This is a genomic window from Kocuria sp. cx-455, assembly GCF_057707085.1.
The window spans coordinates 113,583-169,188 of the sequence record NZ_JBYIPM010000005.1 but is presented as its reverse complement, the minus strand read 5'-3'; the positions used below and the strand labels follow the sequence as shown (position 1 = coordinate 169,188).

The window sequence follows — 55,606 nt, the reverse complement described above, 5'->3', positions numbered from 1 at the left end:
AACATCTCGTTGTTACCACCCAGCTTGGCCAGCACATCGTGGGCGTAGCCCTTGATGATCTTCGCGCGCGGGTCGTAGTTCTTGTAGACGCGGTGCCCGAAGCCCATGAGGCGCACGCCGTCTTCTTTGTTCTTGACCTTTTCCATGAACTCGTCCGCGGACAGCCCGCGGTTCTGGATCTGATCGAGCATGTGCAGCACGGATTCGTTGGCGCCGCCGTGCAGTGGGCCGTAGAGGGCGTTGATGCCGGCAGAGACGGAAGCGAACATGTTGGCGTGGGAGGAGCCCACCAGGCGCACGGTGGAGGTGGAGCAGTTCTGCTCATGGTCAGCGTGCAGCATCAGCAGGATGTCCAGGGTCTTGGCGACCACCGGGTCAACCTCGTACTCCTCGGCGGGCACCCCGAAGCACATGCGCAGGAAGTTCTCCGCGTAGTTCAGCTTGTTCTGGGGGTAGAGCTGCGGCTCACCCATGGACTTCTTGAACGCGTACGCGGCCAGCGTGGGGACCTTGGCGAGCAGGCGGATAGTGGAGATCTCCACCTGTTCCTTGTCGAACGGGTCCAGGGAGTCCGAGTAGAACGTGGACAGCGCGGACACGGCCGAGGACAGCACGGGCATGGGGTGCGCGGAGCGTGGGAATCCGTTGAAGAACATCTTGATGTCCTCGTGCACCATGGTGTGCGTGGTGATGCGGTGCGCGAATTCCTCGTACTGCTCGCGCGTGGGCAACTCACCGTAGATCAACAGGTAGGTGGTCTCCACAAAGTTGGAGTGCTCCGCCAATTCCTCGATGGGGTAACCGCGGTAACGGAGAATGCCGTTGTCACCGTCGATATAGGTGATGTGAGACCTGGTGTTGGCAGTATTCATGAAGCCGGGATCGTAGGTCACGTTGCCCGTTTCCTTGAGCAACGAACCCAGGCCGTAGCCCTGGTTGCCTTCGGTGACCTCCAGAACGGGCAGCTCCATGGCCTTGCCGTCCTGATAGTTCAGTTCAACCTTCTGAGCGTTCTTCTTGGCCTCTGCCATGGTGTTGTCCTCCACGGTTTGCTCGGGGTGCCCGGACAGCGGTTCGCGCTCCCGGCCAGGGCAACAACCGCGTTGCCATGACTGTCACGCCCATACTGGGACACAGTTTGATCATCATCTAACCTACCCCGTGGCGTAGCGTAGGTTCCACTCATGTGAAGCGCGGTGAGCGTGGTTACACGGCCTCGCGCAGGCGCGCAACGGCAGCGTCGATTCGCTCGTCACTGGCTGTCATGGCCAGCCGAACGTAACCATTTCCCGCCTCCCCGTAGAACGTCCCGGGGCCCACCACAATGCCCAGTTCGGCAAAGCGCCCCACGGTGTCCCAGGTGTCCTCGCCGGCGGTGGCCCACAGGTACAGGCCCGCCACCGAGTGCTCGATCCGCAGCCCGAAAGCTTCCACGGCGGGCAGCAGCTTGGCGCGGCGTTCCCGGTAGAGTGCCTTCTGAGCGGCCACATGGGCGTCATCGGCGAGGGCCACGCGCATGGCTTCCTGCACGGGGTAGGGCACGATCATGCCCGCGTGTTTGCGCGAGTTGATCAGCAACGGCATCAGGTCCGGGTCACCGGCCAGGAAGGCGGCGCGGTAACCGGCCAGGTTGGACTGCTTGGACATCGAGTACGCGCTCAGCACGAGTGAAAGGTCTCCCCCGGTCACCCGCTCGTCCAGCACGGACGGCACGGGCTCACCACCCTCGGCCACGTCCCAGTCGCCCCAGCCCAGTTCCGCATAGCATTCGTCGGAGACGACCACCGCACCCTGCGCGCGCGCCTGGTCCACGATCTTCTTGAGACCGGCGGCATCACGCACGATGCCCGTGGGGTTGCCCGGCGAGTTGACCCACACCATCCGCACGCGCGAACGCACCTGGGGGTCCAGGTCGTCGAGGTCATCTGCGGGCACCGCCTCGGCACCGGCCAGCTGGGCCCCGATGTCATAGGTCGGGTACGCAACGGTGGGGCGCGCGACGACGTCCCCGGGACCCAGTCCCAGCAGCAGCGGCAGCCACGCGACCAGTTCCTTGGAGCCAACGGTGGGCATCACGGCGGCCGGGTCCAGATGGGTGACGCCGCGGCGTCGCGCGTACCAGTCCGCAATCGCCTCGCGCAGCGCGGGCGTTCCCTGCGTGGTGGGGTAACCGGGAGCATCCGAAGCGGCCGCGAGCGCATCCTGAATCACGAGCGGCGTGGGATCCACGGGCGTGCCGATGGACAGGTCCACCGTGCCGCCCGCGTGCTCAGCCGCGCGCTGGCGATAGGGCGCAAGCGAGTTCCACGGGTAGTCCGGCAGGTCGAGTCCGAAACCGCGCAGCTCAGTCACGATCAATCCTGATTCTGCGGGGGAAGTTCGGCGATGATCGGGTGGTCCTTGTGGGTGTTACCCAGTTTCGCGGCACCGCCCGGGGAACCGAGATCGTCGAAGAACTCCACATTGGCCTTGTAGTACTCGGCCCATTCCTCCGGGGTGTCGTCCTCGTAGTAGATGGCTTCCACGGGGCACACCGGTTCGCACGCACCGCAGTCGACGCACTCGTCCGGGTGGATGTACAGGGAACGTTCGCCCTCGTAGATGCAGTCCACGGGACATTCTTCAACGCATGCCTTGTCCTTGACGTCCACACAAGGCTGGGCGATCACGTATGTCACGGTAAACGTACCTTTCCTGGTTCGAGGGGATCAGCCAACAGTCTAACCGCGCGGTCAGCCACGTGCTTGTCGGCGGAGTTTGGTGATGTAGCGGCCCGTAACAATCACCGCGGCCATCACGGCCACGAAGATGACGGCGAACCACGCGTAGCCGACCATTCCGATGGGCGCCTCCCACGAGGTGACTACCAGGGCCGAGCCGTTCTTGAGGTAGGCGAAGGCCCATGAGAGCACGTAGCTGAGCAGTCCGGGGACCGCGGCGGCCCACACCCGGCGAGTCGCCGTACCGCACCATACGCTGGCGAACCACACGAGCGCCCCGGAGAACAGCAGTCCCCACGGCAGCCACACGGACTCGCTGAGATACCAGATGTTCGCGTGCATCACGGCGGCCACGGAGCCGATCAGCAGCCCGGTGATCACGGTGGTCACCACCGCGGAGAGGGTGCTAGGGGGCGCCGACGCCGCTGTGGTCGAGGTGATCTCGCCCGGCTCGGCGGGTTCGTCGGTCACGCTCTCGGTTTCGGGGCCGTTGTGCCACGGGGCCGGGTTCACGGGTGTCCGTGCGGTGCGGCTCATGCGGGGCCACCGCCGAACAACTCACCACGGAGCAAACGGTAGTGCTCGGTGGCCGTCAGCGCTTGCGGAACGCCGTTGGACAGTTCAAAAGTGCCCGGTTCGTGGCCCGGCAGAACAATCTGCGTGGCGTGGGCGGCCATGGCCGCGCGCTTGGCCCCCGGGTGGCCGTTGATCACGGCCTGCTGTCGCTGATCCGCGGGGTCGGATTCGCCCTCGGTGCCCCACACCAGCGGCACGTCCCAGGCTGGTGCGCCGTGGGCGGGCGTCATGGCCTGGGTGATGCCGAGCAGCGTGGCATGATGGGTTCGCACGTGATCCGGGTGACCGTAACCCCCGTCATCGCAGTAGGTGACCACCGCGTGCGGCCGGACTGCGCGGATGGCCGCGGCCACATGCGCGGCCGTTTCGTCCTCGGTGGCCGAGGTGAGGGCAGCCGGGGACACGTCCTCGGCGGGCTGCGCCCGGCCGTTGTCACCCCAGCTCATCCCCGAATCCAGGTATCGACCCAGCCCGTTGGCGAATCCCACGGACTCATCGACAGCGGGGGCCTCCCCGGCGAAAAAGCGGTCGGTCAGACCGAGTGCCGCGGCGGCGTCGTCGAGCTCGCCCACGCGATACAGGCCCAGAGCGGTGCCGTCGGTGTCCGGGCAGCCGGGCTGACCCACCTCGAGGTGACGCAGCGGCTCAGGAATGACCTCACCGCGTTCGCCGCGGGTCATGGTGAGGAGCACGTTGGCGGCACCGGCGCGAGCGTAGTGCGTGATGGAGCCGCCCGTGGCAATGGACTCGTCATCCGGGTGGGCGTGAACCCACAGGATCCGCGCGTCCCCCGGGGCACGGCCCACGGGCAGTAGCGAGTGCACTGCGCCCTCGGTGACCGTGCCCGCTCCGGGGTATCGCGGTGTGCTCATAATCAGGCGCGAGCCCGCTGACGAGCGGCCTTCACGCGGTCATTGGCTTCCAGGACGACCTTGCGGATACGGATGGCTTCCGGGGTGACCTCCACGCACTCGTCCTCGCGAGCGAACTCAAGGCATTCCTCGAGGGTGAGCTTGCGCGGCGGTGTGAGGTGCTCAAAGCTGTCCGAGGTGGAGGAGCGCATGTTGGTGAGCTTCTTCTCCTTGGTGATGTTCACGTCCATGTCATCCGCGCGGGAGTTCTCACCCACGATCATGCCCTCGTAGACCTCGGAGGTGGGCTCCACGAAGAAGGAACCGCGCTCCTGCAGGTTGATCATGGCGAACGGGGTAACCACACCGGCACGGTCCGCGATGAGCGAGCCGTTGGTGCGGTACTCGATGTCGCCGGCCCACGGCTCGTAGCCGTCGGAGTACGACGCCGCGATGCCGGCACCTCGGGTCTCGGTCAGGAACCGCGTGCGGAACCCGATCAGCCCGCGCGAGGGGACCTTGAACTCCATGCGCACCCAGCCGGTGCCGTGGTTGACCATGCCCTCCATGCGGCCCTTACGTGCGGCCATGAGCTGGGTGATGGCACCGAGGAACTCGTCCGGAGCGTCAATGGTCATGCGCTCGTACGGCTCATGCACCTTGCCGTCGACGGTTTTGGTGACCACCTGGGGCTTACCCGCGGTGATCTCGAAGCCTTCGCGGCGCATCTGCTCCACCAGGATGGCCAGCGCCAGCTCGCCACGGCCCTGCACTTCCCAGGCGTCGGGACGCTGCGTGGGCAGGACCTTGAGGGAGACGTTACCGATGAGCTCCTTGTCCAGGCGATCCTTCACCTGGCGGGCGGTCACCTTGGCACCCTTGACGCGGCCGGCCAACGGGGAGGTGTTGATGCCGATGGTCATGGAGATCGCAGGATCGTCCACGGTGATCAGCGGGAGCGGCTGCGGGTTGTCCGGGTCGGTCAGGGTCTCACCAATGGTGATGTCCTCAATGCCGGCAACGGCCACGATCTCACCGGGACCGGCCTGCTCCGCGGGAACACGGTCCAGGCCCTTGGTGGCCAGCAACTCGGAAATTCGCACGTTCTTGAGCTGCCCGTCCTGACGAGCCCAGGCAACGGTCTGACCCTTCTTGAGGGTGCCGTTGAAAATACGCAGCAGAGCCAACCGACCCAGGAACGGGGAGGCGTCCAGGTTGGTCACGTGGGCCTGCAGCACACCGCCCTCTTCGTAGGAAGGCGCGGGGATGTGCTCGATGATGGTCTTGAACAGCGGCTCGAGGTCCTCGTTGTCCGGAAGCTCGCCGTCGCCGGGTTGTTCGGTGGAGGCGCGACCGGCCTTACCGGAGGCGTACACCACGGGGACGTCCAGAACGGCGTCCAAATCCATTTCGGGGTAGTCCTCGGAAATGTCGGAGGCCAGGCCGAGCAGCAGGTCCATGGTGTCCGAGACCACTTCTTCGATGCGCGCGTCCGGGCGGTCCACCTTGTTGACCACGAGGATCACGGGCAGCTTGGCCTCCAGGGCCTTACGCAGCACGAACCGGGTCTGGGGCAGGGGGCCCTCGGACGCATCGACCAGGAGCACCACGCCGTCCACCATGGACAGGCCGCGCTCCACCTCACCACCGAAGTCCGCGTGGCCCGGGGTGTCGATCACGTTGATGGTGATGGTCTCGCCGTTGGCCGAGGGTCCGTCGTAGAACACGGTGGTGTTCTTCGCAAGGATGGTGATGCCCTTCTCCCGCTCCAGGTCGCCCGAGTCCATGACTCGTTCTTCGACCTCTCCGTGTGAGGAGAAAGCGTGCGTCTGCTGGAGCATGGCATCGACAATGGTGGTCTTGCCGTGGTCAACGTGGGCAACAATTGCCACGTTACGCAGATCGGCGCGCTGGGCGGTGGTTTCAGACATACGCAAGTCTCTCTTCATGAATCGAGGTAGAGGGGAATCTCGTCAATTCTACTCTTCCTCATGCGCCTGCTCGTCCACACGTGACTCATCACTCATTTCCAGCTGGTTCCGCGGCCTGGTGCGCGCGAGTGTCCCGGGTGGTCCCCCGGGGCAATCGCATCGAGCGGTCTCCTATCCCAATAGTTCCGGCCTGTGCCATGGTTTGTCCTGCACGTGCTCGTTCACGAACGCCAGAACGGTCTCGTACCAGGTGCGCGAGTTGGCCGGCTTGAGGATCCAGTGGTTCTCATCCGGGAAGTACAAGAACTTGTGCCCTTTCACCGCGGTGTGCCGTTGCAGATCCGACCACAGTTGCAGCCCCTGGGAAATGGGCACGCGGTAGTCCTTGTCACCGTGAATCACCAGCATGGGCACCTGGATGTCGCCCACGAACCGATGCGGCGAATAGCGAGCAGCCTGCGACGGCGCCATGGCCTCCTCCCACTCGGTGTTGTCCGTGGTGGCGCCCATGGTGTGCAGGTCCCACAACGAAGCGTGGGTCACGATGCACTTGAATCGCTCCCCCGTGTGGCCGGCCACCCAGTTGGCCATGTACCCGCCGTAGGAACCACCCAGCAGGGCCTGCCGCCCGGCGTCGATGTCCTGGCGTTGCGTGGCGGCTTCCACCAGTGACATGACATCCGTGAACGGGGCACCGCCCAGTTCCTGCTGACCGCGGTCGATCATGCGCTGACCGTAGCCGGTGGAAATGGCGGGGTCCGGGAGCAGCACCGCATAGCCGCGGGCCACGAAGGGCCACGGGTTCCAGCGCCAGGACCATGCATTATTGGAACCCCACGGCCCGCCGTGCACGAACACGAGCAGCGGGAGCTCCGCGGCGGCGGGGGTGTCCGGCAGGGCGAGCCACGCGCGGATTTCCGTACCGTCCTGCGCCACGGTGGTGACTTCTTCGAGCCGGCCGGCCGGAACATCGTCGGGAAGGAGACCTTCGATTGATACGGGATCGGCCGAGAATTCCTCGCCCAACCACGACACGAGTTCTTCGGGGCGATCCACTCGTGATCGCACGGCCCAGAGTCGCTGCCCCGTCACATGGACAGATCCGTACGTCCAGCCCTGGCCGTCGCCACCGGCGCACGTCTCGACGCGGGGCTCCTCCCCCGGCGCGCACCTGATACGCAACACAATGCCCCGGCCCCGGTAATCGGAGCTGCACACCACCGTGCTTTCATCAGCCCACTGGGGGTCCTCTCCCCAGTAGTCGTCTCCGGGCAGGATCTCGCGTGTGTCCCCCGAGTCGAAGTCGTGGACCCACAAAGAAATGGAGAGGTTCTGCGTGCTGTTCCAGAGCCGTTCCTTGAACAGAATGACCCGGGTTCCGTCCGGGCTGACGGGGCGCGTTTCCCACCAGGTGTCGTGATCGGCGCCGTGGATGAGCTCGGGTTCTCCGGAAGCATCGTCGGTGGCGGGGACACGCCAGACCTCCGAACGTTCCCACCCGCCCTCGATCCACACGTTCATGGTGATCACCGCAAAACTGCCGTCGGGAGAGGGCTCATAGCCGAGCAAACGCCCCCGCGGAAGCCGCACCCGTCTCGCGTGCTCCTGAACCGGGACGCCGTCGATGGCGTCCTGTGCGTTCACGAACCACAGGGTGGGTTCGTCAGGACCCAGGTCGTGGTCCCAGTCGCGGATGGGTGCCGTCTCATACAGCACCGCACTCACGCCCGTATCCTCGCGCAGTTTGTGCAGCCGCTCGTTCTCTGCCGTGACGTCCTCTGCGTGTCGGGCGGACGGGAGCGTGCCGCCCACGAAAAACAGGCGCTCGCCACCCAGCTTGAGGTCTTGGACGTCGCCGGGGCGTTCCAGAATCATGCGCGCTTCGCCGTGCCGGGGCAGCAGCCACAATCGAGTACGTTCCTTGTCCTCGTCCCCGGATGGCCTAACGGATGTGAAGAACACGGCGCTGTGGTCCGCCGGGCACACTTCCGAGACCCCGTGCTGGTCGTGGGTCAGCTGCGCAACCCGGAACTCGCCCCCGGTGGGCTCCACCGACCACGCCTGAGTCACGTACTTCTTACCGTCCCTGGACAGCTCCTTGCGTAGGGCCACCACGGTGCCGGATTCGTGGGTGCTGAATCCGGACAGTCGAGGCGATGCGGTCAAATGTTCGGGGGTGTCGAAGCAAGATGTCATGTACGTCACACTATCGCCCAGCGCCGGGCCGCGGCGCGCCCCCAGCGGCCGAGCTGTCAGGATGGCCGAATGAACACCCGTCAGATCTTCGCCGCACTCGCGAATCCGGACACCCGCACCATGTACGCCCGAGTCATCCTCGACCAACTTCCCATGGCGCCCACTTCCAAACAATCGCGAGCCCTCGAAAACCTCCAACGCGCCGGTTTGATTGACGACGACGGCGGCGCGTGGTCACCCACCGGGGTCTTCCGCGATCTTCTCGCAAAGGGGGCGACTGGCACCCCCAAAGGTTACGAGCGGTTTCTGGACAAAGGGCGCGTCACGCGGTGGCCTTCTAAGGCCTCAGACAAAGACGGTCTGATCCGCTGGATCGTGGATCAATGTTTGGCGACTGGAGAGCGCATTGACGAGCGGGAGCTCAATGATCGGCTGGAGAAGTTCAGCAATGACCCCGCCCTCATCAGGCGGCACGGAGTGGACACCGGGTACATCACGCGAAACCGGGACGGCAGCGAGTACCGCCGATAGGTTTTGGGCTCGCTCGCACTGAAACCTATTCATTGCAAATGTGTCTGGTGTGATGATTGTGCATTTCACGAGAACATTTCGGGTCTTTTCAACTAATGCAGAACCGAAACAGAAACTTGCGGTTACGAAAGCGCGCTCGCGACCCACGGTGTGACATGAGGCCCGCCACAGCAAGGTAAGGCTCGCCTTGCAAGTTAATTAGAAAAGGCAGGACTTCCTAAATTTAATTACGTCAGATGTGTTTGACCTAAGGTTCAACTTACTTGTAAGGCGGCGTTTCCGCTCGTATCTTTATTAATACGAACTGTCTGAGAGGAACACATCATGGCTACTTTGACTCCAGTCTCCACGTGCGCCGCCACCGCGTGCGCATACAACGACAACGGCTGCACGGCACCCGCCATCACCGTGGGCGGCAGTGGCTCCACCGCTTCCTGCACCACCTTCATCTCCTTGGACGCTCGCGGTGGCCTGCCCACCGCCAACGGTCAGGTCGGCGCGTGCCAGCGCCTTGAGTGCAAGCACAATACCGACCTGCTGTGCACCGCGTCCTCCATTGAGGTGACCGGCGACACCGCCAACTGCGCAACCTACGAGGCCGAGTAATCGATGGCTTCCGAACAGAATGGTGCCCGTGCGTTCTTCGCGAACGCACGGGCACCATTTCTTGAGGTTCCACTGACATGGGTCTGGGGACAACTGCCTCGGGCTCAGCTCGTCTCCCCGGTGCGACTAGTCGGAAGCACCCACTCGCGTACCGAACAAGGATTCCACTCGGGCCATGAGGCCACCGCACTCCGCAACCGACTCGGGCTCGAACGGCACAAAGAACACGTGGGTGCGGTCTGCACCGTTGCGCATCACGGTCAATCCCGTGGCATCGACATCCACCACGAACTCGCGGTTCTTGGTGTGTGAGCAACCACCGACAGAGGGCTTTTCACTTAGAACGCGAGCCTCGATCCAGCCATTGCTGACGGCATCGCACAGCGAGGCCAGGTCAACGGAGTCCAGGCTGGACGCGACATCCAGACCCATCGACTCCACGTCACCCAAGCCTGCCAGGGCCACGTCGGCGTGGCGCTCGATCAAGTGCGCATACGGAATGGCGGTGGCCCCCACGCCGTCGTGCAGCAGGACGCGCGAGACCCGCACGATCCCGAGCATTCCGAACGGAGACTCGGCAACGGCCTTGATCATCTCGGGCACATTCTCGTACTCGAGCACGTCGGCGGCGCGTTCGGAATCCAACCATTCCAACTGACCGAGCATGTGGGCGCTGGCGGTCATAATTTCCACGCGAGGTTCGGGCGACAGTTTGGTGATGTCCATCCGCACGTCCATCCGAGTGTCCGGATTGAGCAGAGTTGCATCCTCGGAACCGGAGAACACCGTGGTCGCCACCATGAGATCTCCGCTGCCGGTCATGCCGTGCGCCAGGGCGTCGAGCGTCGGATGACCCTCGAGTCCATAAGCAACAAGCGTTGCGCGCCCCGCTCCCGCGAGCATTCGATGAGCCAGGGACACGGCTCGATCATGGGTGCTGGAACCTTGAGACTGGCCACCAATCGTCTGCCCGACCATGGCTTCCTCGCTCTCTGTGTGACATTCGAAACTTAGGAAAGCCTAACCTTTGACCACCTCCGTGTGAAGACCATCTCAGGAAATACGTCAGTTCTTAATGACTTAAATCCAGGTGATTGAGTCCGCAGACGTTCTCAATGTGATGCACGCCATGTTGGGACTGTGAAATTATCGACATTATGAGCCTGCCCACATCTCGCCACCTCAAGATCTTGACCTTCGCTGCCGCGGTCGCGCTAATGACCGGAGGTCTTGCCGGATGCGCGGATGAAGCCGGGGAAACTGCATCATCGCCCTCGGAGGGCGACCCGTCCACGACCGGCTCTGATGCCTTCCCCACGCTCCCCGCCGCCGCGTCCGGCCCCGAGTGCCCGGAGGACCAATGCATGACCATGGCGGTGACCGGAGACCTGCTGCTGCACGAAGGCCTGTGGCGCAACTTCGCCACGGACCCCGCCGCGGATAACGACAAGAACTTCGACTTCGAACCCCTGCTCGCGGGACAACGTGCCTACTTGGAGAATTCCGACATCGGCGTGTGCCACGCGGAGACTCCCGTGGCCGAGAAGGGTGGTCCGTATGCCGACTACCCGCAATTCCAAGTGCCTCCTGAGATCCTCTCGGCCGTGAAATCGGTGGGCTACGACGCATGCACGACCGCCAGCAACCACACCCTGGACCAGGGCACCGGGGGGATCAACCGCACTCTTGCCGCGTTGGATGAAGCCGGACTGCAGCACACCGGTTCCTACGCATCCGAAGCCGCGTCCGAAGAACCACTGCTGGTTCACTCGGAAGCCGGAACGGTGGCAATCGTGACGGGTACCAACAGCGTCAACCAAATGGCTGCCGAGCACGAGTGGCAGGTCGACCGGTTCCGGGACGGCAAGGATCCCACCGTGGACCCGGAGGTGGCCCGGGCGGATATCGACCGCGCCGTGGGCCAGGCCGAGAAAGCACGCGAGCAAGGCGCGGATGTCGTGGTCGCGGCCATGCACTCCATCATCGAGTACACGGACACCGCCGACGACTACCAGGTCCGCACCGCGCACGCCCTGGCTGACTCCGGTGCGTTCGACGCGATCTACGGTCATGGATCCCACAGCGTCCAGCCCATTGAAAACCACAACGGCACGTGGATCGTCTACGGCGTGGGCAACACGGTCACGGAAACCGCGCCCATGATGCCCGTCAACAACGACGGGTTGATCGCCCGTTTTCAGTTCGCGAAAACGGAGGACGGAAGCTGGGACGTCAGCGATCTCTCGTGGGCGCCCAGCTCGAACACCCGGGGCGGACAGTACGCGTGGTGTTCGGCGGCGTCGGATGCGCCCAACGGAACCTGCCGCTCACAGGCCCAAGACAAGCAGAACCGGGAGCGCCTTGCCGAAATCGTCAACACTCCCTCCGCCGTGGAACATGGCCTGCGCGAATGGCTCGTGAGTGAGGACGGCCCCGCCGTGCCCTGAGCTCGTCGTGAGACGAGGGCCGTGCGGATTCCCGACTCGGAATCAGCACGACCCTCACCTGGCACGCACGAGCGCAACCGCGCCCGAGACGGGGAGGCTCAGCCCTGCACGCCCAGCCTCTCCAGGATGATCCGACGCACGCGGCCGGCGTCTGCCTGCCCGCGGGTGGCCTTCATGACCGGTCCGATGAGCGCACCCACCGCCTGAACCTTGCCGCCCTTGATCTTTTCGACCACGTCGGGCAACTGGGTCATGGCGTCGTCCACGGCAGCCGTCAGGGCACCGTCGTCGGAAACGACCGCGAGGCCGCGGGCCTCGACGATTTCGGACGGGGAGCCCTCGCTCTCGACCACGAAACCAATGACCTTCTTGGCCAGCTTGTCGTTGATCTTGCCCTCGTCGATCAGGGCGTTGACCTCGACCACGTGGGCCGGGGTCACGGGCAGGTCCACGATTTCGACCTCCGCTTGCTTGGCCAGACGGGCGATCTCACCCATCCACCACTTGCGGGCCACGGCGGCGGACGCGCCGGCAGCAATAGTCTGCTCGATTTCGTCCATGACACCGGCGTTGACGACGTCCCGGAACTCCTCGTCCGAGTAGCCCCAGTCGTTCTTCAGACGCTTGCGGCGCTGGGCCGGCGGTTCGGGCAGCGTGGCACGCAGTTCCTCGATCCAGGCCTGCGTGGTGACCACGGGGACCAGGTCCGGTTCGGGGAAGTAGCGGTAGTCGTCGGCGTCGGACTTGGGGCGCCCGGACGTGGTGGACCGGGTGTCCTCGTGCCAGTGACGGGTTTCCTGAACGATCTTCTCACCGGCCGACAGCACGGCGGCGTGGCGCTGGATTTCGAAACGCACCGCGCGTTCGACGGCGCGCAGCGAGTTGACGTTCTTGGTCTCCGAGCGCGTACCGAACACCGTTGCGCCCTTGGGCATCAGGGAGACGTTCGCGTCGCAACGCACGTTGCCGCGCTCCATGCGGGCGTCGGAGATACCCAAGTTCTTCACGATCTCGCGAATGGCCGCCACGTACACGCGGGCCAGCTCCGGAGCGCGCGAACCGGCACCCACGATGGGCTTGGTCACGATCTCAATGAGCGGCACACCCGAACGGTTGTAGTCCACCAGCGAGTGGGACGCACCCTGGATGCGACCGGTTGCGCCGCCCACGTGGGTCAGCTTGCCGGCGTCCTCCTCCATGTGGGCCCGCTCGATCTCAATGCTGAACGGTGTGCCGTCCTCGAGCTCGAGATCCAGCTGACCGTCGAAGGCAATCGGCTCGTCGTACTGCGAAGTCTGGAAATTTTTGGGCGTATCCGGGTAGAAGTAGTTCTTCCGAGCGAAGTGGCACTTCGGCGCAATGGAACAGTTCAGTGCCAGCCCCAGTTTGATCGCGGATTCCACGGCCTTGCCGTTGATCACGGGCAACACGCCGGGCAGGCCCAGGGACACCGGGGTGATGTTGGTGTTGGGGTCATCGCCAAACGTGTTGGGGGCGGCGTCGAACATCTTGGTGTTGGTGTTCAACTCCACGTGCACCTCGAAACCCAGGACGGGATCGAAGCGCTCCATGGCCTCTTCGAAGGACAGCACGTCCTCGCTCATTATTTGCCTCCCAGCGCGGCACCGGCCGCAAAGTCACGAACGGTAGTGGCGACGTCGTTGCGAGACGCCCACACGGGACCGCCCCACTTCTCCTCGAGCAGTCGTTCAAGACCCGCACCGGCACGGTAGACGCGTGCGTCCTCCCGGGCCGGGGCCATGAACTGGATACCCACCGGCAAATCGTCCTCGGGAGCCAGGCCGCCCGGGAGCGAGATGGCGGGGATGCCCGCCAGGTTGGTGGGGATGGTGGCGATGTCGTTGAGGTACATCTGCATGGGATCCGCCGACTCGTCCACGCCGCCGATGGTGAAGGCGGTGGTGGGAGCGGTGGGCGAGATCAACACGTCCACCTTTTCGAACGCGGCGTTGAAGTCGCGCTGCACCAGGGTGCGCACCTGCTGGGCCGAGCCGTAGTAGGCGTCGTAGTAACCGGCGGACAGCGCGTACGTTCCCAGGATGATGCGGCGCTTGACCTCAGCGCCGAACCCGGCGGCGCGGGATGCTCCCATGACGCGCTCGATCGTGGGATTGCCCTCGGGGACAACGCGCAGACCGAACCGAACGCCGTCGTACTTGGCGAGGTTCGAGGAGACCTCGGAGGACATGATCAGGTAATAGGCACCCAGCGCGTACTCGAAGTTGGGGGTCTCGACCTCCACGACCTCGGCACCGGCCGACTGCAACAGCTCCACTGCCTCATTGAAACGCTGCTGCACGCCGGCCTGGAACCCCTCGCCGGTGAGCTGTTTGACCACGCCCACGCGCAGGCCCTTGAGCCCGCCGTCCTCGGCACCCTGGCGGGCCGCCGCCGCTAAGGAACCCACCGGGTCGGTCAGGGAGGTGGAGTCCTGCGGGTCGTGGCCCGCAATGACCTCGTGCAACAGCGCCGAGTCCAGCACGGTGCGCGAGCACGGGCCCACCTGGTCCAGGGAGGACGCCATGGCGATCACGCCGTATCGGGACACCGAACCGTACGTGGGCTTGACGCCCACGGTGCCGGTGACCGCGGCGGGCTGGCGGATGGAACCACCCGTGTCCGTGCCGAGTGCCAGGGGCGCCTGGAACGCGGACACCGCAGCGGCGGAACCGCCACCGGAACCGCCCGGGATCCGGTTGAGATCCCACGGGTTACGCGTGGGCCCGAACGCCGAGTGCTCCGTTGAGGATCCCATGGCGAACTCGTCCAGGTTGGTCTTGCCCAGAAGGGGCATCTTGGCGGCCCGCAACTTCTTGGTCACGGTGGCGTCGTACGGACTCATCCAGCCCTCGAGCATCCGGGATGCGGCGGTAGTGGGCTGGCCCTTGGTCACGATCAGGTCCTTGACCGCAATGGGTACACCGGCGAGCTCGTGCAGCTGCTCACCGTTGGCGCGTGCCTGGTCCACCTCCCTCGCAACCTGCAGGGCGCCCTCGCGGTTGCGATGCAAGAAAGCATTGAGTCCGTCGGTGCCCTGGTGGCGATCCTCCGGTTCCACGGCGTGGCCCTCGGTGGCGTCGATCTGCTCGAAGTGAGCGTTGACGGCGTCAACGGACGATACGTCCCCCGAGGCCAGCCTGGCCGCCAGATCCGCGGCGGAAAGTTCTACGATGCGTTCGCTCATGCTCACTCCCCATCCAGAATTGCGGGCACACGGAACTTGCCGTCCTGGCTGTCGGGTGCGTTGGAGAGGGCCTCTTCCTGGGTGAGGGTCTCCCCCACCACGTCCTCACGGAAAACGTTCTGCAACGGCAGCGGGTGGCTGGTTGCAGGAACGTCAGGTCCGGCCGCTTCGCTGACAGAGGCCACGGACGAGACAATGAGGTCGAGCTCGCCGGCAACGCGCGCGAGTTCTTCCTCGGTCATCTCGATGTGCGCGAGCTCGGCCAGGTGGGCCACCTGCTCGCGATTAATCGCAGACATGCATGCTCCTGGTATTCGCTAGTGATTCCGATCCAGTCTAGCGAGCGCCTAGGCTTGACTCAGAACGCTCGACTTTCACCTATCTCTCTAAGGGGTCCCAACTCGTGGCTCGATCCTCCGCCCGCCCGCCCAAACGTCACCCCGGTGGCCCCTCCAAGAAGCCCCGCCTGTCCCGCGCCGAGGCGGCCAGGGCCCAGTCCGATCACGACAACGCGTGGCGGCAGTGGGTTTCCGACGGCGCCGTCGAGGCCGTGGACACCGCACTGACCCACGTGCAGACCGTGGTGGAGGATCAGGTGTTGCAGTTCGGCGCCTTCCCCGTGTTCGTGGTCACCGGTTCCAAGGACGGCGAGTTCGAGTTGAATTCCCTGGACCCCGCGGAAACCGCGGACCGGCACCCGGATGACGTTCTGGAGGAACTCCGCGCTATGACCGCGGCCAAAGCTCCCGACCTGTTGGTCGCCGCGTTGGCCTATCCCGCAACCTTGCCCGACCGTTCCGGGGCCAGAGCCGTGATCGTGGAGGTGGAACACCGCGAGCGCTTGAGCCTGGAAGTTGTGCAGGAGTACGAGACCGTGGAGTCCAAGGGCAAGACCTTCGTGAACTTCGGGGATCCGCACACCGACCGCCGCTGGGATCCGTGGCTGTTCAGCGTGCGCCACTAGACAGTTCCGCCTACGCAAAACCGCCGCCGTGCAACGTGCACGGCGGCGGTTTTCGCTGAGTCGGCAGCGACTCAGCGGTTTACCACTTGGGCAGCTCGGGCAATGCGCCCTGGGATTCGACGTTCTCGTCGTCTCCTCGAGCCAACCACGCGAGCATGCCCTCGCGGTCCGAGGTGATCTCCTGGCCGCCGTCGCCGATGACCCATTCGTCGCGCTCCTCGGTGCGCAGGGTCATCCCCGGTGCGTTCTTGGCGCGCATGGTGCGCACCGCGGCTTCGACCGCGTTGAGCAGCGAGTCCGGGTCCGCCTCTTCAATGGTCCAGGTGGTGTCCAGGTCGTGGTGGTGCACCACCACCTCGGCCACGCGCACGGCCGGGATGGACGTGGCGGGAACGGGCTTGCCGTGCAAATCCAGTTCCTCGGTGGTGATTGCGCCCTTGAGACGTTCGCACTGCTCCTCGAAGTAGTCCGCGCTGTCACGGACCTTCTGAATGAGCTCTTCCCTGGGGAGGGCTGCCAGCTCGTCGATCTCGCGGTCACGGGCTTCTTGGGATTCGTAGGGCTGCTGCGGTTCGCCGGTCACGGCCCAGTCGATGAGCTTGACCAGCGCCTTGCCGTTGGATGCGAGGTGAGCAATCACGTGCGCACGATCCCAGCCCTCGCACAGGGTGGGTTCGGTCATCTCGCGATCGGCCAGCGACTCGATGGTCGCCAGGAACATGTCGGTTTCACGACGCAAGCGGGAAAGGTCTGAGGTCAGGCGTGCGGGATTAATCATGTCTCCAGCCTAGTAAATCTCTTGTGACAGCCGGCACAGGTGACCGCCGATGACACATACTGATTTCGTCCAAATACGTTCCCGAGCCATGACCTGCATAACCCTAGGACGCGCCGAGCTTCATTTTCTGCCGCAGCTCACGGCGCGCGCGTTGGGTGTCCGGGTCCGGCACCGGCACGGCGGCCAGCAATCGCTTGGTGTAATCCTGCTCGGGCTTGCGCAGGACCACTTCGCGCTGTCCCTGCTCCACGATCCGGCCGTGCTGCATGACCACGATGCGGTCCGCGAGCCGGTCGATCACGGCGAGATCGTGGGTCACGAACAAGCACGCGAAGCCCATTTCGGCCTGCAGTTCCTCGAACAGGTCCAACACCGTGGCCTGCACGGACACGTCCAAGGCCGAGGTCGGCTCGTCCGCGACGAGTAGCTTGGGCTTCAGCGACAGCGCCCGGGCAATACCCACGCGCTGTTTCTGCCCACCCGAGAGTTCGTGCGGGTAACGGTTGCGATAGTTGCGCGGCAACCGCACCTGGTCCAGCAGCTGTTCGATCCGGTGCTGCAACTGCTGCCCCTTGGCCATTCCGGCCAAAAACATGGGCTCACCAATGGATTCACCGATCGGCAGTCGTGGGTTCAGCGATGACGAGGGGTCCTGGAACACCATGCCCACGTCCTTTCGCACGCGGTTGAGTTCTTTCCGGGACGCACGACTGAGTTCTTGCCCGTCCACAATCAGCGAGCCCTCGACCACGGGTAGCAGCCCCACGGCGGCGCGCCCGATGGTCGTCTTACCCGAGCCGGACTCCCCCACCAAGCCCAGTACCTCTCCCGCGGCCACGGTCAGACTCACGTCCTCGACGGCTCGGAACGCGGGGTTGCGCCCTTGCTTCGGGTATTCGATGGCCACATTTTTCAGCTGCAGCACGGGTTCCGTGACGCGCAGCGCCGCGGTGTCCACGCTGGGTTCCGTGTGTCGCGGGGTGCGTGCCGCATCCGTGGGCAGTGTGGGACGGTCGGTCGCGGTCGCCGCTGTCGATCCTTCGGTTCCCACCGGGGCCTCCTCGCGCGCCGCGGTTTCCTGGTCGATGGACGACGCCGCCGCCTCGCGTTCCTCCGCCTCGACCTCGCGTTCCAGCACGGCCACCATGTCCACGGACTCGCCGGTCTCGCCGCCCTCACCCAGGTGGGGCACCGATTCCAGCAAGGTCTTGGTGTAGGGGTGCTCAGGCTGGGAGAAGATCTGCTCGGCGGGGCCCTGTTCGACGATCCGGCCTTTCTCCATCACGGCGATGCGGTCCGCGAGGTCCGCCACCACGCCCATGTCGTGGGTGATCAAAATGACGGCCGAATGCAATTTGTCCTTGAGGTTCCGGATCAGGTCCAGGATCTCGGCCTGCACGGTGACGTCCAGGGCCGTGGTGGGCTCATCGGCAATCAGCAACTTGGGATCGCAGGACAGTGACTGAGCAATCATGGCGCGCTGACGCTGACCGCCGGACAGCTGGTGCGGATAGGAGCGGAATGCCTTCTCCGGGTCCGGAAGCTCCACCATGGTCAGCATCTCTTTGGCGCGCTCGGCGGCCTGGGAGGGTGACAGGTCCCGGTGCAGACGAATGGTTTCCACGATTTGCTGGCCCACGGTGTACACCGGGTTGAGCGCGGTCATGGGTTCCTGGAAAATCACCGCGATCTCTTCACCGCGTACGCGGCGCAGTGCCGCGCCCTGCAGCCCGATCAATTGCTCACCGGCCAATTTCGCCGAGCCGCTGACCCGGGCGTTGGAGGGCAGTAGTCCCAGGATGGACATGGAGCTCGCGGACTTGCCCGAACCGGACTCGCCCACAATGGCCAGCACCTCACCGGCGGCCACCTGGTAGTTCAAGTCGATCGCGGCCGGGACCCAGTCCTTGTCCACACCGAAGTCCACCGAGAGCCCTTCCACCATCAGGACCGGTTCACCGCGCTCCACACGGCGCGGGCTCCGCGAGCGACGAGACGGACGGTCGGTGACGTCCCGAGAACCGGGGTCCTCGGTTGATCGGTTGCCGCGCTTGCCGATACTGCCGCGCCGCGATCGACGCTCGCGGCGGCTTTCCGGTTCGCTAGCGGCGTCGTTGTTCCAGGGCGCGTCACCGGACGCGGCGTGCTGAGACGATCCGTTGTTCTCGGGGGTGCCCTCGGGCTGGCCGGGGGCGGAATGCGAGGTGCTCATCGTGTGTGCTCCATCGTGTCTGAAACGTGGTGTGCGTGGGCTGCGGGGTGAGGATGCATAGCATGAGGGTCATGCCCCAGGACCAGAAATCCCCCGCTGATTCCCCACGCGTGTATCGGGCCGCGTCCGCCCCGTGGCTCACCGGTTTCCTGGTGCTCCTGGGCATGGTCGTGGCTGCGGCGGGGTGGAGCCAGAACGCGTGGCTCTCCGTGGCGAGCGTGTGCTTCGGTGTCGGCCTGGCAGGTCTGGGGTACGCGCTGTACTGGCGCCCCCGCCTGGAAATCCACGGCCACGGTGTGCGAATCATCAACCCCCTGCGCACCGTGGACATTCCGTGGGCACACATCATCGAAGTGCGGACTCGTTTCACGGTCACCGTGGTCACCGAGGCTGGTTCCCATTCGTGCTTCGCCCTGCCCGCCGCCGGGCCGGGGTCCGCGTTGCGCAGCGGACCCCAGGGCGTGTCGCGGGCGCATCCGCTGGCCCGCACGGAGGGTGCCGTGCGCACCGGCGACCTGGCCGGCACACGCTCCGGCGCTGCCGCCAATGACATCCGCACGCTGTGGCAGCGCAAGATCGACACCGGCGAGTTGGATGTCTTCACCCGGGACGATGCCGCTCTGGAGCCGGTGCGCGTTGCCTACGTTCCCGCCCCGCTCGCGGTGACTCTGGCGGTGGCCGCCGTGGGCGTCACGCTGTTCGTCACAGCCTGACCCCCACGAGGCACCCGCCGATACCCAACTCACCGGGCGGTCCGGTTGTCGGCACCGCGCTCGGTGCGGTGTTCGCGGCCATCGCGAGCCTTCTTGGGATTGAACTTGCGTTGGCGCGGGTCGAACGCGTCGCGCAGACCGTCACCAATGAAGTTGATGGTCAACGCAATGGTCACGATGAACACACCGGGCCACCAGAACAACCAGGGACGGGTGGCAAAGGCCGTCTGATTCTCACTGATGAGGCGCCCCAAGGACCAGTCCGGTGCCTGGATACCGAGACCCAGATAGGACAGCGCGGTTTCCAGCAGGATCGCCGAGGACATCAGCAGCGTGATGTTCACGGTGATCACGCCCACGGTGTTGGGCAGGATGTGCTTGAAAATGATGCGTCCGCTGGAAGCGCCGGCCAATCGAGCGGCGTCGACGAACTCGCGTTCGCGTAATGACAGGAACTCGCCGCGAACGAGTCGCGCGAGCGGCGGCCACGACGCCGCACCGATCAACAGGCCCAGCGCAATGACCGTGGCGGTTGTCGGCAGGCCCGTGGAACGGACGTAGGAGATGGCCAAGCGACCCAGCAGTGCGGCGAGAATGACCAGCGGAATAATGATGATCACGTCGGTCAGGCGCATCAGGATGGCCTCGGTCCAGCCGCGGAAGTAGCCGGACAGGCCACCGATCACGGTGCCCAGGAGGCCTGCCATCACACCCACCACGACCATGACGATCAGGGAGTACTGCGTTCCCTGCATGGTCATGGCGAACAGGTCACGGCCCAGGTTGTCCTGGCCGAAGGGATGGTTTCCCAGCGCCGGAGGCAGCAACGACAACGTGGGGCGGCCACTGTCCACCAGCGTTCCCGTGGCATCCGGGTCCCATTTCCACCAGCCCGGGAGGGGACCCACGCCAATGGAGGTCACCGACAACAGCACGATGAAGATGAGGACGATCAAAGAGATGACCGCTCCGGTGTTGCCGAAGAATCGCTGGCGAACCAGCTGTCCTTGGCTCTTCCCCTGGACGTCCTCAGCCCTGGCGACGGCGGGGTCCACCGGTTCCTTGACGTTGATTGGTTCTTGCTGGCTCATGCTTTCACCCTCACGCGCGGGTCGAGAACGGAGTACACGAGATCGGCAATGAGGTTGAACACCATTGCCACAATGCCCGTGATCAAGAAGACGCCCATCACGGGGTTGGGATCCACGTTGCGCACCGCAGTGACGAACAATTGACCCATACCGGTGAATGCGAAGACTGACTCGGTGATGATGGCCCCGCCAATGAGAGCTCCGATGTCGTAGGCCACCAGCGTGGCCAGTGGGATCAACGCGTTACGGAAAGCGTGCCGCATGACCACCGTGCGTTCGGACAGGCCCTTGGCTCGAGCCGTACGTATGTAATCCTGACCCATGATCTCGAGCATGGATGCTCGCGAGTACCGGGAGTAGGACGCCAACGCCAGCAACGTGAGAGCAATGGTCGGCAGCAAAAGGTGTGTGAAGCGGTCGATGCCCATGATCCAGAAATCACCGGTCAGACCCGGGGTGGATGCACTGGCCGTCGCAATGGGTCGGCCACGGATGCGTCCGGAGTCCAAGTAGTCCGGCCAGGACTGCATGAAGCGGTCCAAGATGATCAGTAGCGCCACGAAGAATCCGGTGATCCCGGCCACTCGCATGCCTTGCCCACGGTCATAGCCGCCGGCAAAGTAACCAATGGCCGCGCCGATGACGATCATGACGAGGCACAGGATGATCACGGTCCACAGGCCGGCTCCTCGGAAGAAGCTCTGTACAGGGAAGTAGACGATCAGGCCCACGAGGACCGTGGCCAAGCCCGAGTACAGCGCCCGCTTATTACGCAGCCCCGAAATCAGGATGGTGGCGATCACGGCCACCAGAACGCCGGTCAGCAGGATGAGCGGGATTCCCAGGAACGGGGCCGTCAACCAGTTGGTTGCCAGAACGAAATACACGATGCCCGAGGTCACCAGGAAGCCCAGGACACCCATGAGGATACGGGTCTTCATGCGCCCGAAGGACACGAGGTACCAGATGAACCCGGCCACCACACCAATGGCCAGAATGGTGCCGACGGACATGACCGGGTCCTGTAGGAAGTCGTTGAACGATATCGCCACAATTTCTTTGAGCAGCACCGCCAACCAGAAGCTGGGAAGTGAGAAGCACAGGAACGTGAAGAAGGTGACGCCGTAGTCCAAACCGGAGTACTGGCGCAGCGCGGACACAATGCCCAGCGTGATGCCGATGACGATAGCCAGGATGGTTCCCGCGGTCACCAGCATGATGGTCTGGCCCATGGCGAACAGCAGAAGCTGGGTGACTTCCAAACCGTCCCGCGTGACGCCCAGACTACACATGTCCGAGAACGGAACCAAGCAGCCCAGCGCACCGCCGAGCCACGTGAAGTACCGCAAAATGGGCGGCTGGTCGAGGTTCAGTGAGTCGATACGGTCCGGAATCAGTTGGGCCGCGTTGGGATGTCCATAGAGGTCCCAGAGTGGGTCCCCCGACGCCGCGGTCATGATGTACACGATGAACGAGGCGCCCAGAAGAATCAGAACGGCTGTGATGAGCCGGCGAAGAATGTAAGAAATCATGTCGCTGCCTTGAGAGTGCGTAGTCACGGCGGCTGTGCGGGCCCGGTTGTCCGAGCCCGCGCAGCGTACCCGTGCGGGCGGATTCAACTCATGCGAGTGAGCGAATCACCACTACTTACGCGACCACTCCCAGAGGTTCCAGAAGGCCCCGTCCTGGTTGGGCTGGTATTCCACGCCTTCGATGTCCTCGGATACGCCGAAGAAGCCCGGGTTCTGGAACAACGGCAGGCCGTAGGCGTCCTCGAAGGTGTGCTTGTCGATCTCGACCATTTGATCCACGCGGGAATCGTTGTCCAGGTTGGAGCGGGCCTCGTCCACGAGCTTGTCCACGTCGGCGTTGGAGTAGTCGTTGTAGTTACCGCCGCCACCGGTCTTGAAGATCTGGGACAGCACCTCGGTGCCCACGCCCGGGGACACCCAGCCGAACAGCGACGCCTCGTAGTCACCGTCGGGCAGCTTCTCGGACCAGCTCGGGTCGCCCAGGTCCTCGACCTTGAAGCCGGCCTTCTCGGCGGACTCCTTGATCAACTGGAACGAGTCGACGCGCGCGGGGTTCTCGTTGTTGTACAGGATGCGAACGGTCGGGGTCTTACCGCCGAGCAGCTGCTTGGCGCCCTCGATATCGACCTCACCGTAAAGGGTCTCCGCTTCGTTGGTCTCCGTGGCCTTCTCGTACGGTTCGCCCTGGCTGGAGACGTACATTTGGGAATTCAAAACGGACGCGTCGTCGGTGACGGGCTTGATCAGCTGATCAACGATTTGCTGGCGCGGGATGGTCTTCAGGAAAGCCTCTCGGACGTTCTTGTCCTTGAAGGTTTCGGTTCCAAAATTAAGATCCACATGGTCGTAGGACAGGTCCTGGCCCTGCAGCACGTTGACGGAGTCAATTTCCTTCACCTGGTCAATGGTGTCCTTGTTGACGCTCACCGGTGCCATGATGTCGACCTCACCGTTGCGCAAGGCCTGGATCTGTGCGGTGGAGTCACCAATGAAGCGCACGGTGATCTCATCCAACTTGCCTTCGTGCTCACCGTTGTACTGGTCGTTCTTGACCATCGTCAAGGAGCTGTTCTCCACAATGTCCTGAATCTTGTAGGGGCCATTGGACAGGAGCAGCTTGTCGTTCTCGGGAGTCGCGGTGAAGTTGAAGGCGGTGTCCCACGCCTTGCCGATCTTGGCAAGGTCGGCATTCTCCTTGGGGCTTTCCGGATCTCCCTCGGGCGAGTCCTCCAGCACTGTGAGCAGCTCGTCCTCGGTCATACCGGCCTCTTCGGCAACCACGTGAGCGGGGTGCAGATAGTCCTGATCCAGGGCGATCTCCCAGTCGGCCTGGGGTTCGTCGTACGTGAGGGTGAAGGACTTGCCGTCCTCGGAGAACTCCGGAATGTCGGTGTGGCCCAGAATGTCCGTGGACCCCGCGATGGTGAAGTAGTCTTTGCCGGTCTTGGCTTCCGCATCGCCGTCGTCGTAGTAGCCGGAACTGGTGGCCCACCAGAGCATCACGTCGGCCTTGTCGATCTTGTTGCCGTCGGACCATTGGGGATCGTTCAGGGTGTATTCCACGGTGAGAGGATCATCAGAGGTCTTCTCGAAAGTGCCGAAGCCTTCATTGCGCTGGATTTCCTGGGACGGATTCACGTAGATGAAACCCTCGCGGGTACCCGTGGCCACCTTGCCGTTGATGTCCAGATTGGCCTTGGTGTACGCCGGGTTGGCACCGGTGAACGCATTGGTCTCTGCAATGGTGAGCACGCCGCCCTCTTGCCCGCCGCCGTTGTCACCCCCGCCGGTTTCTTCTCCGCCGCCACCGCCGCCGACGTTCGCGCAGCCGGTCAGTGCCAAAGCGGCAATGGCGGCAACTGAGACGGCTGCCTTGCCTTTAAAGGTGTACTTTCCCATGACGTATCTCTCCTGATGTGGTGTTCACGATCGGTGGCGCACCACGGTGTGCTTCCACCCGCGAGTTGATAAGGGCGAGCGCGAGGTGTGTTTCACCTCACAATGATTGATAGGTTACCGCTCGTTCACCGCGAACACGTGGCATCCGCGACCGTGTTCAACGAATAAGCGGCATTCGTTACCCAAAGGTCACAAACCGGAAACTTCTGGCCGCCGATACAGACGATCCCGGTTCCGGCCACGGCAGCTATCCCGCTCAACTGTCGGTGTGACTACGCTGTTCACAAGAGGTAATACCGACCCGGAGGAATCGTCATGACTCAGCACCCGCAGGAACCCGTACAACCTCGCCCTGAACCAGCGGACTCCGGTGCCTCCTATGAAACCGGAGCCGGGTACCCCGGCGACCGCCATGATGCGCGCGACCGCGCGGCGTCGTCGGTGGCAGCAACGCGGAACGAACGACAGAACACGCGGACGGCGCGGGCCACAGACCCCACGCTGGACGGGCCCACGAAGCGCGGTGTGTCCGGCATTGTGTGGGCGGCACTGATCCTGGGCGTGATCATCTTGATCCTGCTCCTGATCTTCATCATTCAGAACAACGTGTCCACGAGATTCGAGTACATGGCGTGGCAGTTCAGCCTGCCGCTGGGTGTGGCGATGCTGCTCTCAGCCGTGGCCGGCGCTTTGGTCATGGCGCTCGTGGGATCGGTGCGCATGCTCACGCTGAGTCATCGCGTCCGCAAACTTGAAAAGGAACGCGCGCGAATTCAAGACACGCTCAACCGGTAACGAGTCATGACGCCCCCGCTGCGCGCCACCGTTGAAACAGGCTGAGCCATGACCACCGTGGCCGTCTACTTGGTGGTGGTCATGGGGCTGGGCGCGTTCGCGCATGTGATTCGGCTGCCCCCGCTGCTGGGCTTTCTGGCAGCGGGGTTCTTGCTCAACGGACTGGGCGTGGAGCGCCTGGACGAGTTGGAACTGCTGTCCGAGTTGGGCGTGACGCTCCTGCTGTTCGGAATCGGGTTGAAGCTGGATCTGCGGACCCTGCTCGGCAAAGAGGTGTGGGCGGCGGGCACCATTCACATGGCCGTCAGCGCCGTGGGCGGTGCGTTGATGCTGTGGCTCATGATGCTGGTGGGCCTCGAATTGGCCGGTGAATCACCGGGAACCGTCTTCCTGGTGGCCTTTGCACTGTCCTTCTCGTCCACCGTGTTGGTCGTGAAGATCTTGGATGAGCGCGGCGAGTCCAACTCCTTGTACGGGCGAGTGGCCGTGGGCATCCTTGTCCTTCAGGACATTGCCGCGGTGCTGTACCTGACCATCTCCGGCGGTCATCTCCCCTCCCCCTGGGCGATTCTCGTGCTCGCATTGCTGTGGCCCGTCACCAGGCTCGCGCGAGTGTTGTGGTCCCGGCTGGGGCACGGCGAGCTGCTGGCCCTGTTCGGGGTGGTCATGGCGTTGGTCCCCGGATGGTGGGCCTTCACGGCCACGGGGCTCAAGGGTGACTTGGGTGCCCTGCTGGTCGGTGTGCTCCTGGCTTCACACCCCCTGGCACGTGACCTCGCCAAATCCATTCTCACGGTTAAGGACCTCTTACTCGTGGGCTTCTTCGTGAGCATCGGTTTCTACGGGTTACCCAGCGTGGAAATGCTCGTCATGGCCGTGATCCTGTGCCTGTTGATCCCCATGCAATCGGCGGCCATGGCCGCCGCGCTCACCCTGTGCGGATTACGACGCCGCACGGCCGTGCGCGGGGCCCTGGCCCTGGCCAACTATTCGGAGTTCGCGCTCATCGTGGGCTCCACCGCCGTGGTCTCCGGGCAACTTGACGATGACTGGCTGGTCATGCTCGCCTGCGCCGTGGCGCTCAGCTTCGTGGTGTCCACCGTGCTCAACCGCCGCGGCAGCATCGTCACCACCGCGCTGCTGCGCGCCGTTCCCGAGGCACCCCAGGACAAACTCCACCCGGAAGACAGGCCGCTGGATCTCACCCGCGCGGATGTCCTGGTCATGGGGATGGGCCGGGTGGGCACCGCCACCTATGACGAGTTCACCGCCGCGACCTCGCACAAAGTGGTCGGCCTGGAGATCGACCCCTTGCGGGCGCATCACCTGTGGGGGCGGGGCTACGACGTCGAAAACGCGGACGCCACGGACGCGGACGTGTGGGACCGGATCTCGGCCACGGGGCACGTGAAAATCGCCGTGCTCGCGATGCCATTCCATGACGCAAATCTTTCCGCACTCAAGGAACTGCACCACTCCGATTTCGCGGGACGCGTGGCCGCCGTGGCCCAGTACGAGGATCAGGTCTCGGAGCTGGAGAAGCTCGGCGTGAACACCGTGATCAACCTGTATTCCGGTGCGGGACTGGCCCTGGCCGTGGAGGCCCAGGAGGACTTGGAGTACCCGGAGAGCTGAACTGCGGCCCACGTGATCAATGGACCCGATGGACCGGCTCCGGGGAACCGGGATGCGTGAAACCGTCCGGGTGTGGTGACGGCCACGGGGTAGGCTGGAAGGCAGTCCAGTGACCGTCAAACCAAGGAGTCATTGCCCCATGCCCAAGATCATTTACACCAAGACGGATGAAGCACCCCTGCTGGCCACCTACTCGTTCAAGCCCGTGGTCGAGGCCTTTGCCTCCACCGCCGGCGTCGAGGTGGAAACCCGGGATATTTCCCTGGCCGGCCGCATTGCCGCCCAGTTCCCGGACCGCCTGACCGAGGAACAGCGCGTGGCCGATGCCCTCACCGAATTGGGCGAACTGGCCAAGACCCCGGAAGCCAACATCGTGAAGCTTCCCAATATCTCCGCTTCCATCCCGCAGCTCAAGGCCGCCATTGCGGAGCTACAGGCCGCCGGCTACGACATCCCGGATTACCCGGAAGAGGCCGTGACGGACGAAGACAAGGACATCCGCGCCCGCTACGACAAGGTCAAGGGTTCCGCCGTGAACCCCGTGCTGCGCGAGGGCAACTCGGACCGCCGTGCTCCCAAGGCCGTGAAGAACTACGCCAAGAAGCACCCGCATTCAATGGGCGACTGGTCCGCGGATTCCAAGACCAACGTGGCCACCATGGGCGAGAACGACTTCCGTTCCAATGAACAGTCCGTGGTCATGCCCGCCGATGACACCCTGAAGATTCAGCTGGTCACCGATCAGGGCACCGACGTGCTCAAGGAATCCGTGCCGGTCCTCAAGGGTGAAGTGGTGGACGGGACCTTCATGAGCGCCTCGGCCCTCGACGAGTTCCTCAAGGCCCAGGTGGCCCGCGCCAAGGAAGAGGACGTTCTGTTCTCGACCCACCTCAAGGCCACCATGATGAAGGTCTCCGACCCCATCATTTTCGGCCACGTGGTCAAGGCGTTCTTCCCCGAGGTCTTCGCCCAGTACGGCGATCAGCTGGCCGCCGCCGGCCTGTCCCCCAACGACGGCCTGGGTGGCATCCTCTCCGGACTGTCCAACGTGGCCGACGGTGACAAGATCAAGGCCGCGATCGAAGCGGGCATCGACAACGGCCCCGAACTCGCGTACGTGAACTCGGACAAGGGCATCACCAACCTGCACGTGCCCTCCGACGTGATCGTGGATGCTTCCATGCCCGCCATGATTCGCACCTCCGGCAAGATGTGGGGTCGCGAGGGCCAGCAGGAGGACACCCTGGCCGTGCTGCCGGACTCTTCCTACGCCGGTGTGTACCAGGCCGTGATCGAGGACTGCCGCGCCAACGGCGCCTATGACCCCACCACCATGGGCACCGTTCCCAACGTGGGTCTCATGGCACAGAAGGCCGAGGAATACGGTTCGCACGACAAGACCTTCGAGATCGAGAAGGCCGGCACCGTGCAGGTCGTCAACCAGGCCGGCGGTGTCCTGCTGTCCCACGAGGTTCAGCCCGGTGACATCTGGCGCGCGTGCCAGGCCAAGGACGCCCCCATCAAGGACTGGGTCCAGTTGGCCGTTCGTCGTTCGCGCGATTCCGGCATGCCTGCCGTGTTCTGGTTGGACGAGTCCCGCGCCCACGACCGTAACCTCATGGAGAAGGTCAACCAGTACCTGGCGGACGAGGACACCGACGGTCTGGACATCCGGATCCTCTCCCCCGTGGACGCCACCGCGTTCACGATCGAGCGCATCCGACGCGGCGAGGACACCATCTCCGTGACCGGCAACGTGCTGCGTGATTACCTCACCGACCTGTTCCCCATTCTGGAACTGGGTACCTCCGCCAAAATGCTGTCCATTGTTCCGCTGATGAACGGCGGCGGCCTGTTCGAGACCGGTGCCGGTGGTTCCGCTCCCAAGCACGTGCAGCAGCTCGTGGCGGAAAACCACTTGCGGTGGGATTCGCTGGGTGAGTTCCTGGCCCTGGCGGCTTCCTTCGAGCACCTGGCCACTCGGTACGACAACCCCAAGGCCCAGGTGCTGGCGGACACGCTGGACCGCGCCACGGGCACGTTCCTCAACGAGAACAAGTCCCCGTCCCGCAAGGCCGGCGAGATCGACAACCGCGGATCGCACTTCTACCTGGCGCTGTTCTGGGCCGAGGAGCTGGCCAAGCAGACCGAAGACCCGGAGTTGGCCAAGGCCTTCGAGAAAGTTGCATCGGAATTGCGCACCAACGAGGACACGATCCTCAAGGAGCTGCTCGAGGTCCAGGGTTCGCCCGCCGACATCGGCGGCTACTACTGGCCCAGCAACGAGAAGGCCTCTCACGTGATGCGCCCCTCGGCCACGTTGAACAAGATCGTGGATTCGCTCAGCGCCTGATCGCGTAGCGCGTTCTTGGATCGCCGACGCCGCCGCGTCGCCTCTTCGGGGGCCGCGCGGCGGCGTCATTCTTTGCTCGTTCTGCCGCGGCCCTGACCCGCGAGAGGCCGGGCATGACAAAGGGCGGGACCCCAAAGCCCCGCCCTTTTCAGCGTGAGAGCTTAGGACAAGACGCCGGCAACGGCGTCGTAATCGGGCTCGTTGGTGATCTCGTCCACGAGCTGGGTGTAGACCACCTTGCCGCCCTCGTCGAGAACGACCACGGCACGAGCCAGCAGACCCTCGAGCGGGCCATCGCTCTGCACCAGGCCGTAGTCCTCGCCGAAGTTCGAGCGGAAGGCCGAGCCGGTGCTGACGTTGTCAATACCCTCGGCGCTGCAGAAGCGAGCGTGGGCGAACGGCAGGTCCTTGGATACGCAGACCACTGCGGTGTTGTCGAAGGACGCCGCGCGTTCGTTGAACTCACGCACGGACTGGGCGCACACGCCGGTGTCCAGCGAGGGGAAAATGTTGAGGACCACGCGCTTGCCGGAGAAATCCTGGGAAGTCACGGGGCTGAGATCGGAGCCCACCAGGTCAAAGGTGGGCGCGGTGGTGCCGGTGTCCGGCAGTTCGCCGGAAATGCGGACGGTGTTTCCCTGAAATGCGGTAGTTGCCATGTCTTCATTGTGCTGTGCGCCACGCGTCATGTCAGCATCTCGGGCCATCTTTAGCCGTGCGCTGAACTTCCCGCTGCTAGTCTCGACACCATTGCACGTCCGCGTAACCGGCGTCACGCCGCGCCTCAGGAGGATCCATGAGTCCAGCACCCGTCAACGTTGCCGTCACCGGAGCCGCAGGCCAGATCTGCTACAGCCTGCTGTTCCGCATCTCGCAGGGCGAGCTGTTCGGTCCGGGCCAGCCGGTGCGCCTGCAGTTGCTGGAGATTCCGCCGGCCCTGGGCGCGCTGGACGGTGTGGTCATGGAACTCATGGACTGCGCTTTCCCCCTGCTGGCTGATGTGCGGACGGGTGATGATCCGGAGAAGGTCTTCGACGGCGCCAACCTGGCATTTCTTGTGGGCGCCCGTCCCCGCACCAAGGGCATGGAGCGAGGCGACTTGTTGGAAGCCAACGGTGCAATCTTCACTGCCCAGGGCGCGGCGTTGAACAAGGCAGCCGCGGACGATGTGCGCGTGGTGGTGACCGGTAACCCCGCGAACACCAACGCGTTGATCGCGCAGCAGAATGCCCCGGACATCCCCGCCGATCGGTTCAGTGCGCTGACGCGCCTGGACCACAACCGGGCCATCTCACTGCTGTCCCAGCAGACCGGTGCACCCGTGACCGACATCAAGCGGATGAGCATTTGGGGCAATCACTCCGCCACGCAGTACCCGGATCTGAGTCACACCACGGTGGCGGGCCAACCGGCCCTGGAGCTGGTGGATCACTCGTGGGTGGAGGAGGAGTACATCCCCCGGGTCGCCAAGCGCGGAGCGGAAATTCTTGCGGCACGGGGTACCTCGTCCGCAGCGTCCGCGGCCGGTGCGACCATTGACCACGCCCGGGACCTGTTCCGCGGCACGGACGAGGGCAATTGGACCTCCATGGCCGTGGTCTCCGACGGTTCTTACGGCGTTCCCGAGGGCCTGGTCAGCTCGTTCCCGGTGACCACGTCCAACGGCGATTGGTCGATCGTGGAAGACCTGGATGTTTCGGCCTTCTCCCGCTCGCGCATTGATGCGTCCGTGGCCGAGCTCGAGTCGGAGCGCTCGGCCGTTCGTGAATTGGGTCTGATTTAGTCTCAGCGGCCGAGGGCCTCGTGGAACATCTCTTCCGCGTCATCGGAGAACGGCACGAAAATGACGGTCTCCACGGACGTGTCTGCTTCCCGCACGGTGCGCACAGCGATTTCCGTGGCGTTGTCCATGGGCCACCTGTAGATCCCGGCGGAAATGGCCGGGAAGGCCACGGATTTCGCGCCGATCTCGTCCGCCACCCGCAGCGACTCCCGGTAGCACGAGGCCAGGATGTCGCTGCGATCGGTTTTCTTGGCGAACACGGGGCCCACGGTGTGGATCACCCATCGCGCGGGAAGGTTGTACCCGTCCGTGGCCACGGCCTGACCCGCCGGAAGCCCGTCCTTGAGGGTGGTTTCGCGCAGGTGTCTGCACTCTTCCACGAGTTGCTTGCCCGCCGCTCGGTGGATGGCGCCGTCCACTCCCCCGCCTCCGAGCAGTTTGGAGTTGGCGGCGTTGACGATGGCGTCTGCGTGCACCTTGGTGATGTCACCTTTGACAATCTGAACGTCCATGACTTCACCCTACGCCGCCGCACGGCGAACGCCACGGGCTGAATCCCTGGCCGCCGGCGTTGCGGCTGCCTACGCTGAAGTCATGGCCGATCTTCCTCTTTTTGACGATTCTGGGGTGCAGACCGTTTTGTGCGTGGTGGCCCACCCGGACGACATGGAGTACGGCGGTTCTGCGGCCGTGGCCCGATGGGTGGAACACGGTGCACACGTGTCCTATCTGCTGCTGACCGCGGGCGAGGCCGGCATCCGGGACAAGGATCCGAGCGAGGTCCGCCCGCTGCGGTCCCAGGAACAGCGCGACGCCTGCGCGGCCGTGGGAGTCGAGAACCTCACGATCCTGGACCTGCCGGACGGCATGCTCGAATACGGGATGGACCTGCGCAAACGTATTGCCCGGGAAATCCGGAAGACCAAGCCGGACACCGTGGTCACCTTGAACTGGGGTGAGAAGGCTACGTGGGGTCTGAATCAGGCCGATCACCGGGCTGCGGGGCTCGCCACTTTGGACGCGATTCGGGATGCCGACAACCCCTGGGTGTTCCGTGAGCTCATGGCTTGTGAGGGCCTGGAGCCGTGGGGCGTGACCCGATTGATCGTCAACGGAGTGGCACCCGATTACGCCGTGGAGCTCACCGAGGCCAATATCGACGCCGCGGTCGAATCATTGCGCTGCCACAAGCAGTACCTCTCGGCCCTGGACAGCCACCCCGACCCCAAGGACATGATCACCGAAATGACCGCGGACACCGGCCGTGCCGCCGGTGTGGATCACGCTCTGGGGATCAAACTGTACGAACTGCGCTGAACAACAGCCCTATGAGCCCACGGTCATTCCGGTGACGCGGCGCAGACCCAGGGCCGTTCGTGCCCCGCTGATCAGCATCGCCACCAGCGTGATCGCCCACGCGGCAGCTCCCACCCAGTAAAACCACTGACCGATGCCGGTGAGTAGGGGCAAATGGTTGGCCCGCCCCAAATACATCCCCGCCACTGCGTACATGCCCAGTGGGAACACCATGGACCACCAGGACGCGTGGTACGTCAGCGGAATTTTCCGGGCCACGTGCCGCCAGATTCCCAGGGCAACGAGCACCGGGATCAGCCACGTGGCGAAACACCATAGCACCACGGCCAGACCGGCCACCAGCCCGCGGGTCACATCCACCATGGGAGCGCTGTCCATTTCCACGATCAACGCGCCCGCCACCACCGAGATGGCCAGGGAACCCATGGCCACCCAGTACGGCGGGTCGATGGTCTCCGGCGTGATCGGGTACACCAGCAAGCGCAGGGACAGGAACACGGCGCACGCGGCGTAGAGGATGAGTCCGATGGACCAGCACATCACCGCGATCACGGACAGTAACTGCCGCCCATCCGGGTAGAGCGGTTCCAGGGTTGCACTGACCACCGCCATGGATTGAACGGCAACCACCCAAATGAACCACGAACCGTTGGCCAACTTCAGGACCGGCCGCTCAGCACGCCCCAGGACGGCGAACCACGGTACCAGATATCCCAGGATCACCCACCCCACAGCCGACGCAGCAAGTAAGATCAGACCTCCGGCGTGCACCCCGATCGCAATCAGACAAATGGCCACCACGTTGGTTGCCGCGACACCGGTGAAGAACCCGAAGGCCCTGGACGGGTCATGAAGGTCGTCCATGAGCGAGTTCCGGAAGGCCACGGCCCGCCACAATGACAGCCCCACCAGGATCACGAACGCCACCACGGCAATGGCCATGATTGCGCGAGAAAGTCCCGACAATCCCAATTGGTAGGCCCCTACGGACACTATGCCGCTGCCCATCACCATCGCAAAACACGACGGCGGCAATCCGGCCACGCTGGCACGCAGCGCACTCCGAGCGCGCTCGCCCCGCACCCTCGAGGGACGAGGAATCGGAACCGTCACTGCTCATCGCCGGTCATGGCAGCCACGTACATCCAGCGGTCGGCGCGTTTGCGGAACAGGGACACCTCGCGTTGACTATCGCCTCGCCCCGCAGTGAGATATCGCGCGGTGAATTCGACCACGCCGCTCTCGTCCTGTTCTCCGCCCGCTTCCGTGCTGTGGATGGTCAGTCCCAGCCACTCGGTCCCTGGGTCTGCCGAGACCTCCGGCGGACGGGTCGAGGGGTGCCACGTGCGGAACACATGATCTTCGTGGCCGAGTTCGAAGGCCGTGTACCGCGAGCGCATCAGGGCCTCGGCCGTCTTGGGCCATTGCTGGTTGGTCAGTGCCGGTTCACAGCATTGTTCGTAGGACGCACCGGCCGGAATTCCACCACACGGACACACACTCATTTTTGGGAGTGTACCGAATGATCGGGATCCCGCCCGGCCGCCAGCGCGATTGCCCGGTCCAGCATGGGCTCGGTCAGCCGCCCCGTGAACGTGTTTTGCTGGCTCACGTGGTAGCAGCCCACCAGCCGAACGGGCCGCCCGTCCGGCCGCTGCAACACGACAACGGCGCCGTGTCCGAACTTCGGGCGGGGTTTGGGCACGCCCCACCCCATTCGCACCGCGGCGGCCAAGGTTGTCTGCCACGCAATGCCGCCCAGCGCCATGATCCCCTCGACCTCGGGGAGCAGTGTTATTTCGCGGTCGAACCAGCCACTGCACGCAGCTTTTTCCGCGGGCAGCGGTTTATTGGCCGGTGGGGCGCACCGCACGGGCGCGATCATCCGCACATCCCGCAGCCGTTGCCCGTCTCCGGCGGTGCTCACCGTCTCGTGGGCCGAGAACCCCGCGCGGTAGAGCGCCGCGTACAACCAGTCGCCCGCGCGGTCGCCGGTGAACATGCGCCCCGTCCGGTTTCCCCCGTTGGCGGCGGGTGCCAGTCCTACGATCACGAGCCGAGCGCGCGGGTCACCGTAGGACGGCACGGGCCTACCCCAATAGGGCTGATCCGCGAACGAGGCCCGTTTCTGCTCGGCCACGCTTTCGCGCCAGTGCACCAAGCGATCGCAGGCCCGACACACGCTGCACAGGGCGTTCAGGTCGGCGACGCCGCTCGCGCCGTTCGCAAGCGCCCGCACCCCGGCGGCGTCGTGGGCCACGGGCGTGTCCGACGCGGCCGGGTCCTCCGGCCAGCCAGAACCGGGAGGCACGGGCGAGGGGAAGAGTTGCTCGGTGAGCGGGTGCGGTAAAAGCGTGGGTTGGGGGTCCGTTGGTGTCATTGCTGGGGTGCTCCCTGCGATGTGACGTGGGTGAGCAATTGCGGAGACTCACCGGGGAATCTAGCGTGGTGTCCACCCCACCCCGCTCACCCAGGAGATCTTGTGAACCCCATCGTAGAACTGTCCGACGGCACCCAACTGAGCGCGATCGGACAGGGAGCGTGGAACATGGGCGACTCTACCGCTACCCGCGAGGCCGAAATCAACACGCTCCGCCGAGGTGTGGAACTGGGCCTCACACTCATCGACACCGCGGAGATGTACGGCAACGGGCGCTCCGAAGAACTCGTGGGCGAGGCAATCGCCCCGATTCGCGACGACGTGTACCTGGTGGACAAGGTACTGCCGTCTAACGCGTCGGCCAAGGGAACCCAACAAGCCTGCGAGCGCAGCCTGCGTCACCTGGGGCTCGATCACATTGACCTGTACCTGCTGCACTGGCCCGGGTCGTATCCGGTGGAGGAAACCCTCATGGCTTTCGAACGGCTCGTGGACCGCGGGTTGATCGGCGACTGGGGTGTGTCCAACGTGGACCTGGTGGAGTTGGAGACCTACCCGGAGAATCCGCTGGTCAATCAGGTGCTCTACAACCCCGCGAGCCGGGGAGCGGAACTGGAGTTGTTCCCCGCCATGAAACAACGTGAGATCGTGGCCATGGCCTACTCCCCCGTCGGTCAGGGTGAGTTGCTGGGGGAAAAGGCCCTCCAGGACATTGCCGAAAACCACAATGCGACCGTCGCACAGGTGCTGCTGGCGTGGGCCATCCGGGACGGCAACACGATTGCCATTCCCAAAGCCTCCACGCTCGAGCATGTGGCGGACAATGCCCGTGCCCTTGGTCTGCGGCTGAGCGCGGAGGATCTGCGGGCCATTGACGCGGCCTTCCCCGCGCCGGACCAGCCGGGGCCGCTGGAGATGATCTGATCCGGACCGCGCGGGCTGAGGTTCAATCAGTGCCGAGCGCGACTCGCGCGCGAGCTCAGGCGCTTTTGCCCAGGCGACGCAGCAGTTGCTTGCGCCAGCGTTCGGGAAATTCGGGGGCTTCGAGCAGCTCGCGCATGGCCGCTAGGTCTCCTCGCTCCACGTTCATGATCCGACTCACGAAGGCGCAGGACACCGCATCCGGCAGGCGGGACACGAACTCGAAGCGGTCTCCGACCTCGACGTCACCCTCGTCGAGCACCCGCAGGTAGTACCCGCAGCGATTGGTGCTCATCATGAGCTTGGGGAGGTCTGGGTTGGACCACTTCTTGGAAATGGTCGCGCAGGGCGTGCGCGGCTGGGTCACCTGGACGACAGCGCCGCCCACTCGGTAGACATCACCCAGGAACACCCTGTCCTCGGTGGCACCCCGAATGGTGAGGTTCTCGAAGAACGCGCCGTCCGGCAGCTGAAGTCCCTCGGCACGCCACTCGTCATAGTGTTCGGCCGGGTAACAGCACACGGCCTTCTCGGTCCCACCGTGATATTTCGGGTTCCCTTGCTCGTCCCCCACGAAACCCGTGACCGTCAGGCGAACCGGATCGGTGTGCGGCGTCTTCACGGCGGCCGTTCGGAACCTGCGCGAGGACCCCCAGTGCTGGGTCTTCACCTCGCCGGTCCGCAGCAGGGTGATCGAGGCGTCCGTGATCGTCGGTCCACTCACCGTTACTTGTGTCTGACTCATGCCTGCGCGCCGTCCCATACCGGGTCTCTGCGATCGTCCAGGCGCAGTCCCTCGCTGGGTTCGTGCACCGTGAATTTTCCGTTGTGCATCAGATGTACCACGCGCACACCGTACTCCGCAGTGGCCACATCTGAAATGATGCGCCTGTGACAGCGCCACCACACGGATTCCGAACACATCACGGCCGTGCGTTTGTCGTCCAGACCGGCTAGCAAATCGGCCATGCCGGCACGAAATTCCTCGGTGCGGGTCCACGCGGCATAGGCACGGAAGGCCTTGACGCGCCACCATTGATCCGGTGATACCTCGTCCTCGGCCTTGGTGAGCGAGCGGCGACCGCCCAAGCGTCCATCCCACACGTATTCGATACCCAGCTCGTGGGCGAGCTCCTCGATCTGGCCGCGTGCGGCGGCGTCGTTGCGTCGACTACCCGGGAACCTGCGCACGTCCACGATTCGTTCGACGCGGGCACCGCGGAGCAACCGGGCCAGCTCGCCGCGATCCGCGGTGCCGTGGCCGAAGGTCATGAGGGTCGCGGGTTGAGTCATAGTTCAAGGTTACGAGGTTTTGCAGTACGTGGCGCGGGGCACGAAGACCCCGGTGAAAACGATGCGTGTCAGGCGGGCACCGGAACGCAGTCCGGGCAGTGATCGCGCGCGCCCGATGCGCTGCAGCCCTCGCAGCACAGGAATAATTGCCGACAGCTGCGCTCAGCGCAGTTGATGTACCGGGGCGTGGCCTTGCCGCACTCGACACACATCCCGAGTGACTGGGCACCAGGCTCGAACTCCATGTGCATCCGGTTGTCGAACACGTACAGCGAACCGTCCCACAGCCCCTTATTGCCGTACGCCTCGCCGTAGCGGACGATCCCGCCGTCCAGTTGATAGACATCCTGGAAACCGCGGTTCTTCATCAGTACGGACAGGACTTCACAGCGGATGCCGCCCGTGCAATAGGTGACCACGGGCTTGTCCTTGAACGCGTCGTACTTTCCCGACTCGATCTCGTCAATGAAATCGCGGGTCGTGTCCGTTTCCGGAACCAGCGCGTCCTTGAACTTCCCGATCCGCGCTTCCATGGCATTGCGGCCGTCGAAGAACACCACCTCTTCCCCGCGCTGTTCCATGAGCTCGTGCAGCTGGTGTGGCTTCAGGTGCGTGCCACCACCGCGCACGCCATCCTCGGTCACGGTGATGGGATCCGGGGCGTGAAAGGTCACCAACTCCGGACGCACCTTGACACTCAACCGCGGAAAGTCGTTTCCCGCTCCGTCCGACCATTTGATGTCCGCGTCCTTGAACGGCGCGTACTCCTTGAGGCCCTTCAGGTACCGCTTGACGTCGTGGATGTCCCCGCCCACGGTCGCGTTGATGCCCTGCTCGGAGACGATGATGCGCCCCTTCACGTCGGTGCGCGCGGCAAGGTTCTGCTGCCACAGCTTGATGGCCTCGGGATCGGCCAGTGGCGTGAAGACATAGAACAGCACAATTTTCGGCAGGGACATACCCACCAGTTTAAGCGAGTGCGGGGCCGCCCACGCGTGGTGAGCAGCCCCGGGAGGGTGAGCTTGGCGACGTCGTCGTTGCCGACCACGGGACGACGCCGCCAGCTCGGCTCAGGACATCTCGTACCCCGTCACGGGGCCTTCGGTGTTCGGTTGCCACCCGAGCTCGGGCGCCACGTACTTGGCGAAGTTCTCGAGGATGCGCAGGTTCAGTTCGGGCCCCAGCTGGCTGGGAATTGTGAGCATCAGGGTGTCCGATTCCATCACGGCCCGATCCTGTTTCAACTGCTCCACCAGGGTGTCCGGCGGGCCGGCGTAGGTGCGCCCGAAAATCGAGGTGAACCCGTCGATCACGCCCACCTGGTCACGGGATTCGCGCGCCCCCATGTAGGAGAAGATCTCGTCCTCGGGCCCCACAATGGGGAACACGCTGCGACTGACCGAGGTGCGCGGTGTGCGGGCGTGGCCGGCGGCGCGGAACGCCTCGCGGAACCGACGCACCTGCTCGGCCTGCTGCTGCGCGAAGGAACCCTCGTTGGCTTCGGTCAGCAGCGTGGAACTCATGAGGTTCACGCCCTGTTCGCCAGCCCATTCAGCGGTCTTGGCTGACCCGGCACCCCACCAGATACGCTCGGCCAGACCGGGCGACTGCGGCTCAATGGCCAACTTGGCCCCGGCGCCGTACTGGGCGGGATCCGCGTAGGTCATGGCGTCGCCCTTGATAGCTCGCATGAACTTCTGGAAGTGCTCGCGCGCAATATCCGCGCCGCGCGGGTCCTCGGACCCCGTGTAGCCGAAGGACTCCCAACCGCGCAGTGCCGGCTCCGGAGATCCCCGGCTCACGCCGAGAGCCACCCGGCCATCCGCCAGAAGATCCAGCTGCGCAGCTTCTTCCGCGAAGTACAGGGGGTTCTCGTATCGCATGTCGATCACGCCGGTACCCACTTCGATGTTGCGGGTGCGCGCCGCGATGGCACTCAACAACGGCATGGGGGACGCCGACTGACGCGCATAGTGGTGGACACGGAAGTACGCGCCGTTGACGCCCAGTTCATCGGCACCTTCCGCGATCTCGACGGCATCCCGCAACGACTGGCGCGCGTCGGGATCACCGGGCCCGCGACCGGAACCGTAATGGCCGAAACTCAGAAAACCAAAACCCTTCATAACAACCGCAACATACTTGATCCGAATAATATTTCTAAATCAAGGACTACCCCCTGTTCAGGCTTGTTCAGGCGGGCCCTGGGAGGGCCGGTCGAAGATGGGTGCGTTCTCCGTGATTCCCCCGTTCTTGACGGTGAACCCGCACCAATGACTACTTGAGAATCCGTTCGACGAACTCATTGACGGCCGCATCGATCGTGAGACCGGTGTCGAGTGGCACGGTGAGGTGATCAAGCATGAGGCCGTCGATCGCGTAGTGCAGTAACGCGATCTCGGTTCGCCCCCCGGGGAGCCCGGTGGCGGCGTTGAACACCACATCGTCGCGGAATGCGCGCTGCCGCCATGCTCCGAGCGCCGTGGCCACGGTAGGTTTGCGGGTCGCTTCGAGCCGCAGTTCGAACAGCGCAAGAGAGACGTGGGGGTCGATGCTGAGCCGTCGCACCACATCGCGCAGATAGTCGGCGAACAGTGCTTTGTTGGGCGGGCGTGACTCCCGTGCCGGGATGGTACCGGGGTCGGGAGTAAGCCGTTCTTCGATGCGATCGACCAGCGCCGAGATGAGGTCGTCCCGCGTGGGGAAGTAGTTCGAGGCCGTACCGCGCGGCGTGCCGGCAATGGTGTCGACCGCGCGATGAGTAAGACCGCGTGCACCTTCCTCTGCAAGCACACGGATCCCCGCATCAGCGAGGGCAGAGCGGCGTTCGTCATTCCGGGCCATGTACCTCATGCTATCCAAACCACGACAGCTGTTGTACTTTAACTACGACATCTGTCGTGATTGGAGCGCAAATGCGAGAACTCGTCTACTACGTCGCCGTCAGCATCGACGGTTACATCGCCGACCCGACGGGCGGGTTCGATGCGTTCCTCGTCGAAGGCGACTATACGTCCGTTGTTTTCGGTGAGTACGCGGATGCGCTGCCCGTGCATGCACACACAGCGTTGGGCATCGAGCCCCCAAAAACCCGGTTCGACACCGTGATCATGGGATGGAACACCCTTGGACCCGCCCTGGATGTCGGCATCGCCAGCCCCTATCCACACCTGCGGCAGGTCGTCGCGAGCCGCCAAGCCCGCGACGTCGACCCGGCGATCACCCTCACTGATGATCCACTCGCAACCGTCCGTACTCTGAAGCAGGAAGACGGCCTGGACATCTGGCTCTGCGGCGGCGGTGAACTCGCGGGCACCCTCGTCTCGGAGATCGATCGCCTCGTCCTGAAACGCAGCCCCATGGTCTTCGGCAGCGGGGTCCCTCTATTCGGCACGGCACCCTATGACCCACGCAGATTCGATCTGATCGATTCTCGCACTTTCAAGTCCGGTGTCCTCATTGAGGAGTACGTCTCGCGCGGCGGGGCACAGTGATCCTCCGCAGACTCGGATCGAGTGCGAACTTCCCCTCAACGGGGCGTCAGGGCTGCTCGCTCGTGAGCTTCCAGCCATGGGTCTCGCACTGTCCATCGCGATTGGTTCCGGTGGCCAGTACGGTGCCGTCGGCGCGGAGCCCCAACGTGTGTGCAGAACCCGCGGCAACGGCAATGACGTCTTGCCAAGTGTTGACCTCACATTGCCTGTTGTCGTTGTTCCCAACAGCAAATACCCGGCCGTGAACATCGACTGCCACCGTGTGGTAGCTACCAGCAGAGACGCCGACCAGGTCGCACCACTGCGACACGCCGCAGGCGCCGGAGCTCGGATCACCCGTGCTCAGTGCGCGGCCGCCCGCGGTGATACCTACGGTGTGCAGGTAACCCGCTGTGATCGCAGCCAGCTCGTGCCAACCCGCGATCTCGCACTGGCGTAGACGATTGCTTCCGGTTGCTACCGCGGTTCCGTCGGCGCGGAGTCCCACTGAATGCCAGTCACCGCAGGCAACGGCGATGACCTCCTGCCACCCGCCGACATCACAGGCGCCTTCAGTCTCACGGCCGGTCGCGAGAACGGAGCCGTCTGCCAGAATTCCTAACGTGCGCCGCCACCCCGCGGCGATGCTCACGATGCCTGACCACTCCCCGACGTCACACTGACCGTCGGAGTTCCACCCCGTCGCGATCACACGGCCGTCGTCGAGCAGTCCCACGGTGTGAGAACGGCCTGTGTTCCTGGCGGTGTGCACGTTTCCAGCGGCGACGGATGCGACACCCCGCCAGGTGCCGACGTCGCATTCGCCCGATGCGTTGTCGCCGACCGCCACGGTTGTACCGTCTGCAACCAGACCAACCGAGTGCCGTCGTCCGGCAGCCAGCTGATGTAGTTGGCCAGTGTGCTTGTGGATGTTCGGCGACATCATCGTGCTGATTTTCCATTCAGAAGGCGGGGGGGTCATTCCAGTCGCAGGGTTGTTGCAAGGTGTGTGCCTCGCTTGCCCGTGCTCAGAACGCACATACACCCGCAGGTGCGCAGGTGATGCCTGGCCGCTACTTACCCAGCCACGCGGATGCGGCCACCACGATAGCCGCCGTGGCGTTCGTCAGCGTGGGTTGGATGACGGGGGCGAACATGGGCGAGTGGTTGCCCGGGATGTCCTGCGTTACGGTTCCCTTGGCCTTCGCTTGCGCATAGGCCTCGGGATCGGCGCCTCCCACGGCCCAGTAGGTGTACGGCACACCCAGCGCGGTGGGAACGTCACTGAAGTCCTCGCTGGCGGTTTGCCGGCCGTAGTGGGCGATGGCCTCTGCCGGGAAGTACCCGTTGAAAGCCTCGGCAACCGTGGCAGTGGCCCCAGCTTCGTTGTCGGTGAGCGGGTAGTTGTTGATCACTTCGATCTCGGGTTCCTTGGCCGAGCCGGAGGCTTGTGATTCCGCGAGTGAAATACGCTCAATGGCCCCGACCAGCTGATCCTTCACCGCGGGGTCGTACGCACGGATGTTCAGTTCGAGCACGGCGTGATCGTCAATGATGTTGCTCTTGGTCCCGGCCGCGATCTTGCCCACGGTCAACACGGCGAATTCACCCGGTTCGATTTCCCGGGCTACCACCGCCTGAAGTCGCACGACCACCATGGCCGCCAACACCACAGGATCAATGGACAGATGCGGCATGGAGCCGTGACTCCCCCGCCCGAACAGGGTTACGCGAAGGCTCGCCGCCATCGACAGGAACGGGCCCTCGTGCGTGCAGACAGTTCCCGCGGGTTGGGCCATCACGTGCTGACCCAACGCCACGGTCGGCTGCGGGATCACATTTGCCAGGCCGCCATCCACCATGGCCTGGGCTCCCGTGCCGAGTTCTTCGGCGGGTTGGAACAGCGCTATGAAGGTACCCTGCCAGGCGTCCTTGGATTCGGACATGAGGCGAGCGGCACCTAGCAGGGAGGACACGTGCACGTCGTGGCCGCACGCGTGCATCACCGGCGTGGTGGTTCCGTTCTCATCGGTGAACGTCTCGGTACTCGCGTAGTCCAGGCCGGTGGCCTCCTTCACGGGCAAGGCATCCATGTCAGCGCGCATCAGTACCACGGGTCCGTCACCGTTGCGCAACACGCCGACGACGCCGGTGGGCCCCACCTTTTCGTGAACCTCAAACCCGAATTCGTTGAGTTTTTTGGCCACGATTGCGGACGTGCGTTCCTCGTGGAAACCCAGTTCCGGATGGGAATGGAAGTCCTTGTACAACTCCTCCTGCCAGTCCTTGAGGCTCGACTGACCCCTCAAAATCTGCTCTGCCACGTGGGTGGATGCCATGCTGTGCCCTCCTAGTTGCTGCCTTCCTGGCCGATGCTACTCCCACCCTTTGGGTCCGTCCTCCCGCGAACGGGTTCGTGTTTCTTGCGGTAACGCTTTCCGGGGCGAGGCAATCGGGCCAGTCGTTTGAAGGCTTTCGGGTTGAGGTTCGCCGGGCCTGGCAACCGCCAGCCAAACCGCCGAGCCGCCAAGCTGAGCACGGCACTGAGGGCAATAGCACCGCCCATGCCGATGTTGGGCTGTCCCAGCTCGGCCAGAACAAACATTTCCGCACTGGCGATCAAGGCGCTGGTCGCGTACAACGTGTTGCCGCCAAAGATTGCGGGCACCCGCCCCACGGCAATGTCGCGAATCATTCCACCGCCCACGGCGGTGACCACGCCCAACAAAATGGAAGGCATCCAGCCCAGCCCGGCGGCCATACCCTTGATGGTTCCGGTGGCGGCCCAACAACCGACCGAGAGCGTGTCGGCGAAGAACAACCCGCGCTGCGTCCACCGCTGTTCCAACGGCAGCAGGTAGGCGATCAGCGCGCCGGCCAGAGCGGTGGTCAGGTAGGCGGGATTGGTCAGAGCCACCGGGAAACCCTGTTGCAGCAGGGTGTCACGCAGCATGCCCCCGCCAAGGCCGGACACAATGGCCAGGATCACGAACCCCACCAGGTCCATTTTCAGGTGCCGGGCCACCACGCCACCCAGAATCCCATTGGTGATCACGCCCAGCAGATCCACCACGTCGAATACTGCCCTGGGGTCGATCTCCACCGACTGCACCCTACTTTCCGCATTGAACTCTTACCCCGTACAGCCTAGAACTACTCCCGCAACGAGGACGAAGCCAGCGCGATTGCTGTTCAGATACCCGCAAGTTGCATGTCACTCGGGGCCGCCACCATGAGCCCATGACTACCAACAATGCGCCCATCAACCGTCGTCAACTCATCTCCGGTGGCCTGGCCGGCGCGGCCCTCATCGCCGTTCCCGGTACCGCGGTCGCACACCGCGGTGACCGCCACACCCCGGGGCTGGTCAGCAAGCGCCTGACTTTGCCCAGCGGCGTCGCCTCCGGTGACGTCTCGTCCAACTCTGCGGTGCTGTGGGCCCGTTCCTCCGGCACGGGCCGCTTGCATGCCACGCTCCAGGCGGTCTCCGCCGACGGCGCCCCATTGCGCGGGCGCTTCGCCCGTGGTCTTCGTCTGACCTCGGGGTGGGCCACCCCCGAGTCCGATCACACGGCCAAGATCTTCGCGGGCAAGCTACCCTCCGGAACCCGGTTCAAGGTCACCTACGCGTTCGAGGACGAACGGGGCCGGATGGGTGAGCGCGCCACGGGCAGTTTCACCACTGCTCCGGGTCAGCGTTTCGGGCCGAAGACCTCCGCGCCACAGTCCTTCGTATGGACCGCAGACACCGCGGGACAGGGCTACGGCATCAACGAGGACATCGGCGGGATGCGTGGCTACGCCGCCATGCACGCGACCAAACCGGACTTCTTCCTGCACTCCGGCGACACCGTCTACGCGGACAATCCCATCGAGAAGACCCTAGAGGTTGCGAACGAACCCCTGTGGCGCAACCTGGTCACCGAAGAGGTTTCCAAGGTCGCCGAGACGCTCCATGAGTTCCGCGGCCGGCACCGGTACAACATGTTGGACAAGAACCTGCGGGCCATGTACGCGGAGGTCCCCGTGATTGCGCAGTGGGACGATCACGAGACCACCAACAACTGGTGGCCCGGCGAGATCCTCGAGGACGAGCGCTACACCCAGGTGCGCGACGTCGACACCCTGGCCGCTCGTGGCCGCCAGGCGTGGCAGGAGTACATGCCCATCGCTGATTCCCGTGCGCTGTCCCACGGCACGGGATTCGAGCCGGCCCGCATCTACCGCAAGGTCGAACGCGGCGACCACCTCGATGTGTTCGCCCTGGACATGCGCACATTCAAGGGCGAGAACACCCCGGGTCAGGAAACCCACGAGACCGACATCCTGGGCGAGGAACAGACCCGCTGGCTGATCCGCGAACTGCGGCATTCGCGTGCCACGTGGAAGGTCATCGGCAATGACCTACCGCTGGGCCTGATCGTGCCGGACGGTAAGGGCCAGGAGTCCATTTCCAACGCCGATCACGGGGCACCGCTGGGCCGCGAACTGCAGCTGGCCCGGATCTTAAAGGCCATCAAGGACCACGACATCAAGAACGTGGTCTTCCTGACCGGCGACGTCCATTATTGCGCCGCCCACCACTACTCCCCCGAGCGCGCGGCGTTCAAGGACTTCAAACCGTTCTGGGAGTTCGTGGCGGGCCCCATCAACGCGGGTGCCTTCGGCCCCAACAAACTCGATGGCACGTTCGGACCTCGCGTGGACTTCGAACAGGCCGGCCCCGCCCTGGCCTCGCCCCGCAACGGTGACCACCAATACTTCGGGCACGTATCCATCGCTGAGGACGGCGGGGAGTTCACCGTGCAGCTCATCAATGCCAACGGGCGCGCGGTCTACCAGCGCACCCTCACACCGGAGCACTGAACCCGCACGGTACGACGTCGCATCAGTGACCTGAGCCGGCCAAGGTCACCGAGGCGACGTCGTACCGTGTGCACATCCCCGGGTGGCCGGTTCACAATGGTGTCCATGGTGAGTTTGCCGAACGGCTATGTGCTGAGAGTGGGCCCGCCCAGTGTGGCGTCGTATGTGCACCTGCGCGAGGCCTCGGGCATGAGTCCCAAGACGCACCAGCAGGCAATGGCCGGAATCAACGGCGCCTGGGCTGCGGCGCACATCCTTCACGGGCCGACCGGAGAAACCGTTGCCATGGGGCGAGTCATCGGTGACGGCGGTTGGTATTTCCACATCATCGACATGGCGGTCTTACCGGACCACCAGCGCCGAGGACTCGGTGACACGATCCTCACGTGGCTGCTGGATAGGATTCGCCAGGACGCTCCGCCCAATGCATTCGTCCGCCTCATGGCCGACCCACCCGGGCGCAGCCTGTACCAACGTCACGGATTCAAGGACAGATCGCCTCGCAACGTGGGGATGAGTCGATTGCTCGAACGACAGGTGGATGATGACTGAGGCCGCAATGCACGACCAGCCGATCTGGCACGCCCCCGCAGGCACGGTGGTCGGCTGGCACGACGGCCCCGTGGATCGCGCCACCGGCATCCGCTACGCGCGTGCCGCCCGGTTGGAAACGCCAAGGCCAGTGAGTGATGCGCATGAACCGATCCGGGCGACGTCCTGGTCCCCGGCCTGCCCCCAGGCGCCCGTGCCCCTGCTCGATAACGCGGTGGGCAGCAGTATCGGCAAGCTCCCCGTGGACGAGGACTGCATGCGCGTGTCGGTCACCGTGCCCGCGGGCACCGCACCGGACGCCGAATTGCCCGTCATGGTGTGGATTCACGGGGGTTCGTACGTGTCCGGCGCCGGTGACGCACCGTTCTACGACCCGAGCACGCTGGTCGCCGAGCAGAACGTGGTGGTGGTCAACGTGACCTACCGCCTGGGCTTGTTCGGCTACCTGGGTGACGGCCGGACCAGTCCCGCCAATCTGGGACTGCTCGATCAGATCGAGGCGCTGCGGTGGGTGCACCGCAATATTTCGGCCTTCGGTGGCGACGCCGCCAACGTCACCATTTTCGGCCAGTCCGCGGGTGGCGACGCCGCCGCCCACCTCATGATTTCCGAGGGCACCCGCGGCCTGTTCCGACGCGCCATCGTGCAAAGTGCGCCGTTCGGACTCATGAAAAGCCGCAGCAAGATGAACGCGGTCATGTCACGCACCGTGAGCGGTTTGGCACCCGATGCCCATTGGGAGGAAGTGACCTCCGCCCAGTCAACGGCGGAGAAGGCAGCATCGCGCTTCGGGTTGAAGGGCCAAATGCCCTTCGGCGTGCAGTACGGACATCCGCCGCTGCCCGCCGAAAAGGAACTGGACGCGGCGTGGCGCGAGGTCGCCCCGAAGGTCGAGGTGCTGGTGGGCTACACGACCCGCGAGGTCGCATTGTTCGCCGCCGCCGTTCCCGTGCTGCTCAAACGGCTGGAAAAGCCCAAGCGGGACCCTGCCCTGGAACAGCTGGTGGTCCGGCCCCTGACCAAGCGGATTTACGGAACGGGAGCCAAAGCCTTCGCCGCCCGACACGCGGCGGCCGGTGGCCACGTCACGGGGTACGTCTTGTCCTACGGCAATGAGGAGCACCCGTTGAATGCGGCCCACATTGCGGAACTCCCGTTGCTCTTCCCGTCGAGCGCGTGGGAAGGTGCGCCCAGTGCACTGGGTCTGAGTCTCAACGACATGCAGGAACGGGGCCGGTTGCTGCGAGCCCAGTGGACGGAGTTCGCCCGCGGCGGGACGGTGAGCAGCCTGTCGGAGATCGGTTTTCGGGTTCTTGCCTGACAGGTGCTGCACGAGTGCCTACTGGGCCCAGCGATCGGGAGCGGACGAGTCACCCGACCCTGCCGGAATGGCTCAGGTCAGCTCTTGTCGGAATCGGACACCGGCGTTTCCTGCGGTGTGAACAAATCCTCGATGCGGCACTCGAAGACCTCCGCAATTCGAAAGGCCAAGGGAAGGCTGGGGTCGAACCTGCCTCGCTCAATGGAGATCACCGTTTGCCGAGACACCCCCAACAATTTCGCCAGATGCGCCTGCGACCATGAACGTTCCCCGCGCCGCTCTGCCATGGCGTTCTCCACTAGGAGTCTCGCCTTCTGGCCGCCCAGAAGCGCACGGCACAACTGATCATCGCCAGAATCAGGAGGAGTAGCAATACGCTCACGCCGCTGACTTCGATCCTGGTGATTGTCACGACGACGAGCGCAATACCTGCCGTGGTGAGTATGTCGTGGAACGCACCGGACGTGGCTCTGTCATACCAACGGTGCTCAATGTTGTCCTCCGCGTGCGGGTCCTCCGCCACGGTGTACGTGGAAACGAACAGGACCCAACCCAGGACAAAAAATGTGCCCACGCTGCAGGCCGCAAAGATCACGAACCCGAGCACTCTGTTCTCGTCGTAGAACACCGAGGCAATGGCTCCCACGAGGGACGCGAGCACGAGTGCCATGAGGACGCTCAGCACGTATGCCGAAAGCGGAGCTTTTCCACCGGTCCGAGACCGGGTTGCTGTTGCCATGATGACTCCCTTGATCCGGGCCCCTACGACCCTGGCGGACATGTAAAGCGCACTTGACCAAGTCAAGCAAACTTTACTGCTGGGTGTCAAGGTTGTTTGACAACCATTCCCGCTGCTTCCGCGATCTCTCGATACGCGGCCGCCAGATCGTCGACACTCGCGTGGGCATTGAGACCGCTGGGATTCGGCGCCACCCAGAGGTGCACTCCGGGCCACGGGGATTTCTGCTGACCGAGCTGGGCTTTCGGAATCTTGAAGGCGGCCCGATACGCCGTGATCCCCAGGACGGCCACCACTGTCGGTTGCCGTTGGGTCACCAGCCGATTCAGCCGATCCGCCCCGGCCAATAATTCCTCGCGCGACAGCTCCTCCGCGCGAGCTGTCGCGCGTGGGCAGATGTTGCTGTTACCAATACCTTTGCTCGTCAGCTCTGCCAGGTCTGATTCCGAGTATCCGTCTCGCGCGTCAATGAGAATGTCCGTGATGCCAGCTCGATGCAGGGCGGGGTAAAACCGGTTTCCGGGCCGCGCGAAGTGCGCGCCCGTGGCCGCGGTCCACAAGCTGGGGTTGATGCCCACGAACAGGAGATTCAACGGATCGGGCAGCAGGTCCGGCACGGTGCGATCGCGAAAAGCATCGAGTTCTGCGCGAGAAAATCCCATGGGGCCAGATTATCTCCGAGTCTCATCGACTACCGTCTGCCGGAGCCTCTCTGAGCCGACCTCACCGCGGCAGCGCTGGCAAGAATTACCAGTCCGATGCCCACTATTTTTGGAACATCAAGGGCCTGCCCCAGGATGACCCACCCCACGAGTGCCGCTATCGCGGGAGCGAGACTGACCAGAATGGCGAACGTCTCCGCGGCGAGTAATCGCAACGACGCGAGCTCCAGCGCATAAGGCACCGCCGAGGACATCACGGCGATCAGTGCGCCGATCAGCAGGACCCACGGGTCCAGGAGGTCCACGCCGCCGCTGGCCACGCCGAAGGGCGCGGCCAGTAAGGCTCCCACCACCATGGCGAGCGCGAGACCTTGGGTCCCAGGAAACTCCCGCCCAGCTTGTCGAGACATCAAGATGTACAGCGTCCACATGCTCGCGGCCGCCAGCGCGAATGCCACCCCTACCGGGTCCAGACCGTCGGTGCTGGGTCCGACCCCGCTGAGCAGAAGAACCCCTGCGAGGGCGAGACCGGCCCACAGCAAACCACTCAGCTTCCGTGACAACACGACCGACAGGACCAGCGGCCCGAGCAGTTCGATGGTCACCGCGACGCCCAGCGGCAACCGGGCAATGGCCTGATAGATGCACATGTTCATGGCGCCGAGACTCAGCCCGAACCCCAGGATGACCGGCAGGTTCTTGCTGGTGATCGACCGAATCGAGGGGCGGAACACAACCCACAGGAGCAGGGATGAGATGAGCAATCGCAGGAAGACTGCGCCCTGAGCACCCACTCGGTCAAAGATTTGATAGGCAATGGCCGCACCGGTTTGGGTCACGAGCGCGGCCGCAACAACTAGGGTGACTCCGGCTGCGGGGGACCCCGGCGCCGTCGGCGGGTGGGAATGAGACGAGCGGTTGGTCACCCCACCGAATGTACGCGGTCCCCAGCGTTGACCGCACCCGGATCGTGCGCCCCCGTGCCTTCGATCCTCAGGATTATGTGGGCTGGCGTTGCGCGCTGCGATCGCCGCGGGCCGCACGACTGGACCGCACTCGTCCCACCGCCCAGATGATCAGCACAGCCGCGGCCAGGACGGCTGCTGCGATACCGACGGGTTGCGAAGCCGGTTCGTCGGTGAGCCGACCCACGCTGATCCATGCCAGGGCCCACGCGATACCGGCGGCCACCGCGAACCGGGGTCCGAATGCGGCCACGTAGACGGCGGACAGCCCAACCGCTACGGCCAGCACGGCAATGGCGATCCATTCGTCGGTGGATCCGCCGGAGCCCCAGCCCATTGCGGATCCCGCGGCGGCGATATTGGCGCACGTGGCCGCGGTGACCCAACCGAGGTACAGGCCAAAGGTGCCGTCCACGACAAGCTTGCCGAGCGGCGTCGTGCCCGGATTCTCACGCAACCGCTTGACCAGGAGGCCAAGCGTGACGGCGAGCGCCACGATGACCAGGACGCTGACCCAGATCCAGTCAACCTGGGTGACCAGCAACCACGCGGCGTTGAGGATCATGGTGATACCCGCGAGCCAGCCGATCCGGCGTTCGCGTGCGGTGGTGGCAGCCCGAGGCAGCCACTGCCACACGGTGTACGCGAAGAGTCCGAGGTAGATCACAGACCAGATCGAGAATGCCGTTCCGAGCGGGGCGATGAGGGTGGCGTCCGCGGAGAGCGCGCCACCGGAGGACTCCGCAACCCGTGTGCCGATCACCCCCGTTCCCACGAGCGTGCCGACAATGCAGAAGATTTCGGCGGCGGTAACGACTAACCGGCGGGCCAGGTCGGTCCCCATGACTCTCCTTCGGATAGCGTCCGATCACGGTAACGAAGAAACCATCGGACAACTGATTAACAGGCCTCGGTGACGTGGGTTCATACCCTCAGCCGAAAACCACGCGCGGGCGGGACGCACTCGCGAGGCGAGCCCGGGCTACCCCCGTTCGGACAGCAAGAACGTCCGCAGCGCGTTGATGACTTCCTGCGGGCGGTCCGAATGCACCCAGTGACTGGCCCCGCGCACCTTCAGACGAATGGTGCTGGGGAACAACGAGCGCATCACGGGCTCGTCCTCGTCCTTGACGTAGTTGGAGTTCTCACCCGCGATCCACAGCACCCGGCCGGGGAACTGCGCCTTGTGGAGCTCGGTTTCGATGTCGGGGAAACTCATGATGGTTTCCAGCTCCGAGCGCAGCAGGCCCAGGTTGGGCTGCCAGCGCAGGGTACCGCCGTGGTTCTTCAGATTCTGCAGCAGGAACCCGCGCACACCGGCCTCGGGGATGGGGTCCTTGAGGGCAACATCCACGTCCGAGCGGCGTTGAGCGGCCTCGATGTCCACCGCGGCGAGTGCGTCCAGGAGATGGTGGAATTCGCTGCGGCCGGACCCTGATCCCACGGGTGAGATGTCGATGACCACGAGCTTGCGCACCAGTTCCGGGTGGCGCAGGGCGAGCACCATGGCCACCTTGCCGCCCATTGAGTGCCCGACCACGTCCACGGGGCCGTTCGCGGCGAATCCCCTCGCGAGATGCTCCGCCACACGATCGGCAAGTTCCAGGTAGTTGAGTTCCTCGGTCCACTGGGACTGCCCGTGATTCGGCAGGTCCACCAGCAGGCTTCGGAATTCCGGCTGCAGACCCTTGGCGATCATGCTGAAATTTTTGCCCCTGCCGAAGAGGCCATGGAGGAACACGACGCGGTGGTCGCCGTGGCCGGTTTCAACGGAATGAACGGAGGTTGGGTGCGTGTCAGTCACCTGCCCAATCTACTGGTCACGCCACCCCACCGCCCAAGTCCGTTGCAATGCAACGGGTCAGGATCCGGAACCGCGCAGCCGGTCGATGTGCTCCGAAGCTTCCGCTTTGGTCAGGTTCGCGGGCAGTTCCTCGCCGGCGCGCCTGGCCAGGGTGTCCAGATAAGACTTCTGGGATTCGGTCATGGGGTCGTTGCCACTCACCCAGTCCTCCGGATCCTTCTCCAGATCGGGGTTCTGGGCGTCGCCTGTTGCACCAATGGTCTCGCCCGTTTCCTCACGGGAGTCAATGGGCTCGTTGCCGAGGTTCTCGTCCGCGTTCTGCGACATGATTTCTCCTTGTTCGGTGTTTTGCAGTCGACTGGGAGTCCAACACAGCACGCTATCGATCGCCCAGCTTGCTCTCCAGATTAATCTGGCGCTCCGACACGCACTAGACCTTCTGCCCAGAGCGTGGTCCTGCCGGACGGCGCACCGGTGCCCTAATGCACGACGGTCCTCGCGGTTCCGTCCAGTCGCCGGGTCCAGCCGCGTGCATCCAGATGCTCGAGCAGTGGGATGGCCACGCGCCGGGTGGTCCCCCACGCTTGCCGTGCCTGACTCGTGGTGAACGGTTGCTCCAGCCGCGCCAGCTCGCGCATGGCCAGTGCCGGAGCGTTCGGCAGCACCACGACGCCGTCCGCCAACCGCACCAGCCGCCCCGCTCGTTCCGCGGCCGCCAGTTCACGGGGTCCCAGCCCGAGGTCAGTGAGTTCCTGGGCCTCGGGCACCGCAAAGGGATTCTTGACCAGCTGGGCTTCGACCCGGGCCACAGCGTTTTCGGCCGCGCCCAGTTCCCCGGAACGGCCGGAAACGGTGATGAGACCGCCCCGCTCCTCGAGTTGGGCCTCCCTGATGACCGTTGCCAGCAATTCCGGCCCGGGCAGAGCAAGTGCATCGATGGCCGCGCCCCGGGTCATGCCGGGGCTCAATGGATCCCGCTCGTGCAGCCGCTTCACGGCGCTGCGCAGTTTCTCCGCCCAGCCTGTGAGCACCGGGCGATGGATCCACCAGCGCCCCACCTTGGTGATGTCTTCACCGGGCGAAGGCTCTGCGCCCCCCGAGTCCACAAGTCCCAACCTGTGCAACCACGCGATGCGCACCGCTCCGCGGTGTTTTGTCTCAGCCACGGGATCCCCGGTCTCGGGAAGGGTGGCCAGCCATTGGGTGTGCCGTGCGCTGTCGCCGCGCCGGTTGAGTTCGGGCGGGTCCACATCGAGCACACGTGCCCCGCCCAACAGCACGCGGGCCTCGGGATAGCGCATTACCAACCGGTCCCCCGGGATCAGCGCCAGCTCGTGGGACAGCTGCACACGCGCGTGATCGTCGTCAAAGGGTCGTAAGCGCGCCGGGACCGAGGCGGACCCCGCGTGGACCATGATTTCCGCCGGTGCGTCCTCGAACGAGATCCCGGACATCCGGCGCACATCCAGTTCACCCGTGGTCGGCCACGCGTCCGGTGTCAGGAGCGCATCACCGCGATGAACGTCCTCCGCAGAAATGCCCCGCATATTAATGGCCACCCGGTTGGTCGCCCCAATGGCCTGCACCGAGCGATTATGACTCTGCACTGAACGTACCGTGACCGGGCGAACACGATCCTGACCGAGCAAGCTCAGCTTGTCCCCCACGCGAACCGTTCCGGCGGTCAGGGTTCCCGTGACCACGGTGCCCGCCCCGGACACCGAGAACGCCCGATCCACCCAGAGCCGCAACCGCTCCGCGGGGTCCGGCAGGGGAACGTCCTGCAGAACGCCGTCCAGCGCCGCGCGAAATTCATTCAAACCCGTCCCGTTCTGGGCGGACACGGCCACTACCGGGGCATTGCGAAGGCCGGTTCCGGACAACTCGCCCCTGACCTGTTCCGTCACGGCCTCCACCCGCTCGGGCGCCCGATCCGCTTTCGTCAGGACGATCAGCCCGCGCTCAATACCCAACGCCGCCAATGCGTCACGGTGATCGCTGGACTGGGCCTGCCAGCCTTCGTCGACGGCGACCACGAAACAGACCACGGGTGCCGGCCCGAGCCCCGCGAGCATGTTGCCGAGGAATCGTTCGTGGCCGGGGACATCCACGAAGGCCACGTTGTTCCCGGACGGCAGATCCGTCCAGGCGAATCCCAGATCAATGGTGAGCCCGCGTTGTTTTTCCTCGGCCCAGCGATCCGGTTCCATTCCGGTCAGGGCTCGCACCAGGGTTGACTTACCGTGATCCACGTGGCCCGCGGTCGCGACAACGTACATCAGTCCAGCGCTCCCAACGCGACGCGTGCGGCGGCGACGACGCGTTCGTCGTCGGCCTCGGGAATGCAGCGCAGGTCGATCAGGCACGCGCCGTCGTGGACGCGCGGCAACACGGCGGGTTGGCCGAGTCGCAGCAACCGCGCCGCTTGCTCCGGCAGGCGGACCGCCCACCCCGACAGTGGCACCCCTGGCGCTCCCCCGCCGCCCACGCGGCCGTCGTGGGGCACCACGGGCATTGCCAGGTCGTCACCGAGTTTCTCGGCTCGCGCGCGCAATTGCTCAGGATCTGCGTGGAGCGCCCGCTGTACCGGAGTCTCCCCGGACACCAACGTTGCCTCGAGTGCGGCGAGGGTCAGCTTGTCGGCACGAACCGCCCGTGCCAGCGGGTGTGTGGCCAGGCGCTGTATGACGCGCGCGCGGCCCAGCAGAATTCCCGCCTGGGTACCGCCGAGCAGTTTGTCACCGCTGGCGATGACGACGTCCGCGCCGGCCTCGAGCGCTTCGCTCAGGCTGGGTTCTTCCGGCAGGGTTGGATCGGGGGCCAGCAGACCGCTGCCGACATCCATGATGAGGGGCAGGTCATGCTCGTCCGCGAGCGCGCGCAAGTCCCGCAGGGGGACGTCCGACGTGAATCCAGTGACCCTGAAGTTGCTCGGGTGGACCTTGAGCAGAGCGGCGATGTGCGGCCCGACCGCGTCCGCGTAATCGGCGACATGGGTGCGGTTGGTGGTGCCGACTTCCCGCAAACGAGTTCCCGTGGATTCCATCAGATCCGGCAACCGGAAGCCGGCGCCGATTTCCACGAGTTCTCCGCGGCTCACAATGATTTCGCGGTCGCGCGCCAACGCCGTGGTGGCCAGCACGAGGGCGGCCGCACCGTTGTTGACGACCAGGGCGTCTTCGGCCGCGGGGCAAGCGGCCAGGAGCGCTTCACGCGTGGCCACCCCGCGTTTGGAGCGTTGCCCCGTGATCAGATCCAGTTCGACATCCACATACCCGCTCGCATCCAACAACGCCTCACGTGCCGCGACCGACAACGGCGCCCTGCCGAGGTTCGTGTGGATGACCACGCCGGTCGCGTTCAGCACGGGGGTCAGGGAGGTGGCCCGCCGTCCGGCCAGAGTTGCGATCACCGCGTCCCGCACGTCTTCCGGTGCGATCTCCGTCAGGCGGGCCCGTTCCTGAGCTCGCGTTATGGCGGAGCGAATCACGTGTTCGCTCAGCCTGGCTCGAGCGGCGTGAACTTCCGGCAGCGCCAGGAGCTGATCCGTGCTGGGAATCTGTGAACGGGGGTCTGCTCCGGTCACTGTGACTCCTTGAACGTCTCGGGTGCCTGGGGTGAGCAGCCGCCGCCTTCGGAGCGATCCGAGGGGCGCGGCGACATGTGGCGGAAGCGGACGGGAATCGAACCCGCCAAACCGAGATGCTCGGTTTCACCGGTTTTGAAGACCGGGGAGCCCACCAGGACTCAGACGCCTCCGTATCGAACCTATCACCGCCCGCACGACTGGTCTCCCTAGACTGGAGACATGGCTCCTTCACAGTTCCCGTCCACTGATCTTCGCCTCACCGGCTACGCCCACGGCGGCGGCTGCGCCTGCAAGATCCCGCCGGGAGAGCTTGAGCAGGCCGTCCGCGGCCTCACGGGGCAGACGGCGCCCAACGTTCTGGTCGGCCTGGACGACGGCGACGACGCCGCTGCGGTCCTGGTCCGCGAGGACCTCGCCGTGTTGTCCACCGCAGACTTCTTCACCCCCGTGGTCGACAGCGCCTACGACTGGGGTCGGATTGCCGCGGCCAACGCCCTCTCCGATGTCTACGCCATGGGTGGCCACCCGATCGTCGCGATCAACCTGGTCGGTTGGCCCCGCGACGTACTGCCGATGGAGCTGATGTCCGAGGTCCTGCAGGGCGGCCTGGACATTGCATCCGAGGCAGGGTGCCCGGTGATTGGAGGTCACTCCATCGATGACCCCGAACCCAAGTACGGCATGGCCGTGACCGGCACGGCGGACCCCACCAAATTACTCCGCAACGACGCAGCCCAGGCAGGGCTGCCCATCACGCTCACCAAACCATTGGGCGTGGGATTACTCAACAACCGCCACAAACAGACCGGCGAGGTCTTCGAGGAAGCCATCGCCACCATGACCCAGCTCAACCGGGACGCGTCCCACGCCGCCGTAGCCGCGGGACTGAAGGCGGCCACGGACGTC

Annotated in this window: 54 protein-coding genes and 1 tRNA gene (2 of these 55 only partly in view); 16 read left to right on the top strand and 39 right to left on the bottom strand. The window is 64.6% G+C overall.

The genetic code is table 11. The annotated features are described in order from the left end of the window. The 7 genes from AC3ENJ_RS09200 to AC3ENJ_RS09170 form a co-directional block, all read right to left on the bottom strand. Window positions 1–1,031, bottom strand: partial view of a citrate synthase gene (locus AC3ENJ_RS09200; RefSeq protein WP_431813811.1) — the 5' portion only. Its footprint begins 271 nt before the window's first position; only the first 1,031 of its 1,302 coding nucleotides appear in the window; its start codon is at window positions 1,029–1,031; its stop codon lies beyond the left edge, outside the window. A 175-nt stretch (window positions 1,032–1,206) separates the two neighbouring features. Beyond that, window positions 1,207–2,352, bottom strand: coding sequence for a succinyldiaminopimelate transaminase (gene dapC / locus AC3ENJ_RS09195; RefSeq protein WP_431813810.1), 1,146 nt, complete (start codon window positions 2,350–2,352; stop codon window positions 1,207–1,209). A gap of 2 nt (window positions 2,353–2,354) precedes the next feature. Beyond that, on the bottom strand, window positions 2,355–2,678 hold the full coding sequence (fdxA, locus tag AC3ENJ_RS09190; protein WP_190780008.1) for a ferredoxin: 324 nt from the start codon (window positions 2,676–2,678) through the stop codon (window positions 2,355–2,357). Between the two features lie 54 nt (window positions 2,679–2,732). After that, window positions 2,733–3,257, bottom strand: coding sequence for a hypothetical protein (locus AC3ENJ_RS09185; RefSeq protein ID WP_190807026.1), 525 nt, complete (start codon window positions 3,255–3,257; stop codon window positions 2,733–2,735). Next, entirely contained in the window at window positions 3,254–4,168 is a 915-nt protein-coding gene (locus AC3ENJ_RS09180; RefSeq protein WP_431813809.1) for a PIG-L family deacetylase, read from the bottom strand. The genes AC3ENJ_RS09185 and AC3ENJ_RS09180 overlap by 4 nt, the downstream gene beginning before the upstream one ends. A 2-nt stretch (window positions 4,169–4,170) precedes the next feature. Then, a complete protein-coding gene (gene typA, locus AC3ENJ_RS09175; RefSeq protein WP_190807024.1) occupies window positions 4,171–6,078 on the bottom strand; it encodes a translational GTPase TypA in 1,908 nt (635 codons plus the stop codon). Window positions 6,079–6,249: 171 nt separating this feature from the next. Then, window positions 6,250–8,274: a S9 family peptidase gene (locus tag AC3ENJ_RS09170; RefSeq protein WP_431813808.1), complete on the bottom strand. Its 2,025-nt coding sequence runs from the start codon at window positions 8,272–8,274 to the stop codon at window positions 6,250–6,252. 69 nt (window positions 8,275–8,343) lie between these two features. On the opposite strand from AC3ENJ_RS09170, the gene AC3ENJ_RS09165 reads away from it, so the two are divergent. After that, window positions 8,344–8,805 (top strand): DUF2087 domain-containing protein, encoded by a 462-nt coding sequence (locus tag AC3ENJ_RS09165; protein WP_190780004.1) that lies wholly within the window; start codon window positions 8,344–8,346, stop codon window positions 8,803–8,805. A 324-nt stretch (window positions 8,806–9,129) separates the two neighbouring features. After that, window positions 9,130–9,411, top strand: a complete 282-nt coding sequence (locus AC3ENJ_RS09160) for a DUF1540 domain-containing protein (RefSeq protein WP_190780003.1) — start codon at window positions 9,130–9,132, stop codon at window positions 9,409–9,411. Window positions 9,412–9,537: 126 nt separating this feature from the next. Here AC3ENJ_RS09160 and AC3ENJ_RS09155 read toward each other — a convergent pair whose 3' ends face one another. Further along, window positions 9,538–10,389: a hypothetical protein gene (locus AC3ENJ_RS09155; RefSeq protein ID WP_431813807.1), complete on the bottom strand. Its 852-nt coding sequence runs from the start codon at window positions 10,387–10,389 to the stop codon at window positions 9,538–9,540. Window positions 10,390–10,568: 179 nt separating this feature from the next. Here AC3ENJ_RS09155 and AC3ENJ_RS09150 point away from each other — a divergent pair, with 179 nt between their 5' ends. Then, complete coding sequence (locus AC3ENJ_RS09150; RefSeq protein WP_431813806.1) at window positions 10,569–11,858, top strand: CapA family protein; 1,290 nt, start codon at window positions 10,569–10,571, stop codon at window positions 11,856–11,858. A gap of 98 nt (window positions 11,859–11,956) precedes the next feature. On the opposite strand, the gene gatB is transcribed toward AC3ENJ_RS09150, so the two are convergent. Genes gatB through gatC form a run of 3 tightly spaced genes read right to left on the bottom strand, consistent with a single transcriptional unit; the run spans window position 11,957 to window position 15,362 of the window. Next, window positions 11,957–13,462, bottom strand: a complete 1,506-nt coding sequence (gene gatB / locus AC3ENJ_RS09145) for an Asp-tRNA(Asn)/Glu-tRNA(Gln) amidotransferase subunit GatB (protein WP_431813805.1) — start codon at window positions 13,460–13,462, stop codon at window positions 11,957–11,959. After that, the gene (gene gatA / locus AC3ENJ_RS09140) at window positions 13,462–15,063 is read right to left on the bottom strand and encodes an Asp-tRNA(Asn)/Glu-tRNA(Gln) amidotransferase subunit GatA (RefSeq protein ID WP_190781532.1); all 1,602 of its coding nucleotides are present in this window, start codon (window positions 15,061–15,063) and stop codon (window positions 13,462–13,464) included. Before gatA ends, gatB begins: the two co-directional genes overlap by 1 nt. A gap of 2 nt (window positions 15,064–15,065) precedes the next feature. Then, window positions 15,066–15,362: an Asp-tRNA(Asn)/Glu-tRNA(Gln) amidotransferase subunit GatC gene (gene gatC, locus AC3ENJ_RS09135; RefSeq protein WP_190807018.1), complete on the bottom strand. Its 297-nt coding sequence runs from the start codon at window positions 15,360–15,362 to the stop codon at window positions 15,066–15,068. A 104-nt stretch (window positions 15,363–15,466) separates the two neighbouring features. Between gatC and AC3ENJ_RS09130 the strand changes: the two genes are divergently transcribed. After that, on the top strand, window positions 15,467–16,027 hold the full coding sequence (locus AC3ENJ_RS09130) for a hypothetical protein (protein WP_431813804.1): 561 nt from the start codon (window positions 15,467–15,469) through the stop codon (window positions 16,025–16,027). Between the two features lie 79 nt (window positions 16,028–16,106). Here AC3ENJ_RS09130 and AC3ENJ_RS09125 read toward each other — a convergent pair whose 3' ends face one another. Together AC3ENJ_RS09125 and AC3ENJ_RS09120 are read right to left on the bottom strand one after the other, a co-directional pair. Continuing rightward, window positions 16,107–16,805 carry a maleylpyruvate isomerase family mycothiol-dependent enzyme gene (locus tag AC3ENJ_RS09125; protein WP_431813803.1) on the bottom strand — a complete coding sequence of 233 codons (699 nt, stop codon included), beginning with the start codon at window positions 16,803–16,805 and terminating at the stop codon, window positions 16,107–16,109. Window positions 16,806–16,908: 103 nt separating this feature from the next. Beyond that, window positions 16,909–19,017 (bottom strand): ABC transporter ATP-binding protein, encoded by a 2,109-nt coding sequence (locus tag AC3ENJ_RS09120; protein ID WP_431813802.1) that lies wholly within the window; start codon window positions 19,015–19,017, stop codon window positions 16,909–16,911. Between the two features lie 71 nt (window positions 19,018–19,088). Between AC3ENJ_RS09120 and AC3ENJ_RS09115 the strand changes: the two genes are divergently transcribed. Continuing rightward, window positions 19,089–19,730 (top strand): PH domain-containing protein, encoded by a 642-nt coding sequence (locus tag AC3ENJ_RS09115; protein ID WP_190781529.1) that lies wholly within the window; start codon window positions 19,089–19,091, stop codon window positions 19,728–19,730. A 29-nt stretch (window positions 19,731–19,759) separates the two neighbouring features. On the opposite strand, the gene AC3ENJ_RS09110 is transcribed toward AC3ENJ_RS09115, so the two are convergent. The 3 genes from AC3ENJ_RS09110 to AC3ENJ_RS09100 form a co-directional block, all read right to left on the bottom strand. Continuing rightward, complete coding sequence (locus AC3ENJ_RS09110; RefSeq protein WP_190807017.1) at window positions 19,760–20,821, bottom strand: ABC transporter permease; 1,062 nt, start codon at window positions 20,819–20,821, stop codon at window positions 19,760–19,762. Then, window positions 20,818–22,353, bottom strand: coding sequence for an ABC transporter permease (locus AC3ENJ_RS09105; RefSeq protein ID WP_431813801.1), 1,536 nt, complete (start codon window positions 22,351–22,353; stop codon window positions 20,818–20,820). The genes AC3ENJ_RS09110 and AC3ENJ_RS09105 overlap by 4 nt, the downstream gene beginning before the upstream one ends. Before the next feature lie 111 nt (window positions 22,354–22,464). Continuing rightward, a complete protein-coding gene (locus AC3ENJ_RS09100) occupies window positions 22,465–24,252 on the bottom strand; it encodes an ABC transporter family substrate-binding protein (RefSeq protein ID WP_431813800.1) in 1,788 nt (595 codons plus the stop codon). 315 nt (window positions 24,253–24,567) lie between these two features. Between AC3ENJ_RS09100 and AC3ENJ_RS09095 the strand changes: the two genes are divergently transcribed. The 3 genes from AC3ENJ_RS09095 to AC3ENJ_RS09085 all read left to right on the top strand — a co-directional run bounded on the left by AC3ENJ_RS09095 (window position 24,568) and on the right by AC3ENJ_RS09085 (window position 29,035). Beyond that, complete coding sequence (locus AC3ENJ_RS09095) at window positions 24,568–25,047, top strand: LapA family protein (protein WP_431813799.1); 480 nt, start codon at window positions 24,568–24,570, stop codon at window positions 25,045–25,047. 48 nt (window positions 25,048–25,095) lie between these two features. Beyond that, window positions 25,096–26,682: a cation:proton antiporter domain-containing protein gene (locus AC3ENJ_RS09090; protein WP_190807016.1), complete on the top strand. Its 1,587-nt coding sequence runs from the start codon at window positions 25,096–25,098 to the stop codon at window positions 26,680–26,682. A gap of 139 nt (window positions 26,683–26,821) precedes the next feature. Further along, window positions 26,822–29,035, top strand: coding sequence for an NADP-dependent isocitrate dehydrogenase (locus AC3ENJ_RS09085; RefSeq protein WP_431813798.1), 2,214 nt, complete (start codon window positions 26,822–26,824; stop codon window positions 29,033–29,035). 161 nt (window positions 29,036–29,196) lie between these two features. On the opposite strand, the gene tpx is transcribed toward AC3ENJ_RS09085, so the two are convergent. Beyond that, a complete protein-coding gene (gene tpx, locus AC3ENJ_RS09080) occupies window positions 29,197–29,694 on the bottom strand; it encodes a thiol peroxidase (RefSeq protein ID WP_431813797.1) in 498 nt (165 codons plus the stop codon). A gap of 137 nt (window positions 29,695–29,831) precedes the next feature. Between tpx and AC3ENJ_RS09075 the strand changes: the two genes are divergently transcribed. Further along, a complete protein-coding gene (locus tag AC3ENJ_RS09075; RefSeq protein WP_431813796.1) occupies window positions 29,832–30,818 on the top strand; it encodes a malate dehydrogenase in 987 nt (328 codons plus the stop codon). Window positions 30,819–30,820: 2 nt separating this feature from the next. On the opposite strand, the gene AC3ENJ_RS09070 is transcribed toward AC3ENJ_RS09075, so the two are convergent. After that, a complete protein-coding gene (locus AC3ENJ_RS09070; RefSeq protein ID WP_431813795.1) occupies window positions 30,821–31,330 on the bottom strand; it encodes an O-acetyl-ADP-ribose deacetylase in 510 nt (169 codons plus the stop codon). On the opposite strand from AC3ENJ_RS09070, the gene AC3ENJ_RS09065 reads away from it, so the two are divergent. Beyond that, the gene (locus AC3ENJ_RS09065) at window positions 31,329–32,135 is read left to right on the top strand and encodes a PIG-L deacetylase family protein (protein WP_431813794.1); all 807 of its coding nucleotides are present in this window, start codon (window positions 31,329–31,331) and stop codon (window positions 32,133–32,135) included. The two genes, AC3ENJ_RS09070 and AC3ENJ_RS09065, sit on opposite strands and share 2 nt — an antisense overlap. A 9-nt stretch (window positions 32,136–32,144) precedes the next feature. Here AC3ENJ_RS09065 and AC3ENJ_RS09060 read toward each other — a convergent pair whose 3' ends face one another. The 3 genes from AC3ENJ_RS09060 to AC3ENJ_RS09050 all read right to left on the bottom strand — a co-directional run bounded on the left by AC3ENJ_RS09060 (window position 32,145) and on the right by AC3ENJ_RS09050 (window position 34,515). Further along, complete coding sequence (locus tag AC3ENJ_RS09060) at window positions 32,145–33,179, bottom strand: tellurite resistance/C4-dicarboxylate transporter family protein (protein ID WP_431813888.1); 1,035 nt, start codon at window positions 33,177–33,179, stop codon at window positions 32,145–32,147. 65 nt (window positions 33,180–33,244) lie between these two features. Then, the gene (locus AC3ENJ_RS09055) at window positions 33,245–33,640 is read right to left on the bottom strand and encodes a YchJ family protein (RefSeq protein ID WP_431813793.1); all 396 of its coding nucleotides are present in this window, start codon (window positions 33,638–33,640) and stop codon (window positions 33,245–33,247) included. Continuing rightward, on the bottom strand, window positions 33,637–34,515 hold the full coding sequence (locus AC3ENJ_RS09050) for a uracil-DNA glycosylase (protein WP_431813792.1): 879 nt from the start codon (window positions 34,513–34,515) through the stop codon (window positions 33,637–33,639). Before AC3ENJ_RS09050 ends, AC3ENJ_RS09055 begins: the two co-directional genes overlap by 4 nt. A gap of 102 nt (window positions 34,516–34,617) precedes the next feature. Here AC3ENJ_RS09050 and AC3ENJ_RS09045 point away from each other — a divergent pair, with 102 nt between their 5' ends. Beyond that, a complete protein-coding gene (locus tag AC3ENJ_RS09045; protein ID WP_190781516.1) occupies window positions 34,618–35,439 on the top strand; it encodes an aldo/keto reductase in 822 nt (273 codons plus the stop codon). Window positions 35,440–35,494: 55 nt separating this feature from the next. Here the strand turns inward: AC3ENJ_RS09045 and AC3ENJ_RS09040 are convergent, their stop codons facing one another. The 5 genes from AC3ENJ_RS09040 to AC3ENJ_RS09020 all read right to left on the bottom strand — a co-directional run bounded on the left by AC3ENJ_RS09040 (window position 35,495) and on the right by AC3ENJ_RS09020 (window position 39,573). Then, window positions 35,495–36,181 carry an MOSC domain-containing protein gene (locus AC3ENJ_RS09040; protein WP_190781515.1) on the bottom strand — a complete coding sequence of 229 codons (687 nt, stop codon included), beginning with the start codon at window positions 36,179–36,181 and terminating at the stop codon, window positions 35,495–35,497. Beyond that, window positions 36,178–36,729 carry a DUF488 domain-containing protein gene (locus AC3ENJ_RS09035; RefSeq protein WP_190781514.1) on the bottom strand — a complete coding sequence of 184 codons (552 nt, stop codon included), beginning with the start codon at window positions 36,727–36,729 and terminating at the stop codon, window positions 36,178–36,180. The genes AC3ENJ_RS09040 and AC3ENJ_RS09035 overlap by 4 nt, the downstream gene beginning before the upstream one ends. A 68-nt stretch (window positions 36,730–36,797) precedes the next feature. Then, window positions 36,798–37,688: an oxygen-dependent tRNA uridine(34) hydroxylase TrhO gene (trhO, locus tag AC3ENJ_RS09030; RefSeq protein ID WP_431813791.1), complete on the bottom strand. Its 891-nt coding sequence runs from the start codon at window positions 37,686–37,688 to the stop codon at window positions 36,798–36,800. A gap of 111 nt (window positions 37,689–37,799) precedes the next feature. Beyond that, on the bottom strand, window positions 37,800–38,855 hold the full coding sequence (locus AC3ENJ_RS09025; protein ID WP_431813790.1) for an LLM class flavin-dependent oxidoreductase: 1,056 nt from the start codon (window positions 38,853–38,855) through the stop codon (window positions 37,800–37,802). Between the two features lie 151 nt (window positions 38,856–39,006). After that, a complete protein-coding gene (locus AC3ENJ_RS09020) occupies window positions 39,007–39,573 on the bottom strand; it encodes a TetR/AcrR family transcriptional regulator (RefSeq protein ID WP_431813789.1) in 567 nt (188 codons plus the stop codon). A gap of 71 nt (window positions 39,574–39,644) precedes the next feature. Between AC3ENJ_RS09020 and AC3ENJ_RS09015 the strand changes: the two genes are divergently transcribed. Further along, window positions 39,645–40,223: a dihydrofolate reductase family protein gene (locus AC3ENJ_RS09015; RefSeq protein WP_431813788.1), complete on the top strand. Its 579-nt coding sequence runs from the start codon at window positions 39,645–39,647 to the stop codon at window positions 40,221–40,223. Window positions 40,224–40,269: 46 nt separating this feature from the next. On the opposite strand, the gene AC3ENJ_RS09010 is transcribed toward AC3ENJ_RS09015, so the two are convergent. The 3 genes from AC3ENJ_RS09010 to AC3ENJ_RS09000 all read right to left on the bottom strand — a co-directional run bounded on the left by AC3ENJ_RS09010 (window position 40,270) and on the right by AC3ENJ_RS09000 (window position 43,314). Beyond that, window positions 40,270–41,184, bottom strand: coding sequence for an RCC1 domain-containing protein (locus tag AC3ENJ_RS09010; protein ID WP_431813787.1), 915 nt, complete (start codon window positions 41,182–41,184; stop codon window positions 40,270–40,272). A 91-nt stretch (window positions 41,185–41,275) separates the two neighbouring features. Beyond that, on the bottom strand, window positions 41,276–42,541 hold the full coding sequence (locus AC3ENJ_RS09005) for an amidohydrolase (RefSeq protein WP_431813786.1): 1,266 nt from the start codon (window positions 42,539–42,541) through the stop codon (window positions 41,276–41,278). An 11-nt stretch (window positions 42,542–42,552) separates the two neighbouring features. Then, window positions 42,553–43,314, bottom strand: a complete 762-nt coding sequence (locus AC3ENJ_RS09000) for a trimeric intracellular cation channel family protein (protein WP_431813785.1) — start codon at window positions 43,312–43,314, stop codon at window positions 42,553–42,555. A gap of 128 nt (window positions 43,315–43,442) precedes the next feature. Between AC3ENJ_RS09000 and AC3ENJ_RS08995 the strand changes: the two genes are divergently transcribed. The 3 genes from AC3ENJ_RS08995 to AC3ENJ_RS08985 all read left to right on the top strand — a co-directional run bounded on the left by AC3ENJ_RS08995 (window position 43,443) and on the right by AC3ENJ_RS08985 (window position 46,941). Next, window positions 43,443–45,068, top strand: a complete 1,626-nt coding sequence (locus AC3ENJ_RS08995) for an alkaline phosphatase D family protein (RefSeq protein ID WP_431813784.1) — start codon at window positions 43,443–43,445, stop codon at window positions 45,066–45,068. A 105-nt stretch (window positions 45,069–45,173) separates the two neighbouring features. Further along, window positions 45,174–45,620 carry a GNAT family N-acetyltransferase gene (locus AC3ENJ_RS08990; protein WP_431813783.1) on the top strand — a complete coding sequence of 149 codons (447 nt, stop codon included), beginning with the start codon at window positions 45,174–45,176 and terminating at the stop codon, window positions 45,618–45,620. Continuing rightward, window positions 45,613–46,941, top strand: a complete 1,329-nt coding sequence (locus tag AC3ENJ_RS08985) for a carboxylesterase family protein (protein ID WP_431813782.1) — start codon at window positions 45,613–45,615, stop codon at window positions 46,939–46,941. The genes AC3ENJ_RS08990 and AC3ENJ_RS08985 overlap by 8 nt, the downstream gene beginning before the upstream one ends. A 77-nt stretch (window positions 46,942–47,018) precedes the next feature. On the opposite strand, the gene AC3ENJ_RS08980 is transcribed toward AC3ENJ_RS08985, so the two are convergent. The 10 genes from AC3ENJ_RS08980 to AC3ENJ_RS08935 all read right to left on the bottom strand — a co-directional run bounded on the left by AC3ENJ_RS08980 (window position 47,019) and on the right by AC3ENJ_RS08935 (window position 54,870). Beyond that, the gene (locus AC3ENJ_RS08980) at window positions 47,019–47,228 is read right to left on the bottom strand and encodes a helix-turn-helix transcriptional regulator (RefSeq protein WP_190781501.1); all 210 of its coding nucleotides are present in this window, start codon (window positions 47,226–47,228) and stop codon (window positions 47,019–47,021) included. 11 nt (window positions 47,229–47,239) lie between these two features. Next, window positions 47,240–47,680 (bottom strand): hypothetical protein, encoded by a 441-nt coding sequence (locus tag AC3ENJ_RS08975; protein WP_190781500.1) that lies wholly within the window; start codon window positions 47,678–47,680, stop codon window positions 47,240–47,242. Between the two features lie 86 nt (window positions 47,681–47,766). Next, a complete protein-coding gene (locus AC3ENJ_RS08970) occupies window positions 47,767–48,342 on the bottom strand; it encodes a mismatch-specific DNA-glycosylase (RefSeq protein ID WP_190781499.1) in 576 nt (191 codons plus the stop codon). A gap of 29 nt (window positions 48,343–48,371) precedes the next feature. After that, window positions 48,372–49,181 (bottom strand): EamA family transporter, encoded by an 810-nt coding sequence (locus AC3ENJ_RS08965; protein WP_308495828.1) that lies wholly within the window; start codon window positions 49,179–49,181, stop codon window positions 48,372–48,374. Window positions 49,182–49,341: 160 nt separating this feature from the next. Continuing rightward, entirely contained in the window at window positions 49,342–50,151 is an 810-nt protein-coding gene (locus AC3ENJ_RS08960) for a TspO-related membrane protein (RefSeq protein WP_190807003.1), read from the bottom strand. A 138-nt stretch (window positions 50,152–50,289) separates the two neighbouring features. After that, window positions 50,290–51,048, bottom strand: coding sequence for an alpha/beta fold hydrolase (locus AC3ENJ_RS08955; protein ID WP_308495873.1), 759 nt, complete (start codon window positions 51,046–51,048; stop codon window positions 50,290–50,292). A 120-nt stretch (window positions 51,049–51,168) separates the two neighbouring features. Next, window positions 51,169–51,438, bottom strand: coding sequence for a DUF3072 domain-containing protein (locus tag AC3ENJ_RS08950; RefSeq protein WP_190781495.1), 270 nt, complete (start codon window positions 51,436–51,438; stop codon window positions 51,169–51,171). 152 nt (window positions 51,439–51,590) lie between these two features. Then, the gene (selB, locus tag AC3ENJ_RS08945) at window positions 51,591–53,390 is read right to left on the bottom strand and encodes a selenocysteine-specific translation elongation factor (RefSeq protein WP_190807002.1); all 1,800 of its coding nucleotides are present in this window, start codon (window positions 53,388–53,390) and stop codon (window positions 51,591–51,593) included. Beyond that, the gene (selA, locus tag AC3ENJ_RS08940; RefSeq protein WP_431813781.1) at window positions 53,390–54,697 is read right to left on the bottom strand and encodes an L-seryl-tRNA(Sec) selenium transferase; all 1,308 of its coding nucleotides are present in this window, start codon (window positions 54,695–54,697) and stop codon (window positions 53,390–53,392) included. The genes selB and selA overlap by 1 nt, the downstream gene beginning before the upstream one ends. A gap of 78 nt (window positions 54,698–54,775) precedes the next feature. Beyond that, window positions 54,776–54,870, bottom strand: a tRNA-Sec gene (locus AC3ENJ_RS08935). A 49-nt stretch (window positions 54,871–54,919) separates the two neighbouring features. On the opposite strand from AC3ENJ_RS08935, the gene selD reads away from it, so the two are divergent. After that, a protein-coding gene (gene selD / locus AC3ENJ_RS08930; RefSeq protein ID WP_431813780.1) for a selenide, water dikinase SelD crosses the window boundary here: on the top strand, window positions 54,920–55,606 show its 5' portion. Its footprint extends 330 nt past the window's final position; the window shows 687 of its 1,017 coding nt (coding positions 1–687); the start codon lies at window positions 54,920–54,922; its stop codon lies beyond the right edge, outside the window.

What these genes read in the sequence shown, in the direction of transcription:
- tpx (WP_431813797.1), bottom strand. Translation starts at nt 29,694, where the DNA reads ATGGCAACTACCGCATTTCAGGGAAACACCGTCCGCATTTCCGGCGAA.
- AC3ENJ_RS09005 (WP_431813786.1), bottom strand. Translation starts at nt 42,541, where the DNA reads ATGGCATCCACCCACGTGGCAGAGCAGATTTTGAGGGGTCAGTCGAGC.
- AC3ENJ_RS09180 (WP_431813809.1), bottom strand. Translation starts at nt 4,168, where the DNA reads ATGAGCACACCGCGATACCCCGGAGCGGGCACGGTCACCGAGGGCGCA.
- AC3ENJ_RS08975 (WP_190781500.1), bottom strand. Translation starts at nt 47,680, where the DNA reads ATGGCAACAGCAACCCGGTCTCGGACCGGTGGAAAAGCTCCGCTTTCG.
- AC3ENJ_RS09070 (WP_431813795.1), bottom strand. Translation starts at nt 31,330, where the DNA reads ATGGACGTTCAGATTGTCAAAGGTGACATCACCAAGGTGCACGCAGAC.
- AC3ENJ_RS09110 (WP_190807017.1), bottom strand. Translation starts at nt 20,821, where the DNA reads ATGAGCCAGCAAGAACCAATCAACGTCAAGGAACCGGTGGACCCCGCC.
- AC3ENJ_RS08980 (WP_190781501.1), bottom strand. Translation starts at nt 47,228, where the DNA reads ATGGCAGAGCGGCGCGGGGAACGTTCATGGTCGCAGGCGCATCTGGCG.
- AC3ENJ_RS08995 (WP_431813784.1), top strand. Translation starts at nt 43,443, where the DNA reads ATGACTACCAACAATGCGCCCATCAACCGTCGTCAACTCATCTCCGGT.
- AC3ENJ_RS09160 (WP_190780003.1), top strand. Translation starts at nt 9,130, where the DNA reads ATGGCTACTTTGACTCCAGTCTCCACGTGCGCCGCCACCGCGTGCGCA.
- AC3ENJ_RS09155 (WP_431813807.1), bottom strand. Translation starts at nt 10,389, where the DNA reads ATGGTCGGGCAGACGATTGGTGGCCAGTCTCAAGGTTCCAGCACCCAT.
- AC3ENJ_RS09085 (WP_431813798.1), top strand. Translation starts at nt 26,822, where the DNA reads ATGCCCAAGATCATTTACACCAAGACGGATGAAGCACCCCTGCTGGCC.
- selB (WP_190807002.1), bottom strand. Translation starts at nt 53,390, where the DNA reads ATGTACGTTGTCGCGACCGCGGGCCACGTGGATCACGGTAAGTCAACC.
- AC3ENJ_RS09115 (WP_190781529.1), top strand. Translation starts at nt 19,089, where the DNA reads ATGCCCCAGGACCAGAAATCCCCCGCTGATTCCCCACGCGTGTATCGG.
- AC3ENJ_RS09050 (WP_431813792.1), bottom strand. Translation starts at nt 34,515, where the DNA reads ATGACACCAACGGACCCCCAACCCACGCTTTTACCGCACCCGCTCACC.
- gatB (WP_431813805.1), bottom strand. Translation starts at nt 13,462, where the DNA reads ATGAGCGAGGACGTGCTGTCCTTCGAAGAGGCCATGGAGCGCTTCGAT.
- AC3ENJ_RS09065 (WP_431813794.1), top strand. Translation starts at nt 31,329, where the DNA reads ATGACTTCACCCTACGCCGCCGCACGGCGAACGCCACGGGCTGAATCC.
- AC3ENJ_RS09025 (WP_431813790.1), bottom strand. Translation starts at nt 38,855, where the DNA reads ATGAAGGGTTTTGGTTTTCTGAGTTTCGGCCATTACGGTTCCGGTCGC.
- AC3ENJ_RS09095 (WP_431813799.1), top strand. Translation starts at nt 24,568, where the DNA reads ATGACTCAGCACCCGCAGGAACCCGTACAACCTCGCCCTGAACCAGCG.
- AC3ENJ_RS09105 (WP_431813801.1), bottom strand. Translation starts at nt 22,353, where the DNA reads ATGATTTCTTACATTCTTCGCCGGCTCATCACAGCCGTTCTGATTCTT.
- AC3ENJ_RS09075 (WP_431813796.1), top strand. Translation starts at nt 29,832, where the DNA reads ATGAGTCCAGCACCCGTCAACGTTGCCGTCACCGGAGCCGCAGGCCAG.
- AC3ENJ_RS09120 (WP_431813802.1), bottom strand. Translation starts at nt 19,017, where the DNA reads ATGAGCACCTCGCATTCCGCCCCCGGCCAGCCCGAGGGCACCCCCGAG.
- AC3ENJ_RS09035 (WP_190781514.1), bottom strand. Translation starts at nt 36,729, where the DNA reads ATGACTCAACCCGCGACCCTCATGACCTTCGGCCACGGCACCGCGGAT.
- AC3ENJ_RS08960 (WP_190807003.1), bottom strand. Translation starts at nt 50,151, where the DNA reads ATGGGGACCGACCTGGCCCGCCGGTTAGTCGTTACCGCCGCCGAAATC.
- AC3ENJ_RS09165 (WP_190780004.1), top strand. Translation starts at nt 8,344, where the DNA reads ATGAACACCCGTCAGATCTTCGCCGCACTCGCGAATCCGGACACCCGC.
- typA (WP_190807024.1), bottom strand. Translation starts at nt 6,078, where the DNA reads ATGTCTGAAACCACCGCCCAGCGCGCCGATCTGCGTAACGTGGCAATT.
- AC3ENJ_RS09090 (WP_190807016.1), top strand. Translation starts at nt 25,096, where the DNA reads ATGACCACCGTGGCCGTCTACTTGGTGGTGGTCATGGGGCTGGGCGCG.
- AC3ENJ_RS09170 (WP_431813808.1), bottom strand. Translation starts at nt 8,274, where the DNA reads ATGACATCTTGCTTCGACACCCCCGAACATTTGACCGCATCGCCTCGA.
- AC3ENJ_RS08990 (WP_431813783.1), top strand. Translation starts at nt 45,174, where the DNA reads ATGGTGAGTTTGCCGAACGGCTATGTGCTGAGAGTGGGCCCGCCCAGT.
- gatC (WP_190807018.1), bottom strand. Translation starts at nt 15,362, where the DNA reads ATGTCTGCGATTAATCGCGAGCAGGTGGCCCACCTGGCCGAGCTCGCG.
- AC3ENJ_RS08970 (WP_190781499.1), bottom strand. Translation starts at nt 48,342, where the DNA reads ATGGGATTTTCTCGCGCAGAACTCGATGCTTTTCGCGATCGCACCGTG.
- AC3ENJ_RS09100 (WP_431813800.1), bottom strand. Translation starts at nt 24,252, where the DNA reads ATGGGAAAGTACACCTTTAAAGGCAAGGCAGCCGTCTCAGTTGCCGCC.
- AC3ENJ_RS08950 (WP_190781495.1), bottom strand. Translation starts at nt 51,438, where the DNA reads ATGTCGCAGAACGCGGACGAGAACCTCGGCAACGAGCCCATTGACTCC.
- AC3ENJ_RS09125 (WP_431813803.1), bottom strand. Translation starts at nt 16,805, where the DNA reads ATGATTAATCCCGCACGCCTGACCTCAGACCTTTCCCGCTTGCGTCGT.
- AC3ENJ_RS09010 (WP_431813787.1), bottom strand. Translation starts at nt 41,184, where the DNA reads ATGACCCCCCCGCCTTCTGAATGGAAAATCAGCACGATGATGTCGCCG.
- AC3ENJ_RS09040 (WP_190781515.1), bottom strand. Translation starts at nt 36,181, where the DNA reads ATGAGTCAGACACAAGTAACGGTGAGTGGACCGACGATCACGGACGCC.
- AC3ENJ_RS09015 (WP_431813788.1), top strand. Translation starts at nt 39,645, where the DNA reads ATGCGAGAACTCGTCTACTACGTCGCCGTCAGCATCGACGGTTACATC.
- AC3ENJ_RS09055 (WP_431813793.1), bottom strand. Translation starts at nt 33,640, where the DNA reads ATGAGTGTGTGTCCGTGTGGTGGAATTCCGGCCGGTGCGTCCTACGAA.
- AC3ENJ_RS09150 (WP_431813806.1), top strand. Translation starts at nt 10,569, where the DNA reads ATGAGCCTGCCCACATCTCGCCACCTCAAGATCTTGACCTTCGCTGCC.
- trhO (WP_431813791.1), bottom strand. Translation starts at nt 37,688, where the DNA reads ATGTCCCTGCCGAAAATTGTGCTGTTCTATGTCTTCACGCCACTGGCC.
- gatA (WP_190781532.1), bottom strand. Translation starts at nt 15,063, where the DNA reads ATGAGCGAACGCATCGTAGAACTTTCCGCCGCGGATCTGGCGGCCAGG.
- AC3ENJ_RS09020 (WP_431813789.1), bottom strand. Translation starts at nt 39,573, where the DNA reads ATGGCCCGGAATGACGAACGCCGCTCTGCCCTCGCTGATGCGGGGATC.
- AC3ENJ_RS08985 (WP_431813782.1), top strand. Translation starts at nt 45,613, where the DNA reads ATGACTGAGGCCGCAATGCACGACCAGCCGATCTGGCACGCCCCCGCA.
- AC3ENJ_RS09185 (WP_190807026.1), bottom strand. Translation starts at nt 3,257, where the DNA reads ATGAGCCGCACCGCACGGACACCCGTGAACCCGGCCCCGTGGCACAAC.